Source organism: Streptomyces sp. Je 1-332 (assembly GCF_040730185.1).
Taxonomy (GTDB): domain Bacteria; phylum Actinomycetota; class Actinomycetes; order Streptomycetales; family Streptomycetaceae; genus Streptomyces.
In genome coordinates, this window is the sequence record NZ_CP160402.1 from 1,521,097 (window position 1) to 1,576,130 (window position 55,034).

Genomic DNA, 55,034 nt, shown 5'->3' on the forward strand with positions numbered 1-55,034 from the left:
GGATGGCCACGATCGAGTCGGCGCGGGCACTCGGCCTCGGCGACCAGCTGGGCTCGCTCGAGCCCGGCAAGCGCGCCGACCTGATCGTCCTCGACCTCGACCGGCCCCATCTCACGCCCCGGCACGCCCCCTGGTCGATGCTGGCGTACGCCGCCGCGTCCAGTGACGTACGGGACACGGTGGTCGACGGCCGGGTCCTGATGCGGGACCGTACGCTGGTGACAGTGGACGAGCGGCGTGCGCTGCGCGCCCTGCGGGACGCGGCGGCGCGCGCGGCGACCGGTCCCGCGAGTACGACAGGCACCTCCGAAGTGGCGAGCCCCGCATGACCATCGAGCACGGTACGAGCATCGAGCACGTTATGAGCATCGAACCCACCCGCGGCTTCACCGGCCGCGCCCGCGCCGCCGACCGCGACCCGCGGCTGCCTCCCGGGCAGTACGACGCGGCCGACGGCTGGCCCGTCCTGTCCGCCGAGGTGACGCCCGAGCTCGCGCCCGCGGACTGGACGTTCCGCGTGGACGGCCTCGTCACCACCCCGCACACCTGGACGTGGAACGAGGCGCACGCGCTGCCCGCGTCCGAGTACCGCGGCGACATCCACTGCGTGACCAGCTGGTCCAAGTTCGGGGTGCGCTTCGGCGGGGTGAGCCTGGACGCGTTCCTGGCCGCCGCGGGGCCGCGCCCGGAGGCCACGCACGTCGTCGGCTACTCCCACACCGGGTACACCACGAACCTCCCCCTCTCCGACGTGACGGGCGGGAAGGCGTGGATCGTCTGGGAGTACGGGGACGGCCCGCTGCCTCCCGAGCACGGCGGCCCGGCGCGGCTGATCGTCCCCCACCTGTACTTCTGGAAGAGCGTGAAGTGGGTCGCGGGGCTGCGGCTCCTGGACCACGACGAGCCCGGCTTCTGGGAGCAGAACGGCTACCACCACCGGGGGAATCCCTGGCGTGAGGAGCGGTACGCCGGTGACTGAGTCTGTGACCGAGGCCTTTGTGCCGCCGACGCGGTTCGCCGTGCCGGGGCGGATCGAGGTGAGCGGTCGTGCGGCGGCCGAGTGGCAGCGGGCGACCGTGGTGGACGTCCGGCGCGAGAACGCGGCGGGCACGGTGTCCAGCTTTCGCCTGAGGGTGCCCCACTGGCAGGGGCATCTGCCGGGGCAGCATCTGATGCTGCGGCTGACCGCCGCGGACGGGTACGTGGCCCAGCGCCACTACTCGATCGCCTCCGCGCCGGAGGAAGCCGCCGAGGGCGGTGAGATCGAGCTGACACTGGACCACGTGCCGGGCGGCGAGGTGTCGGGGCATCTGCACACGGTGGCCCGCGTCGGTGACGTGGTGGAGGTGCGGGGGCCGCTTTCCGGTTTCTTCGCCTGGCCCGGCGACCGTCCCGCGCTGCTGCTCGGGGCGGGCTCCGGTGTGGTTCCGCTGATGTCGATGCTGCGGCACTGGCGGTTGGCCGGGCGGCCGGTGCCGTTGCGGCTGCTGGTCTCTGCGCGGACGCGTGAGGATTTGATCTACGCGGATGAGTACGGGGACGAGACCACGGTGGTGTTGACGCGGGTGGAGGGGCGGCTTCGTGCCGAGCACCTGGCGCCGTTCCTCGGCCCCGCTCAGCCCGAGGGGGGCTGGGAGGCCTACATCTGCGGGTCGAACGGGTTCGCCGAGCATGCGTCGCGGCTGCTGGTGGCCGGGGGCCAGCCGGTTGATCGCATCCGGATCGAGCGGTTCGGGTAGGGGCCAGGGCGTTCCCTGCGGGGCTTTCCCCAATCCCGCCCCTTCCCGAAACCATGGGGCTCCGCCCCCTGGACCCCCGACAAGATGTCCTCAAACGCCGGACGGGCTGAGAGTCTCAGCCCGTCCGGCGTTTGAGGACGAACTCGGCGAAGCCGGTGATGACGGCAACCAAGGCCCCCGCCTACGGCGAGACCTCCTCCAGCGTCCGCCCCGCCGTCTCCTCAGCACCGACCGCAGCCACCACACACCCCACCAGCGCCACACCCCCCAGCATCACGAACACCGTCGACACGTTCCCGCCCGCGTAAACGACCCCCACCACGATCGGCCCGAGGATCACCCCGAGCCGGTTCATCGCCCCGCCGACACTGCTGCCGAGCGCCCGCATCCGCGTCGGGAAGAGTTCCGGCGTGTAGAGGTACAGGCAGATGTTGGAGCCGAAGAAGAAGACCGCCGCGAGCGAGGTCCACAGCAGGACCTGCACCGGCGTGTCCGCGCCGGCGGCCGCCAGCGTCGCCAGCATCAGCGCCGCACCCCCGAGACACCCTGCGATGACCTTCCGCCGCCCCAGCCGGTCGACGGTGAGCGCGGCCACGAGGCAGCCGAGCAGACCCGCACAGGAGGTGACCGTCGAGTAGAGGAGCGCGTCGGAGAGGGTCAGGTCGTAGCGGTTCTGGTAGATCGTCGGGAGCCAGGACGTGATGCCGTAGTTGACGAAGTAGCCGGTGAACCAGAGCACGCCGATGATCAGTGTCCGGCGGCGGTAGCGGCCGGTGAAGAGGCCGCGGAGACCGGAGGCCGCCTCGCCGGGGGCCACGACGGGAAGCGCCTCGGGCACGGGCGGCAGGGGTTTCTTCGTGATCCGCTCGACGTCCGCCTCGATGCCGGACATCACCGCGTCCGCCTCGGCCGTCCTGCCGTGATCCGCGAGCCACCGCGGTGACTCGGGCACCTTCCGCTGTACGAGGATGCAGAGCAGGCCGGGCAGCGCGGCGATGGCGTACATCCAGCGCCAGCCGAGGATCGGCACCACCCAGGCCGCGACCAGCGCGCCCACGGTCAGGCCCGCCGGGAACACCAGCTCGTAGAGGAGCACGAAACGGCCGCGTTGGTGGCTGCGGGTGATCTCGGCGATGAAGGTCGCCGCCACCGGCACCTCGCCCCCGATGGCCAGGCCCTGGACGAACCGCAGGGCCATGAAGGCGTCCGGCGAGGTGGACACGGACAGGGCCAGGTTGGCGACGCTGGACAGCGCGATGCACAGCGCGATGACCTTCACCCGGCCGATCCGGTCCGCGAGCCGCCCGGAGAGCAGCGCCCCGATCAGCATGCCGATCGAGCCGACGGTGAGCAGCAGCGTCGCGGCGGAGGTGCTGAGGTCCCATTCGTGGCGCAGGTCGGGCAGGGCGTAGGCGATCAGGAGCTGGTCGAAGGCCTCGAAGAAGGTGACCGCGCCCACGATGAGCCGGACGGTGATGTGCCAACGGCACAGGGGAAGCCGTTCGAAGCGGGCGGCTATGGCGGCCCGGACCGCTCGGTCCGGGGAAGCGTCGATCGTCATGCGGGTACTCCGCTGCTGAGGGGGCGGGGGCGGGGACGAGCGGGGAACGCTACGGACTGCGGAGTCTGGGGAAACCCGAGCCAAGGTGCGAGTAAGCGCAAAGTTTCTAAGCGCTTAAGTTGTACCGTCCGGACACCGGAGCCCGTCAAGAGCCTCCGCAGGGAAATCACCGGAGAACGGTCTTGGGCAGGGTCTTGCGCTCCAGATATTTAAGCCCTTAGATTTCTAGCGCTTACCGAAGAGCATCCGGAACTCGCCCGGCACACCCGGTGGTTACGCCCGGACACAGCACGCAAGGAGGCCCCATGCTTCGCATCCCGGCCGACGAGGCGCTCATCGCGGGCGAGTGGCGACGCGGCGCGGGCACCCCCGCCGACACCGTCGATCCCGCGACGGGCCGCGTACTCGCCACCATCCACGCGGTCTCCCCCGACGAGGTCGCCGAGGCGGCGCGGCGGGCGGCCGAAGCCGCCGCCGACCCGCGCTGGAGCGGCCTCCTGCCCCACCAGCGCGCCCTGTTCCTGCACCGCGTCGCCGAGCTGATCGAGGCGTCCGCGGACGATCTCGCGGCCCTGCAGACCGCCGACACCGGCAAGGCGCTCACCGAGACCCGAGCCCTGGTGGGCAGTGCGGCGGCGACCTTCCGCTACACGGCCGCCGCCCTGGAGACCGCCGAGGAGACGATCACTCCCTCGCGCGGCGACTACGTGACGATGAGCGTGTACGAGCCGATCGGCGTCGTCGGCGCGATCAACCCCTGGAACTCCCCCGTCGCCAGCGATGCCCAGAAACTCGCCCCGGCGCTCGCGGGCGGCAACGCGGTCCTGCTCAAGCCCGCCGAGTGGACCCCGCTCGTCTCACTGGCGCTCGGCCGGCTGATCAGCGGCGCCCTGGAGGAGTTCGGGCTCCCGGCCGGGCTGCTGTCCGTGCTCACCGGCCGCGGCAGTGTCGTCGGGGACGCGATCGTCCGCGATCCGCGCGTCGGCAAGGTCACCTTCACCGGCGGCACGAGCACCGGCCGGACGCTCGCCCACGCCGCGGCCGAGAAGCTGATGCCCCTCTCGCTCGAACTGGGCGGCAAGTCGCCGACGGTCGTCCTCGCCGACGCCGACGTCGAACAGGCGCTGGCCGGCGTGATGTTCGGGATCTTCTCCTCCAGCGGACAGTCCTGCATCGCGGGCTCCCGGCTCTTCGTCGCCCGCGAGCTGTACGAGGAGTTCGTCGACGAACTCGTCGAGCGGGTAAGGAAGTTGCGCGTCGGGCCTGGCACCTCTCCCGACACCCAGGTCGCGCCCCTCGTCCACCACAAGCACCGGGACTCCGTCGCCTCGTACGTCGATCTCGCCCGCGAGGAAGGCGCGCGGGTGCTGTGCGGCGGGAGTGTGCCAGAAGGTGCGGAGTACCGGGACGGGGCGTACTACCTGCCCACCGTCCTCGACGGACTCCCCAACTCCTCGCGCACCTGCCAGGAGGAGATCTTCGGGCCCGTCCTCGTAGCGCTGCCCTTCGACGACGAGGACGACCTCGTGCGGCAGGCCAACTCCAGTGTCTACGGCCTCGCCTGCGGCATCTGGACCCGCGACCAGCGGGCCGCCTGGCGGATCGCGCGCCGCGTGGAGGCCGGCACCGTCTGGATCAACACCTACAAGCAGTTCAGCATCGCCACCCCCTTCGGCGGCATGAAGGAGAGCGGCCTCGGCCGCGAGAAGGGCCGCGACGGCATCCGCGCCTACCAACACCAGAAGTCCCTGTACTGGGGCGTCACCGACGCGCCTCTCCCCTGGGCCAACTGAACCCCGTACCTCTGGACCTCTGGAGCAGGTCATGTCCCGACCCCCAACCCCCAGTCCCCCGATCGCCCGGCTCCGCGCCCTGCGCTCCGTCGAGCTCCGCACCCCCTCCTTCACCGAGGCGGCCGACTTCTACCAGGAGGTCTGGGGCCTGGAGACCGTCGAGTCCGAGCGCGGCACCGCCGCCTGGCTGCGGGGCACCGGCGCCGAGCACCACGCCCTCCAGCTCACCCGCGCCGACCGCATCGGCCTCGGCAGGATCTCCTTCGCCGTGGCCACGCCCGCCGAGGTCGACGAGGCCGCCCGCAGACTCCTCGCGCGCGGCATCACACCGGTCGCGGGGCCCGGGCCCCTCGACCAGGTCGGCGGCGGCTACGGCCTGCGCTTCACCGACCCCGAGCACCGGCTGATCGAGATCAGCGCGGAGGTCCACGCGGTCGCGCCGCGCGGCCGGGACGGCGCCGTGCCGGTCGGGGTCACGCACGCGGTGCTCAACACGGCGGACATCGACGCCTCCGTCGCCTTCTACCGCGACGTCCTCGGCCTGCGTGTCTCCGACTGGTCCGAGCACCAGATGGCCTTCCTGCGCTGCAACGCCGACCACCACTGCATCGCCTTCAACCAGGCCGAGTGGGCCTCGCTCAACCACGTGGCGTACGAGATGAGTTCGGTCGACCACTTCATGCGGGGCCTCGGCCGGCTGCGGCATCACGGGATCGACCCGCAGTGGGGCCCGGGGCGCCACGGGCCCGGCAACAACACCTTCTCCTACTTCACCGACCCCTCCGGGCTCGTCTGCGAGTACACCTCCGAGGTCGCCCAGATCGTCGAGGACGCGTGGATCGCGCGGGTCTGGCGGCGGGTGCCCGAGCTCTCCGACCTGTGGGGAACGGCCGGGCCGCCGTCGAAGGAGATCCGCTGTCACATGGCGGGGTCGCCCGACCCCGGCCCGCTGTCCCGGCCCGAGAATCCGGAGGTTCAGGCATGAGTGCCGTACGCAAGGTCGGCATCGTCGGCTGGGGCGCGATCGGCCGTGTCGTCGGCACCGCACTGGCCGAACAGCGTGTCACCGGAGCCGAGTTGACCTGCCTTGTCGACAACCGCCCGCTCGGCGAGAGCGCACCGGCGCCGCAGGTCTCCTTCGACGAGGCCATGGAGCGCTGCGATCTCATCGTCGAGGCGGCGGGCCAAGGGGTCGTACGGGAATGGGGCGAGCGCGTTCTCACCTCCGGGACCGATCTGCTGATCGCCTCCACCGGCGCGCTCACCGACGAGGAGCTCTCCAAGCGGCTCCTGGCCGCCGGGCCCGGCCGGGTGTACTTCACCGGGGGCGCGGTCGGTGGGCTCGATCTGCTCCAGGCGGTGCGTTCGCTGGGGCCGCTCGACGAGGTGCGGCTCACCACCACGAAGCTGCCGTCCACGCTCGAACAGCCTTGGATGGACGCGGAGTTGCTGTCGCGGATGCGGACGGCGACCGGGCCCGTCGAGGTCATGTCCGGGACGGCGCGCGATGTCCCCGTGAAGTTCCCCAAGTCGACGAACGTCGCGGCATCGGTCGCCATCGCCGTCGGCGACCTGGACGCCGTGCGGGTCCGGGTCGTCGCCGATCCCGGCGCCCACCACACGCGGCATGTCGTCGAGGCGTCCGGCGCGCACGGCTCGTACCGCTTCGAGGTGGCGCATCTGCCGGACCCGGCCAACCCGGCGACCAGCCAGGTCGTGCCGTACGCGGTCCTGCGCAGTCTCGCCGCTCTCGCGGGGCGGACGGGGCAGATCCTGTGACGGCCGCCGTGCATGTCGAGGAGGCGGGCTCCGCTGGGCCACTACTGCTGTGCCTGCACGGCATCGGCTCATCGTCCGCCGCGTTCGCACCGCAGCTCGCCGAGCTGTCCGCGTACGTGCGGGTCGTGGCCTGGGACGCTCCCGGGTACGCCAAGTCGGCTGATCCGGAAGGGCCGTTGGACCTGGACGGCTTCGCGGACGCTGCGGCCTTCCTCATCCGGGAGCGCGGCGCGAGCGCCCACGTCCTCGGCGTCTCGTGGGGCGGGGTGATCGCGCTGCGCCTCGCGGCCCGGCATCCCGAGCTCGTCGACTCGCTGGTCGTCGCGGACTCCAGCGCCGGTTCCGGCACCGATCTCGCGAAGGCCGACGCCATGCGGCAGCGGGCCGCCGAGCTCGCGGAGCTCGGGCCGCGGGCGTTCGCCGAGCGGCGCGGGCCCCGGCTCGTCTCACCGGACGCGCCCCCGCAGCTCGTGCGTCGGGTCGTCGACACGATGGCCGCGTCCGTACGCCTGCCGGGGTACGCGTACGCCGCCGAGTCCATGGCCGACGCCGATCTGCGCCCCGAGATCCCGGGCATCACCGCGCCCGCTCTCGTCCTCTGCGGCGACCAGGACCGGGTCACCGGCGTCGAGGCCTCCCAGGCCATCGCCGGGGCCCTGCACAGAACCGCCTACGTGATCGTCAAGGACGCCGGTCACCTGGCCAACCAGGAGCAGCCCGAGGCCTTCAACGCCTGGGTCCTCTCCCACCTCCGCATCACCGCCCGTATCCCCGAACACCTCTGAGAAGGAGCCCCTCCATGCCTTTGACCACCACCGAGTACGACAACGGCGGCGACCTCGGCACGTACACCGACTCGCTGATCGCCACCAAGGAGTCCCGTGTCGCGGACTTCAGCACGCTGTCCTTCCAGGAGAAGGCGGGCCCGCAGTACCGCCGCGGGCAGATCCGGTACGTCGGCTCCGGCGCGACCGGCAACCACGAGAACGACAGCCGCATCCTGCCCTCCGGTGGCTTCACCTTCTCCAACATGCTGCTGCCGCCCGGCGCCGAGGGCCCCGAGCACACCCACCACGACGTCGAGGAGGCCTTCTTCGTCCTGGAGGGACAGGTCAAGGTGGGCATCCACCGGGGCGCCGACGAGGCCGAGTACCGCACGCTCGGCTACCGCGACATGATCGTCGTCCCGGCGGGCGTGGCACGCTCCCTGAAGAACGAGGGCGACACCGACGCACTCTTCTGCGTCGTCATCGGCACGCAGAAGCCGCAGGTGCCGACGTACCCGGAGCACTCGCCGATGCACGGCGTCACGCGTGACTGACGTCCCTGCCGCTGACGTCCGTACGGTCGTCGTCACCGGCGCGGGTCGTGGCCTCGGTCTCGCCATGGCCCGCCGGGCGGGCGAGGACGGCTTCCGGGTCGTCGTCGCCGAGGTGGACGCGGGGCTCGGCGGCGAGGCTGTCGCCGGGCTGCGCGCTGACGGTTTGGACGCGCATTTCGTGCGGTGCGATGTGGCGGACCCGGAATCAGTGAGCGAACTCGCTGAGGCTGTACGCGACTTGGGGCGGCTGTACGGCCTGGTCAACAACGCCGCTCTCGCCAACGGCGTCGGCGGCAAGGAGTTCCAGGACATCGACGTCGAGGTGTGGGACCGCCTGATGGCGGTCAACGCCCGCAGCCCGTGGCTGGTCGCCAAGGCCCTCCACCCGCTCTTCGGCTCCCCCGGCCGGATCGTGAACATCGCGTCGGACGCGGCCCTGTACGGATCGCCGCGCCTCGCCCACTACATCGCGTCCAAGGGCGCGGTCATCGCGCTGACCCGGGCGATGGCGCGCGAGCTGGGCGACAAGGGGATCACCGTGAACGCGGTGGCGCCAGGACTCACGGAGGTCGAGGCCACCGAGACGGTGCCGGCCGAGCGGCACGCGCTCTACCGGGGCAACCGGGCCATCTCGCGCCCGCAGCAGCCGGACGACCTCGTCGGGCTCGTGTCCTTCCTCCTCTCCGAGGAGTCCCGCTATCTGACCGGACAGGTGGTCGCCGTGAACGGCGGCTTCACCATGAACTGACGTAACGGAGCTTCGAGTTATGGATCTGGGCCTCTCCGACCGGACCGTCCTGGTCACCGGCGGCAGCTCGGGTGTCGGCCTGGCCACGGTCCGCGCCCTGCTCGACGAGGGCGCGCGCGTCGCGACCTGCGGGCGTGACGCCGACCGTCTCGCGAAGGCGGCTGCGGGACTCGGCGGCGGCGACCGCCTCCTGACGGGGGTGTGCGACGTGCGCGACGCGGACGCCGTACGGGAGTTCACCGAGCGCGCGGCCGACACCTTCGGCTCGCTCGACGGGCTCGTCAACAACGCGGGGCAGTCCCGCATGAAGGGCCTCGACGAGTCGACCGCCGAGGACTGGCGCGACGAGCTGGAGCTGAAGTTCGCCGGTGTCCTTCATCCCCTGCACGCGGCGCGCCCGCACCTGGCCGCGTCGGACGCGGCGAGCGTCGTGAACGTCAACGCGGTCCTCGCCAAGCAGCCCGAGCCGCGCCTCATCACCACGAGCGCGGCCCGCGCGGGCATCCTCAACCTCTCCAAGTCCCTCGCCACGGAGCTCGCCCCGGAGGGCATCCGCGTCAACTCCGTCTGCCTCGGCCTGATCGACACCGGCCAGTGGACCCGCCGCCACGCGGCAGCCGATTCGGGTCTGTCGTACGAGGACTGGCAGGCGGAGCTCGCGGCGGACCGCGGGATCGCGCTCGGCCGCCTGGGCCGCGCGGAGGAGGTCGCGTACGCGATCGTCGCGCTGCTCTCGCCCCGCGCCTCGTACACCACCGGCACCAGCATCGACGTCTGCGGCGGCGTAGGCCGCGGCATCCTCTGAGGAGCTCACCCCCATGCCACCCACTCACTACGCCACCGGCGGCGATCTCCTCGTCGCCGTCCTGCGGGAACTCGGCATCGACACGGTCTTCGGGATCGTCAGCGTGCACAACCTGCCGCTGGTCGAGGCGGTGGACCGGGAGCTGCGTTTCGTCCCGGTACGCCACGAGGCGACCGCGGTGAACGCCGCCGACGCCTACGGCCGTGCGCGAGGCTCCCTGGGCTGCGCGCTCACCTCGACGGGCACGGGCGCGGGCAACGCGGCCGGCTCGCTGGTCGAGGCGTTGAGCGCGGGCACGTCCGTCCTGCACGTCACGGGCCAGGTGGAAGCGGAGTTCCTGGGCAGCGGCCGAGGCTTCATCCACGAGACGAAGGACCAGCTGGGGATGCTCAGGGCGGTCTCCAAGTACGCGGAGACGGTGACGTCCACGGACACGGCGGCCCACATCCTGCGCGAGGCGGCACAAGCGGCCCTGGCGGACCCGGGCGGCCCGGCAAGCGTGGAGTGGCCGGTGGACCTGCAGTACGCGGCCCAGAGGGATGCGGGGGCCCGGCCGACCGCGGGGCCGCCCGGCCCGGCGGCCCCGCACCCGGCAGGCGGTCCGCTCCCGCGCCGGGCGACCGGCGCGAGCACGGCCGGCCCGACCGGAGCGAGCACCACCCACCCAACCGGCGGCCTGATCGGCTCGGCGGTCGCCGGGTCCACCGGCGGCCCGGTGCGTGCGACAGGCCTTCTGCCGGGAACGCGCGAAGCCCCGCCTGTGGGGCGCGCGCCGTTCGAGGCCCCGCTCGCCCTTCACCCTCTTCCCGCCGAAGGCGAACTCGTCGCCGCTCAGGCCCTCCTGGCCGGCGCCCAGCGCCCCCTCGTCTGGGCCGGCGGTGGTGCCACCCGCGCCCGCGGAGAGCTGGCCGAGTTGCTGCACGTCACCGGCGCCGGGCTGCTCACGTCCAACTCCGGCCGCGGTGTCGTGCCCGAGGACCACCCGCAGGTCATCGGGAACTTCGCCACCACCCCGGCGGCCCGTGCCCTCCTCGCGGACGCGGATCTGCTGGTGACCGTCGGCACGCACTTCCGGTCCAACGAGACCGCCGACTACGGGCTCGTGCTCCCCGATGCGCACATCCAGATCGACATCGACGCCGCGGCCCTCGGCCGCGTGTATCCGGCGCGGCACGCCCTCCACGGCCACGCGCCCGACGTACTCGCGGCCCTGCTCCCCCACGCGCGCCGGGCCGACGAGAGCTGGAGGCACCGTGTTGCCGCCGTCCGCGAAGACGTCCGCGCCACCCTGCACGACAACATCGGCCCACAGGCCGCGATCTGCGACGCCATCCGTGCCGCGCTGCCCCGCGAGGCCGTCGTGGCCCGTGACGTGACCATCCCGTCCAGCAGCTGGGGCAACCGGCTCCTGGAGATTTACGACCCCCGCGACAACGTCTTCCCGCGCGGCGGCGGCATCGGGCAAGGCCTCGGTATGGGCATCGGCGCGGCCCTCGCACGGCCCGACGCGCCCACCGTCGTCCTCGCCGGCGACGGCGGCCTCGCCGTCCACCTGGGCGAACTGCTCACGCTCGCCCAGGAGCGGCCCCGGCTGACCCTGATCGTCTTCAACGACGGCGGGTACGGCGTGCTCCGCAACATGCAGGACCGCTACAGCGAGCGCCGGTCAGGCGTCGATCTCGCCACCCCCGACTTCGAACTGCTCGCCCGCGCCTGCGGGCTGCCCTACGCCCGGATCGCCGCCGAGGAACACGCGCTCCCGGTGATCAGCCACGCCGTCGCCTCCGAAGGGCCGACCCTCGTCGAGGTCGACCTGGCCCGCCTGGGGCCGATGAAGAACCCGTTCACCCCGCCCGTCAAGATCCCCGGCCAGTGAGGAGGACTTCTCCATGAACGAGAGCGAACTCACGCTCCTTGTGCGCCGCATGACCTGGGAAGCGGACGGAGTCCTCTCCGTCGAGCTCACCCACCCCGACGGCAAGCCGCTGCCCGCCTGGACCCCCGGCGCGCATCTCGACCTGCACGCGGGTGGGCACGTACGCCAGTACAGCCTGTGCGGCGACCCGCGCGACACGACCGCGTACCGTATCGGCGTCCTCAACGAGGCCTCGTCGCGCGGTGGTTCACGGCACGTCCACACCAAGCTGCGGCCGGGCCAGACGGTCAACGCCTCCGAACCGCGCAACCACTTCGCGCTGGAGGACGCGCCCGGCTACCTCTTCATCGCGGGCGGCATCGGCATCACCCCGCTCCTCGCCATGGCCCGAGAGGCGGCGCGGCGCGGGGCCGACTGGCGCATGGTTTACGGCGGACGCAATCGGCGGTCGATGGCGTTCACCGACGAACTCACGTCGCTGGGCGGTGACTTGACCGTCGTACCGCAGGACGAGCACGGGCACATCGACCTCGCGTCGGCGCTCGACGGACTACCCGAAGGCACGCTCGTGTACTGCTGCGGCCCCGAGCCCCTCCTCGCCGCCGTGGAGGCCGTCGCCCCGGCGGACCGCCTGCGCGTGGAGCGGTTCACCGCGCCCGTCGTGGAGCGGACCGGTGACGAGTCCGCGTTCGAGGTCGAGTGCCGCCGCTCCGGCGTGACCCTCTCCGTCGGCGAGGACACCTCGGTGCTACAAGCAGCCGAGGCCGCGGGTCTGAGCGTCAACAGCTCCTGCCAGGAAGGCATCTGCGGCAGCTGCGAGACCCGGGTGCTCGACGGCACGCCCGACCACCGCGACTTCCTGCTCAGCGAGGCCGAGCACGCCGCGAACGCCTCGATGATGATCTGCGTCTCGCGCTGCGCGTCCGGCCGTCTCGTCCTCGACCTGTGATTCCCCGATCCGTGAGCCCCACCGGAGGCAACAGTGACCACCACCTGGCCGTACCTGAACGTCCACCAGTCCCGTACGCACGAGCCGACTCCGTACGAGTACAAGCTCGCCGCCACCCTCGAAGAGGTCTTCACCAAGGAGGGCCATGAACTCTCCGATGTCATTGCCGGGCTGAATGCCCGTCAGGTGCACGCACCCGACGGCGCCCCGTGGACCGAAGAATCCTTCCGTGCCGAGATGAACCGACTGGGAGCGTGACCCCGATGACCACCCTGACTCCCCGCGTCGGCCCCACCGCTTCCGCCGACCACATCTACGCCACCGGCCTGCGCAACCAGTGGCACCCCGTCGTCCCCTCGGATTTCGTGGCCCCCGGCGCCATGCGCAAGGTCACCGCGCTGGGCGAGCAGTGGCTGCTCTTCCGCCGCTCCGACGGCGCCCTGTCGATGCTCGCCGACCGCTGTCCGCACCGCGGGGCGCCCCTCTCGCTTGGCAAACACCTCGGCGACCGGGTGGCCTGCTGGTACCACGGCGTGGAGATCGAGACCGACGGCACGGTCTCCTCCGTACCGGGACTGCCCGGCTGCAACCTGGAGGGCAAGAAGCTCGTCACGTCACTGCCCGTGCGCGAGATCGGCGGCGCGATCCTGGCCTACTTCGGCGACGAGAAACACCCGGAGCCCGCCGAACTGACGCTGCCCGAGCCGCTCACCGACCCCGACGTCGACGCGATCCTCTGCTACGCGGAGTGGAACGGCCCCTGGCGGTTCGCGGTGGAGAACCTCCTCGACCCGATGCACGGCGCGTTCCTGCACCACGAGTCGCACACGATGTACGACGGCGACACCACCGCCAAGTTCCGTATCCGGGAGACGGATCGCGGATACTTCTTCGAGAAGACCGACCAGCGGGGCGTCAACTTCGACTGGGTCGAGCTGTGCCGCACCGGCGTGGACTGGGTGGACCTCACCATCCCGTACCCGCCGTCGGCAGGCCCCGGTGGCCCGTTCGGGATCGTCGGCATGGTCTGCCCGGTCGACGAGAACCGCACCGGTGTCTTCTTCTGGCGCTATCGCCGCGTGCAGGGCTGGCAGCGCGACACCTGGCGCTTCCTCTACAAGACGCTCATCGAGGAGCGCCACTGGCAGGTCCTCGAACAGGACCGGGTGATGCTGGAGGCGATGCCCGCCGACGCCGACCAGCGCGAGAACCTCTACCAGCACGACCTGGGCGTGGTCCGCCTGCGCCGGATGTACCGCGCGGAGGCGGAGGCTCAGGCCGCTGGTTCCTAGCTCCCGAAGGGTTCAGGCCTCCGCTTCGTCAGGTGCGTCGGAGTCGGTGATGGACCGCTCCAACTTCGACATCAGGCGCGCAAGTTGGCGGCATTCGGCCGGGGAGAGACCGCCGAGCATCCGGCGTTCGTTGTCGAGATGCTCGGCGAACACCTCGTCGATCTTGGCCAGGCCCGTATCGGTGAGCCGCGAGTAGACGACGCGGCGGTCCTCGGCGTCGCGCTCGCGCACGATGAGGCCGTCCTTCTCCAGGCGGTCGATGCGCAGTGTCACGCCGGCCGACGAGACGAGACCGGAGTCGGCGAGCTGGCCCGCCGTGAGCCGGTAGGGCGCCCCGGCCCTGCGCAGCGCGGTCAGCACGTCGAACCCGGCGACCGCGAGTCCGTGCCGCTCGATCGCCGCGGTGAGCCTGGTGTTGTAGCGCAGGAAGGTCCGGTGCAGCCGCGCGAGGACCTCCAGGGGCGCGGTGTCGAGATCCGGCCGCTCCCTCGCCCAGTCCTCGATGATCGACGCGACCGCGTCCCGCTGGGGCCCCGCCGACTTCTTCCCGGCCATGTGCCGTAGCCTCCCTCTCGCCGTACCGCAGCCGGTGCCCGGCCGCGGTCAGTACGGAAACCTTAGCCCTGAGAGAAGTACGTGTTCGCGGGACCTCGTGCACGAGGGCACGGGGACACGCCATACTCGTCCGATACATCGGATGTCTTCTGGCTTGCGAGGCGAGGTCCCATGGCTGTCACCGACGAGGCCATCGAAAAGATCAAGGGCATGATCGTCTCCGGCGCGCTGCGCCCCGGCGACCGCTTGCCCAAGGAGAGTGAACTCGCCGCCGACCTGGGCCTTTCACGCAACTCACTGCGCGAGGCGGTGCGCGCCCTCTCGCTGATCCGCATCCTCGACGTACGCCAGGGCGACGGTACGTACGTCACCAGCCTGGACCCGCAGCTCCTGCTCGAAGCACTGAGCTTCGTCGTCGACTTCCACCGCGACGACACGGTCCTTGAGTTCCTCGCGGTGCGCCGCATCCTGGAGCCGGCCGCCACGGCGATGGCGAGCGCACACATCACCGAGGCCGAACTCGACGTGCTGAGCGACCAGTTGGACGCCCTCGGCCCCGCACCCTCGGTGGAGGAGCTGGTCGCCTGCGACCTGGAGTTCCACCGCGGCATCGTGCAGTCGTCCGGCAACTCGGTACTCTGCTCGCTCCTCGACGGCCTCTCGGGACCCACCACCCGGGCCCGCGTCTGGCGCGGCCTCACCCAGGAGGACGCCGTCAGCCGCACCCTGCACGAGCACCGCGCGATCCTGACCGCACTGCGCGACCGCGACGCGGAGGCGGCCAGGTCATGGGCGACGGTGCACATCGCGAGCGTGGAGCAGTGGCTGCGCTCGACGCTGTGAAGCAGGACCGCCGGGGGAGTGCGCGAGCCTCCCGCGGGGCAATGATCCATCCATCGCGGCCCGCGCAAGGGGGCTGCGGAGGGACCCGCCGGACGCCGTAAGGTTGGGGCGTACGTAAAGGACGTCGGAAGGAGGCCTGGGTGATCGAGCTCGAGGGGGTACCCGAGCTGGTCGACCCGGTCATGGTGGCCGCGTTCGAGGGCTGGAACGACGCCGGCGACGCCGCCTCCACCGCGGTCGCGCATCTCGACAAGGAGTGGAAGGGCGAGGTCTTCGCGGCGCTGGACGCCGAGGACTACTACGACTTCCAGGTCAACCGCCCCACGGTCTTCCTGGAGGGCGGTGTCCGCAAGATCACCTGGCCGACGACCAGGCTCTCGGTGGTCCGCGTGGGCGGTGACAAGCCGCGCGACCTCGTGCTGGTGCGCGGGATCGAGCCGTCGATGCGCTGGCGGTCGTTCTGCAACGAGATCCTGGGCTTCGCCCACGAGCTCGGCGTTGAGCTGGTGGTGATCCTGGGCGCGCTGCTCGGTGACACCCCGCACACCCGTCCCGTCCCGGTCAGCGGCGTCACCTCCGACCCGGACCTGGCCCGCACCATGGACCTGGAGGAGACGAAGTACGAAGGCCCGACGGGCATCGTCGGCATCCTTCAGGAGGCCTGCACGCACGCGGGCGTTCCGGCGGTCAGCCTCTGGGCGGCCGTCCCGCACTACGTCTCGCAGCCGCCGAACCCCAAGGCCACGCTGGCCCTCCTGAACCGCCTTGAAGACCTCATCGGCCTGCGCATCCCGCTGGGCGACCTCGCCGAGGACGCCCGTGCCTGGCAGGTGGGTGTGGACCAGCTCGCGGCCGAGGACAGCGAGGTCGCCGAGTACGTCCAGTCGCTCGAAGAGGCGCGCGACACCGCCGAGCTTCCGGAGGCGACCGGCGAGGCGATCGCCCGCGAGTTCGAGCGCTATCTGCGGCGGCGCGACGGCGGCGGTCCGCCGCAGCCCGGCGGCCACGCCACGGAGGGCGGCGAAACGGCCCCCTACCTGCGCGACACCCCCGGCGGCGACCGCACACGGCCCCCGAAGCCGCAGACGCGCCCGGACACGGAACCGGGCGCCGGGACGGGTACGGGAGCCGGGCCGGACGAGGAGAGCGGCGGCGAATCCGGACCCGCTGATTCCTCCGAGGACTGATCCGGGGACCAATCCGAGGGCTCCGGGGACCAATCCGAGGGCTACGGGCACGCGGAGCGGCATGGGGCGGCATCCTTGGGGATGCCGCCCTTCTTGCGTTCGGCTGCCGACGAACCGGCTTACGCGCAGTGGAACTTCGCCGCTGCCCAGTCCCCGTGGTCCCCGCTCTTGGAGCCGTTGGTGTCGGTCACCTTCAGCTCCACGTGGCGGGCCCCGCTCACGTCGACGTCCACCGGCACGGTCGCCGACGCGCCCGTCACCTCGGGCGAGGTCCACAGCACCTTGCCGTCGGCCTCGACCGAGAAGGCCACCTCTCCGTAGCCGTTGATCTCGTCGTCGATGCCCGCGTCGGCGGTGAACTTCGAGCACGTTCCGCCCGTGTAGACCTCGATGGCGGAGTCGGCGTGGGTGCCGATTCCCTTCTCGTACGTCGTGCCCGCGAGGGTCAGCGGGTGGCCGTCATCGGCGCCCGACTCGCCGTTGCTCCGGTCGCGTTCGGCGGGGCCGTAGCCGTTGGCCGACTTGAGCCACACCATGTCGCTCGCCCAGGTGTCGGCCGTCGGCGCCGGGGGCATCACGGCGACCGCGACGCGCTGGACGGCGGTGCGGTCCTGGCCCGCCGCGCGGTGGCGGGCCGTCGCGGTCAGCGGCTGTTCGCCGGGTTCGGCGTCCTCGGGCGGAGTGACGGTGACCTCGACGCGGCGGGTGGTGCCCGCCTCGACACGGCCGGCGTGGGCGGTGCCAGCGGTCCAGCCCTCGGGGACGTCCAGCGTGACATCGACGCCGGTGGCGTCCCGCGTCCCAGCGCTGACGTCGACGGCGACCTTGCCGGCCGTCCCCGCGCCGAGTTCCTGTCCCGCCGGGGCGTTCAGCGTGGCGCTCGCGCCGGGCACGGCGCCCCCGACCGCGCTGGTGTCGTCGAGTTCGATCTCGAACGCCCGGTCCGTGCGGAGCGCCGGCGTCTTCACCTTCACGACACCGCCCCGGTCGTCCCGGTCGTAGAACCAGCCCTGGGACGCCTTCTCGTACGCCGTCTTCGACGCGAACCGCGGCAGCCTGTCGCCGCCCAGCTCCACGCGGCTCGGCGCGTCACCGGTGTGCAGGGTGAACGCGTACGGCCGCCGGGTCTGCTTGCCGCTGAACTCCCCCTTGCTCGCGCCGATCCGCACCCGCACGTCGCCCGCGCCGGAGCGGGGCGCGTCGACGTCGGCACGCTGGGTGGCGTACTTGCCGTCGCGGTGCTGCCGGGTCTCGCCGTCGTCCTCGTACAGCTCGAAGGAGGACCTGCCCTGGGGGTAGATGTCCCAGGCGAGCGGTGAGTCGGCGGTGCGGTCCTTGTAGGACCTGATGCCGCCGGGCCACATCGGCACGGTGGCGCCGGCCTTGACGAAGAGCGGCAGGGTGTCGAGGGGCGCGCTGTAGTCGTCGACGGTGGTCGGCCCCTGGTAGGTGCGGCCGCTCCAGTAGTCGGTCCACGTGCCCTTGGGGAGGTAGATGTCGTCCCGGACAGTCGTGTCCTGGTAGACGGGCGCGACCAGGAAGTCCTCGCCGGCCAGGAACTCGTACTTGGCGGCGTCGGTGGCGGCCTTCGGGTCGTCGGGGTATTCGAGGGCCAGCGGACGCACGGCGCCGACGCCCGTCTGCGTCGCCTCGTGGCCGTACGAGTAGAAGTAGGGCAGCAGCGACTCGTGCAGCTTCAGGTACTTGCGGTTGATGGAGGTGTACGGCTCCCCGTACCGGAAGGGCTGCTTGTCGGTGGCCGCCCAGCCGTCCATCGTCATCGTGACGGGCAGGAACGACTTCCACTGCAGATCGCGTACGTACGTCTTGGCGCTGCCGCCGAAGATGCCGTCCACGTCACCGGTCGTGTAGGCGAGGCCGGACATGGTCGCGCCCGCGTACGTCGGTATCTGCCAGCGGATGTACTCCCAGCTGCCGCTCTGGTCGCCCGACCACTGGACTCCGCAGCGCTGGGCGCCCGACCAGCTCTCGGGGGCCCAGGTGAAACCGCGGGCTTCGCTGTTGTCCTCGATGCCCTTGTAGGCGTCCTTGCAGCCGTCGAGCGCTTTCTTGTAGCCGTCGCCGACCCAGGCGACGTCGAGCTTGGCGACGCGCTGGCCCGCCCTGACCTGTTCGGCGATCTTGTCGAGGCCGTCCTCGGTCCACAGGCCGAGCTGCATGTCGCGGTCCTGGAGGCCCTTGGCGGTCTCGGCGAGGTCCTCGTAGCCGCAGCCGTAGCCGTCGTTGACGAGCATCCAGCCGTTCGGCATGTCGTGCTTGAGATACTCGTCGGCGACCTTCAGGGAGTCCAGGGTGTGCCGCTCGCCCTGGTTGGCGTTGTGGAGGTAGCAGTCGGCGTCACCGATCTCCAACCCGTAGACGGGCGGCAGGAAAGGCTTCCCGGTGAGCTTCGTGTACTGCCCGATGACGTCCTTGGCGGCGTCGCTGCCGCGCCCCGCGAAGTAGTAGGCGTCGAAGCGCTGTTCCTTGGCGGTGGCCGTCACCGGCTCGGCGAAGTCGTAGGTGTTGGGAGCGTAGGTGTTGCGGAAAACGCCGTAGCCCTTGGAAGACAGGTAGAAAGGCACGGAGTTGGGGTGGCCCCCGTCGTCCCAGTTGTAGTCGACGCTCACCTCGACCTTCTTGCCGCGGTGCGAGGTGTTGCCGCGCCCGTTCTGCATGCCGGCGCCGTAGTACTGCTCGTCGGCCCCGCGGGCCAGGCTCTGTGTGGTGGCGTCCTTCGTCCAGCTCAGGCCCTTGGACTCGGCCCAGACCTGGGTGCCGTCGGCGCGGTACAGGGCGAAGCGCAGCGGTGACTTGTAGGCGCGCAGGGTCACTTCGGAGGTGCTGAGTTCGTACCGGTCGCCCTTGTCGGACCACTTGGTGCGGGGCGGTTCGCCCTGCGGCAGGACGATGTCCTTGCCGGTGGGGTCGGTGAAGTCGCCCTCCGGGGCGAGTTCGAGCCGGAAGGTCTCCTTCGACACGAAGCTGACGCGGGCCTCGGCCGTGCCCGCCGTGAGGCGGTAGACGGAGCCGTCGGCGGTGAAGTCCGTGACGTCCCCGACCGTGGTCGCGGGATCGTCGGCGGCCTGCGCGGCGCCGCCACCGGGACCGGCGAACACTGCGAGGAGGCCGAGCAGGGCGGCGGCGACGGCCGCCCGTCTGAAGCGGGTGGGTGATCTCATGGCCGGTGGTCTAGCGCGTCAACGGGTGCCATGGCCATGGACTTTGCTGGGCCGCTCCCTGGATTTCCGGGAGCGGCCCATGCGGTGAAGCAGTGACTACGGCGAGCCGGTGGCTACAGGGCCACGCCCAGCAGTGCGTCCACGGCACGCGATACGACACCGGGGGCGCCCTCGTCCGTGCCTCCCTCGGCGTCCTGGCGGGCGGCCCAGCGGTCCACGGCGGCGAGCGCCGTGGGAGCGTCCAGGTCGTTCGCGAGGGCCTCGCGGATCTCCTCGACCAGCGCGTCGGCGTCAGGTCCGTCGGGCCGCGAGACGGCGGCACGCCACCGGCCGAGGCGCTCCTCGGCCTCGGTCAGGACGGCGTCGGTCCACTCCCAGTCGGCGCGGTAGTGGTGGGCGAGCAGCGCGAGACGGATGGCGGCCGGGTCGGTCCCGTCCCGCCGCAGCTTCGACACGAAGACGAGGTTGCCCTTGGACTTGGACATCTTCGCGCCGTCCAGGGCGACCATGCCGGCGTGCACGTACGCCTTGGCGAAGGGGTGCTCGCCGGTGAGCGCCTGGGCGTGCGAGGCCCCCATCTCGTGGTGCGGGAAGGCGAGGTCGGAGCCGCCGCCCTGCACGTCGAAGCCCATGCCCAGGTGGTCGAGGGCGATGGCCACGCACTCGATGTGCCAGCCGGGGCGGCCACGGCCGAGCGAGGCACCGTCCCAGCTCGGCTCACCCTCGCGGGCGGCCATCCAGAGCATCGGGTCGAGCGGGTCCTTCTTGCCCGGACGGTCCGGGTCACCACCGCGCTCGGCGGAGAGCAGCTTCATCGCGGCGGCGTCGAGACCGGACACCTCACCGAAGTGGGGGTCGGACTCGACCGAGAAGTAGACGTCGCCCTCCAGCTCGTAGGCGGCGCCCATGTCCCGGAGCCGTTCGACGAGCGGCACGATGCCGGGTATCGCCTCGACGGCTCCGATGTAGTGCTGGGGCGGGAGCAGTCGCAGGGCGGTCATGTCCTCGCGGAACAGGGCGGTCTCGCCTTCGGCGAGCTCCACCCAGTCCTTGCCGTCGCGGGTGGCACGTTCAAGGAGCGGGTCGTCCACGTCGGTCACGTTCTGGACGTAATGAACCTGCCGCTTGGTGTCGAGCCACACACGCTGTACGAGGTCGAACGCGTTGTAGGTCGCCGCGTGACCCATGTGGGTGGCGTCATACGGGGTGATGCCGCAGACGTAGATACGGGCGACGGGACCGGGGTCAAGGGTGACGAGGCCACCGGTCGCGGTGTCGTGGATCTGGAGGTCGCGGCCCTTGCCGGGCAGGGCGGGGACCTCAGAAGCGGGCCAGGCATGCATGCCATGAGCCTAACCGGACGGAGCGTCCGCATACGAGTGGGGGATCTGGCGGGGGCGCCTTGTGCGGTGCGATCAAGCCGCCGCTACGCGGCGATCTCTCCCCCACCCACCCACCCGATTACCCAGCGCGTTCCCGTTGTGGGCAGGCGTTCCGCAGGGCGGAACGGGTGGGCACAACGACCGAAGCCTCGGGGTACCGACTAAACCGGCGGCCACGGAATGGCGGGCCAGTCGCCGCCGGGCGCGGGGTGCAGCCCGGACGCCAGCAGGGCGTCCACCCTCGCGCGGAGCGCGTCCACCTCAGGGCCGGTGATCAGCTCGCCCAGCCGCAGGCCAAGCGGCGCCCCCGCGCCGAGCCCGTCCCGCAGGGACCCGAGCACCTCCACCGCCTCGGCGGACAACGGCTCCCCCGCCCACCCCCACAGCAGCGTCCGCAGCTTGTCCTCGGCGTTGAACGTGACCCCGTGGTCGATGCCGTAGAGGCGCTCCCCCGCGGTCAGCAGATGCCCGCCCTTGCGGTCCGCGTTGTTGATCACCGCGTCGAGCACCGCGAGCCGCCGCAGCCGCTCGTCGTCCGCGTGCACGAGAAGCGCCGTGCGCCCCTCCCCCACGTCGGCGAAGCCGATCGCCTTCCAGCCGTCGGACGGCTCGTCGCCCTCGACGAGCGCGAGGAGCTCGGGCCCCTCCTCCTGCGGGCCATCGATCCACAGCTGGCACATGCCCTCGCCGTGCGGCCCGTCCCGCAGGACGGTCGGCGGGACCAGGCCCCACCCGGTCGCCTCGGAGACCTCGTACGCGGCCATCTCCCGCTGCGCGAGCGTCCCGTCGGGGAAATCCCACAGGGGGCGCTCCCCGGCGACGGGCTTGTAGACACAGGCGGCTTCCCGGCCCTCGTACGAGACGGAGCAGTAGAGGACCGCGTTCGACGCCTCACGGATCCGTCCACGGACGGTCAGCTCACCCCGGGCGAGCAGTTCGACGGCGTCGGCGTCGGAGGCCGGACTCACGCGTCCCGCCGGTATCCGTTCTGCCGCGGGCATACGTGTCCTTCCGGGTCGAGCGGGAGGCTGCACAGCGGGCACGGCGGGCGTCCCGCGTTCACGACGTCGAGGGCGCGCTTGGCGAACGCGCGCGCCTGCGCGCCGGTGAGCCGCACGCGCAGCATGGGCGGCCCGTTCTCCTCGTCCTGCAGAAGCCTTTCCTCGGCTTCCGCGAGATCCTCGTCGGACTCGGCGTCCAGCTCGACCAGAGCCTGCGCCTCGACGATCATCCGCTCCTCGTCGCCGTCCCAGGCGAGCGCCATCGTGCCGACGCGGAACTCCTCCTCGACGGGTGAGTCCAGGGGCGCGCTGTCACTGACCTCGCTGGGTGCGACGGCGGGCACCGGGGCGTTGCCGCCGCTGCGCCGCACGACCTCGTCGAGCAGCTCTTCCATGCGTTCGGCGAGCGCGGCCACCTGGGTCTTCTCCAGGGCGACGCTGGTCACCCGGACCCCTGCGGAGGCCTGGAGGAAGAAGGTACGCCGTCCGGGGAGCCCGACCGTTCCGGCCACGAAGCGTTCCGGCGGGTCGTAGAGGAACACCTGACGCGACACGTCCTGTCTCCATTGGGATCGACTGCGGTTGATCATTTGCGCCTGTTCGGCGCGACGACTGCACCCTACTGCGGGTGACGATCACGGTGCTCCCGCATCGCCCCCCACCGCCGCGTCGCCGCCCGACGGCTCCGCGCGAGGCGCGAGCGACCCGAAGTCCCCGGTGTCCCCCAGCCGTACGAGGAAGGGGCGCAGGCGCGTGAAGCGGATGGCGGTGACGGAACAGGGCTCCACGGAGATGCGCTGGAAGAGGTCCAGGTGGAGTCCGATGGCGTCCGCGACAAGGGACTTGATGATGTCGCCGTGCGAGCACATCAGGTACACCGCGTCGGGGCCGTGGTCGCGCTCCACGCGCGCGTTCCACTCGCGTACGGCCTCGGCGGCCCGCGTCTGCATGGCGCGCATGGACTCGCCACCGGGGAAGGCGGCGGCCGACGGATGCTGCTGTACGACCTCCATCAGCGGCTCGTCGGACAGCTCGGCGAGCTTGCGGCCCGACCAGTCGCCGTAGTGACACTCCCCGATGCGGTCGTCGGTGTGCGTCCGCAGGTCCGGCCGGGCGGCGAGCAGCGGTGCGACGGTCTCCTGGCAGCGCTGCAGCGGGCTCGTGACGACTTCGGCGAGCGGCAGGTCCGCGAGGCGTCCGGGGAGCGCGGCGGCCTGTGCGGCGCCGCGCTCGTCCAGGGCCACGCCGGGGGTCCACCCGGCGAGCAGGCCCGCGGTGTTGGCGGTGGATCGTCCGTGCCGGACGAGGATCAGCGTGGGCATGCGGGCCAGCCTAAGCCGACGCGGGGGTGCGCCCCGAGCGCAGGTTCGGAAGAATGCGCTCCGTGATCGTGGACTGCGCGATGTACAGGGACGGGCGCCGCACCGAGTGCGAGGCGGACTTCTCCGATGCCCTCGGCACCGCGCGTGCCGCGGGGGACGCCTTCGTCTGGGTGGGCCTGCACGAACCGACCGAGGCGGAGTTCGACGAGGTCAGCAGGGAGTTCGGGCTGCATCCGCTGGCGGTGGAGGACGCCTTGAAGGCGCACCAGCGGCCCAAGCTCGAGGTGTTCGACGACTCGCTGTTCGTGGTCCTGAAGCCGGTCGTGTACGAGCCGGACAACGACATCGTCTCGTCGGGCGAGGTGATGGTCTTCATCGGCGACGCCTTCGTGGTGACGGTCCGGCACGGCGAGGGCTCGCCTCTCGGTGCCGTACGCCATCGCATGGAGGCGGAGCCCGAGATGCTCAGGCACGGCCCTACGTCCGTCCTGTACGCGGTGGCCGACGCCACGGTCGACCACTACCTGGACGTGGCGGGTGAGCTGCAGACCGACCTGGAGGAGCTGGAGGCGGAGGTCTTCTCGCCCGACAGCGGGGGCAGCCGCAACACGGCGTCGCGGATCTACCGGTTCAAGCGGCAGATCGTCGAGTTCCGCCGGGCGACGGGACCGTTGGCGATGCCCATGATGCGCCTCTCCGGAACGGGTCCTTTCGCGCCTGACGTGCCCTTCGTGAAGGACACGGCCCAGCCGTTCTTCCGGGACGTCAGCGACCATCTGACGCGCGTGAACGACTGGGTGGACAGCCTGGACCGCCTGGTGTCCGACATCCTCTCCGCGCACCTGGCGCAGATGAGCGTGCGGCAGAACGACGACATGCGGAAGATCTCGGCGTGGGCGGCCATGGCCGCGGTGCCGACGATGATCGCCGGGGTCTACGGCATGAACTTCGACCACATGCCCGAGCTGCGCTGGGTGTGGTCCTACCCGGCCGTGATCCTGCTGATGGCCGCGATCGAGTTCTTCCTCTACCGGCTGTTCAAGCGCCGCGGCTGGCTCTGACCGGCGGTCGGGTCCGGCTCAGGCGAACGACGTGGCGGGCCCGCCGAGGGCGTCGCGCCGCTGGGGCATCTTCAGGGAGACCATCCGCCGCCATCCGCCGAGGCGTTCGTACGCGTAGATGGCGTTGACGCCCGAGGCGAGCGCCGCGGCCTTGGGCTTCGGCCAGTTCAGGATGCGTCCCATGTGGCCCATCACGGCGATGCTCACGTCCCGGTACACGCGTGTCTCGGCACGGGCGCACTCGTGCAGGGTGTCCAGGATCGTCCGCCCGTGTCCGGCCGCCGCGAGGCGCAGCAGCTCCTCGTGGCAGTACGCGAGGTGGTTGTCCTCGTCGTGGCAGATCATCCTGATGGCCTTGCCGACCTCGGGGTGGTCGCCGAAGTACGTGACCAGCATGTCCATCTGGTCGGCGGCTCGCTGTTCGGTGACGCGGCTGTGCGAGAGGTAGACCACGACGTCCCGCTCGGTCAGCGGCTCCTCGCGGCGCAGCTTCTCGTGCGTGAGGCCGATGCCCTTCTGCTCCAGGAGCATCGTGTAGTCCGTCTCGGGCGGCACCGGGACGGGTTCGAGGCCGCGCTTCTTCAGCAGGGCGTTGAAGATCCGCCCGTGCTTGTCCTCGTCGGCGCCGTGCCGGGTGACTTTGGCGGTGAGGGCGCGCTGGCCCTCGGGGAGCAGCGCCGCGATGCGCGCGTTCTCCCAGCCGCCCTGCGTCTCCCCGCTGGCGGCGATGGAACAGAAGAGCTGGAACGACTCGTCGTTGTCGAGGATCTCCTCGAAGACACTCCTGGCCGACAGCATCAGTGGCACCTCCATGCCCTCCGCGAGAACCTCCGCGAACAACAAGTCAAGTGCGGTGGCGCGGGTGTGGCAACAGCTGCCGCGGACGGCTCCGCCGAACGAAGGACAGTTGCCCACGGGCGGGGCCGTAACCGAGGGGCGCCGTGACGCGTTGTGTCCCGTGACGGCCGTGGCGGGGAAGACCCCCGAGCCCCCACCACGGCCGCAGAACTTCTCCTCCGGGTTACTCCGGTTACGCCAGGCCGGCGCGCTCCAGGGCCTGGGTCCCCGCGCGCAGGGCCGCGATCCGCTCATCCAGCGTGAAGCCGGCCGGCGCCAGCGTCAGAGTGGTGGCCCCGGCGGCCGCGTAGGCCTGCATCCGGTCGGCGATACGGTCCACGGAGCCGAGCAGCGTGGTCGAGTCGATCAGCTCGCGCGGCACGGCGGCCGCCGCGCCCTCCTTGTCGCCGGACAGGTACTTGTCCTGGATCTCGGCCGCTTCCTTCTCGTAGCCCATGCGCTGGGCGAGCTGGTTGTAGAAGTTCTGCTTCCGGCTGCCCATGCCGCCCACGTAGAGGGCGGTGTACGGGCGGAACATGTCCGCGAGGCCGCTGACGTCGTCGCCCACGGCGAGCGGCACCGTCGGGACGACGTCGAAGCCGTCCATCGTCCTGCCCGCCTTCTCGCGCCCCGCGCGCAGGTGACGGATCGCGGTCTCCTCCAGGTGCTCGGCGGCGGGGAAGATCAGCAGGGCGCCGTCGGCGATCTCGCCGGTCTGCTCCAGGTTCTTGGGGCCGATCGCGGCGATGTAGAGCGGGATGTGCTCGCGCTGCGGGTGGACGGTGAGCTTGATGGGCTTGCCCGGTCCGTCCGGCAGCGGGAGCGTCCAGTGCTCGCCCTCGTAGCTGAGGCGCTCGCGCGTCATCGCCTTGCGGACGATCTCGACGTACTCGCGGGTGCGGGCGAGCGGCTTGTCGAACTTGACGCCGTACCAGCCCTCGGAGACCTGCGGGCCTGAGACGCCGAGGCCGAGGCGGAAGCGGCCGCCGGAGAGCGAGTCGAGCGTGGCGGCCGTCATGGCGGTCATCGCGGGCTGCCGGGCCGGGATCTGGAAGATCGCGGATCCGATGTCGATGCGTTCGGTCTGCGCGGCCACCCAGGACAGCACCGTCGCGGCGTCCGAGCCGTAGGCCTCGGCGGCCCAGCAGACCGCGTAGCCGAGCTTGTCGGCCTCCTTGGCGACGGCGAGGTTGTCCGCGTCCATCCCCGCGCCCCAGTAGCCGAGGTTGATCCCGAGCTGCATGGCCGAATCCCCTTACTGAGCAGTAACGTCCTTGTGCCGGGGACTGTAGCGCGTGGGTGCGGCGTCCGTCAGCGGCGGGCGTGCGGGTGGCCGGGGGTCGTCGAGTTCTCCACAGTCACGGGTTTGTCCACAGCCCCTCACGCCGCTGGAGCACGGCCAGTAATCTCAGCGCCCATGGAGCAGAGGCATCTCGGCCGTACCGGCCTTCGCGTGTCCCGGATCGGACTCGGCACCCTCACCTGGGGGCACACCCAGGAGAGCGACGCCGCCGATCTGTTGAAGGTGTTCTGGGAAGCGGGCGGCAGCCTCATCGACACAGCTGATGTGTACGGCGACGGGGAGGCCGAGTATCTGCTCGGCCGTCTCATAGAACGGCTCGTGCCGCGGCGCGATCTGGTCATCGCGACCAAGGCGGGCAGCGTGCCCGACCCCGACCGGCGCTTCGACGGCTCGCGGGGCCACCTCCTCTCCGCGCTCGACGCCTCCCTGGCCCGCCTGGGCACGGAGTACGTGGACCTGTGGCAGCTGCACGCCTTCGACCCCTGCACGCCCCTGGACGAGACGCTCCAGGCCCTGGACATCGCCGTCAGCAGCGGCCGGGCACGCTACGCGGGCATCTCGAACTTCTCCGGCTGGCAGCTCGCCAAGGCGGCGACGTGGCAGCTCGCCGCCCCGGGGACACGGACCCGCCTGGCCAGTACACAGATGGAGTACTCCCTGCTGCAGCGCGGCGTCGAGCGGGAGTTGCTGCCCGCGGCGATGGACCTCGGCGTGGGGCTGCTGCCCTCGTCGCCGCTCGGCCGCGGCGTGCTCACCGGCAAGTACCGCCACTCCACCCCGGCCGACTCGCGCGGCGGCTCCGAGCACCTCGCGCCGTTCGTCGCGCCCTATCTCGACGAGACCGCGAGCCGCGTCGTCGACGCGGTCGCCACGGCGGCGGACGGCCTCGCGGCCACGCCCCTCCAAGTCGCCCTCGCCTGGGTGCGCGACCGCCCAGGAGTCACCGCGCCGATCGTCGGCGCGCGCAACGCGCAGCAGCTCACGGCCGCGTTGTCAGTGGAGACCCTTAGTCTTCCTGACGAGATCTGCCAGGCGCTCGACGACGTGTCGGCGCCCGTGCACCGCTACCCCGATCAGGACTGGAGCACGCTGTGAGTACGGAGCCGGAAACCGCTGCCGCGGAGGAAGCGGAGGGGGCCGCCGCCGCGGAGGCTGACGGGGCAGGCGCCGCGGAGGCGGCCGGGGCGGGGACGCCGGAGGCCGAGGGCGCGGCAGGCACCGCCGGGTCCGACGGGGCAGCCGAAGCGGGCGGCTCTGCCGGAAGTGACGCGCGCACCGCTGCCGCTGCGGAGGCGGACGGGGCCGGGACGCCGGCCGAGGGCGTGGCAGGCACCGCCGGGTCCGACGGGGCAGCCGAAGCGGGCGGCTCCGACGGGGCAGCCGAAGCGGGCGGGTCCGACGGGGCTGTCGAAGCGGGCGGCTCCGGCGAGGGAGCCTCGGCTGACGGCTCCGGCGGGCCTGAGGGTGCCGGTGGTAGCGATGCCGCCGCCGAGAGCAAGGAGCTCTCCGAGAGCGAGGCGGAGATCGCCGCCCAGCGGGAGCTTCAGGAGCGGATCGCCGAGCGGAAGGCCGCCAAGCAGGGGCCGGTGGACGCCGGGGCCAAGCTCAGCGGCAAGGCCGCCGATCTGCTGGCTGCCGTACGCGCGGTGGAGAGCGGGGAGAAGCCCGTCGCCAGCGCCTTCAGCGAGCCCGGACCCGCGCCCCGCAGGACCGCGCCGGAACCGGTGCGGCGGCCTCAGCCCGCCGTGGCGGCCGCATCGGGCCCCGGCGACGAAGCCGTGGAGGCGGTCCGTGCCGTGCTCGCCGACGGAGGGGCGCCCCCCACCCTCGCCGCACGGACGGCTGCCGTGCTCGGCGAAGGCGCCGACGCCCGACTGCGCGACGATCCCTGGCAGTTGCTGTGGGTCGGCGGAGTGCGCACGGAGCAGGCCGACGGCTTCGCGCGGGCGCTGCTCGGCGCGGAGTGCGGCCCCGACGACGAGCGCAGGGGACGCGCGGTCACCGCCTGGCTCCTGGAGCAGGCGGCCGTCGCGGGGCACACGGCCCTGGACGCGGCGGCGCTCACCGCGGCGCTCGGACAGCGTGCCGTGCCCGATCCGGACGCGGCGGTGCAGAGCGCCATCGCGGAGGGCGACATCCTGGTCTTCCAGGACGCCATCGAGACACCCGGAGCGCCGGCCCCCGTACGGGAAGAGGGCGACGGCGAGGGTGAGGAGACCGAGCAGCCGGTCCGCGTCCTGGTCGGCCTCGAGCAGTACGCCCTCGCGGAGGAGAGCCTCGCCGACGGCCTCGCCCGGGTGATCAATTCCCTGCCGAAGGACGAGGCTTCGGGCCCGCAGGCCGCGGCATGGGAGTCCACGGCGGCCGGTGCGTCCGGTTCCACCGCCGAGCTGATCCGCGCGGTGGCCGGTCACGGCCTGGTCCTGCACACCGGCGGCGAGGCGGCACGCGCCGAGCCCGCCGCGCTGGTAAGGGCCGCCACGGGACTCGGCCTGCGGGCGTGGGCGGCCACGCACAGCTCCGCGGGCCGCCGGCACATCGCCCGGCTCACGGGCTCGGACGAGACGGGCACGGGCGAGACGGGCCCGGACGAGACGGGCCCGGGCGAAGGGCGCCCGGACGAGACGGGCGCCGTGACCGTGGCGGGGCTGCTCTCCGGGGCCGAAGGCCCGGGGCGGGACAGTGACGGAGCACTCGCCCTCGACCTCCTGGTGGTCCTCGACGCACCGCAACTGGACGTGGAGAGCGCCGCGATGCTGGTGGAGTCCCTGCCTGACGGCGCCCGCCTGGTCCTGAGCGGCGATCCGGGAGTGCTGTGGTCGGCGGGGCCCGGCCGGGTCTTCGCGGACCTCCTCGCGGCGCGCTGCTGCCCCCAGGTCGTCTCGCGCGTCCCGGACCCCGGCCCCATCGGAGAGCTCGTCTCCGGCATCGGCATCGGCGAGCTGAACCAGGTGGAGGCGCCGGGCAAGGAAGTCGTGATCGTCCCCGTGCGCGACGCGGGCGAGGCGGTCCACCGCACGGTGCAGCTCGTGGCGGACTCGGTGCCGCGGGCGATCGGGGTGCCCACGGAGGACACCCAGGTGATCACTCCTGGGCACGGCGGCGCGGCGGGCACGCGCGCGTTGAACACCGCGCTCAAGGAGCGGCTGAACCCCGGCCCCGGCCGGTTCGGCGGCTTCGACCCCGGCGACCGCGTCGCCCACGTCCCGGCGCCCGGGCGCACGACGCTGGGCCGCGTCCTGCGGGCCGACGCGCAGGGGCTGCACCTGGAGTGTGACGGCGCCCCCGTGGTCGTACCGAAGGAGCAGGTGGAGCAGACGGTGCGGCACGCCTGGGCGCTCACCGCGCACCAGGCAGTCGGCCTGAGCTGGCCCGCGGCGGTCGTGGTGCTGCCCGGCGACGCTACGGCGGCCTTGAGCAGGCCGTGGGTCTACACCGCGTTCAGCCGCGGCGAGCGGCACCTCTCGGTGGTCCAGGGAGCCGAGCAGGCGCTGCCGCGCGCGGTGGCGGAGATCCCCGCGAAGGCCCGCACGACGCGCCTCCAGACCCTCCTGCGCCCCCAGGTCCCCGCCACGGCCTGAGGTGTGCCGTCCCGCGACTCCGGGTGACCGCCCTGACCGGCGGCACCCGGAAAAGCGCTGCGGGGATCAGCGATCCGCGTCCAGAGGGCTCCGGTCGTCCTCGATGTCGATCACGTCCACCTCGTCCACCTCGTCGGCGTCGTCGGCGTCATGGAGTTCCTCAAGGACCGCCACGGCGTCCCGGTCGACGCGGACGCGGACTCCGGAGTCGATCCCGTCGTCGTCCGGGTCGTCGTCGAAGACCGCGCTGACGTCGAACCGGCACACGACGTGGTACGGGTCCGCGTGGTCGAAGGGGGCGTCCAGCCACTCCCCGGGCTCGGCGGGCTCGTCCGCCGCGGTGACCCAGAGCGTGGAGTCACCCTCCTCCAGACCGAACTCCTTGTGCCGGGAGGCGATTTCGTCCGGTTCGAACTCCCCGAAGAGAACGCCGAGCGCGGTGTGCACGCTGCTGCCGGCCGCCGCTGCCGCGGGGCTCTCGCCCGCCGTGCCCGAGTCGAGGTCCGCGATCCGCTGGGCCTGCGCGCGGAGCCGCTGCGGCTCCGCCACGGCGTAGTCCCTGCGGATCAGCACGCTGAGGGCGTTCGCCTCCTCCGGGCCCTGGTACGGGGGCAGCACACCGCTGTCCGAGGCGGGGATCTCGAAGGGGGTGACCTCGTCGTAGCGGTCGTAGAGGAGCTCGTCGTACTCCTCGGCCGCGGCGGCAAGCTCGTTGAACGCTTCGTAGACGGCCGGGTCGTCCTCGCCCGTCCTGCGTTCGACCGCGGCAAGGTGACGGTCGAGCGCGGTCTTGACCGCCTCGGCGGCGGCGCGTACCTCGGCAGCGGTGGGCTGCGCAGCATCAGACATAGTGCAGACGCTATCCGTACTGGCCCGGTACTTGCACAATAGATGCGATGCCGGAATACGAATTTGTCGACGTGTATGTGCCGCGCGGGGTGACCCGCAAGGAAGCGACGCGCCTGCTGACGGACCACGCGGAGTACGGACACTGGGAGTTGGACCGCCTGAGCCTGCACTCGGACGGCAGCCGCAGAGTGCGGCTGAAGCGGCGGATCATCCGCCAGCTGCGGGCCACCTGGTGAAGTGACCGAACGAGCACGGAGGGTGCCCCGACCAGGCGGGGCACCCTCCGTTCTCCGTACCCGATGAGGTGGCTGCACGCCCCCCGATCAGGCGGCCGACCGCGACCTGCGGTACAGCACCGTGCCCGCGAGCAGCATGCCCGCGCCCACCGGAAGCACGACACCGACCGGCAGCTCGCCGCCCGTCGCCGCGAGCGTCTCCGAGCCCTTGGGCTGCGCGACGGTCTGCGCCTCCGGCTGGTTCGGCATGGCCCGGTCGTCCACCGGCTTCACACCCGGAGTCTCCGGCTGTCCGGGGTTCCCCGGCGTCTCCGGCTTCTCCTCCTGGCCGCCCGGCGGCCGCTCGGGCTTCGTGGGCGGCTTCTCGCTGCCCGGAGGGGTTGCATCGCCCGAGTCGTTGACGCAGTCGTTGCCGCCGGTCGCGTTGCCGAGACCGCCGATGGTGACGCTGTTGCCGCAGACGTTGACCGGCACATCGACCGGCAGCTGTACGTTGTTGCCCGAGCCGACACCGGGCGAGTCACTGGTGTGCCCGTCCGCCGACGAACCGCCGCCCGAGGGCTTGCCGGGGCCGCTCTCGCCGTCGTCGGAGGTGTTGGCGCAGTTGTTGCCCATCGCGGGGTTGAGCACCCCGACGACGTTGACGCTGTTGCCGCAGACGTTCACCGGCACGTCGACCGGGAGCTGGACCGAGTTGCCGGACAGCACGCCCGGAGAATCCGATGCACCCCCGCGGGCGCCCGAGTCGGCTTGCGCGTATCCACCGCTGATGGCGAGCACGCCCGTCGCGGCCGCAACCGTGATCAGGCCTTTACGAGTGACCTGTCGCATAGGTTTTCCCTGCCTTGTGACTTCAGGAATGCGTGCGCGCCTCGGGGCGCGCACACGGAAATGCCCGAAGGCCCCGGAGTGCATGGCGTGCACTCCGGGGCCCAGGACTCAGACCCTCATGGGGTGAGGCACTGCAACGTCACTTGTTGACGCAGGTGTTGCCGAAGGCGGGGTTCAGCAGCCCGATCACGGAGACCGTGTTGCCACAGGCGTTCACCGGCACGTGCACCGGCACCTGGACCACGTTGCCCGAGAGCACACCGGGGGACTTCACGGCGGCACCCTGAGCACCGGCGTCGGCAGCGGCGATGCCCGCACCCGCGAGCACGAGACCACCAGTTGCAGCCGCAGCAGCGACGATCTTCTTGATCATTATTCCTCCTTGTTGGCAATGCGATCCCAGCCGCGGACCGCACCACCTGTAACGAGGAGGAGGTGACGGGGCTACGAGCGTATGGTCCCTTTCACTCTTTTCAGTCAAGTACGCACGCGCTGACGATTATTGGAGTTTCGTTTCAGCACGCATTTCCGTCACGCGGGGGCGCACGGACCGGCGTTCAGGACGCGTCGATGAAACGGTCGAGCACGCGCACACCGAACTTCAGGCCGTCCACCGGCACCCGCTCGTCCACGCCGTGGAACATGCCCGCGAAGTCCAGCTCCGGCGGCAGCTTCAGCGGCGCGAAGCCGAAGCCGCGGATGCCGAGGTCGTCGAAGGACTTGGCGTCGGTGCCCGCGGAGAGCATGTACGGCACGGCGCGGGCGATCGGGTCCTCGGCCCGGAGCGCCGTCTGCATGGCGTCGACGAGCGCGCCGTCGAAGGTGGTCTCCAGGGCCTTGTCCGCGTGCACGTCCGTGCGCTTGACGTGCGGGCCGAGCAGCCGGTCCAGGTCGGCGAGGAACTCCTCCTCGTATCCGGGCAGGAAGCGCCCGTCGACGTGCGCCGTCGCCTGGCCCGGGATGACGTTGACCTTGTAGCCCGCGCCCAGCTGGGTCGGGTTGGCGGTGTTCTGCAGCGATGCGCCGATGAGCTTGGCGATGCCGCCGAGCTTGGCGAGCGTCTCGTCCATGTTCTCGGGGTCGAGTTCGGTGCCGAGCGCGTCGCCGAGCTCGTCCAGGAAGTGCCGCAGCGTCTTCGTCACCCGCACCGGGAACTTGTGCCGCCCCAACCGGCCCACGGCCTCGGACAGTTCGGTGATGGCGTTGTCCTTGTGGATCATCGAACCGTGGCCCGCGGTACCGTCCACGGTCAGCTTCATCCAGTGCATGCCCTTCTGGGCCGTCTCGATGAGGTAGAGCCGCAGGTCCTCGTTGACCTGGAAGGAGAAGCCGCCGACCTCGCTGATGGCCTCCGTGACGCCCTCGAAGAGCTCCGGGTGGTTGTCGACGAGATAGCGCGCGCCGTACGTGCCGCCGGCCTCCTCGTCGGCCATGAAGGACAGCACGATGTCGCGCGGGGGCTTGCGGCCGGTGCGCATGCGCTCGCGCACGACCGCGAGGGTCATCGCGTCCATGTCCTTCATGTCGACGGCGCCACGGCCCCATACGCAGCCGTCCGCGATCTCCCCGGAGAAGGGGTGGTGCGTCCAGTCCTGCGCGTTGGCCGGTACGACGTCGGTGTGGCCGTGGATGAGCAGAGCGGGCCGGGAGCGGTCCTCGCCCTCGATGCGGGCCACCGTGGAGGCGCGGCCGGGGTGCGACTCGAAGATCCGCGGTTCGAGCCCCACCTCGGCGAGCTTCTCCGCGACGTACTCGGCGGCCTTGCGCTCCCCCGGGCCCGAGTGATCGCCGTAGTTGCTCGTGTCGATGCGGATCAGATCGCGGCAGAGATCGACGACCTCGTCCTCACCGGTGACGGCCCGCGACCGGTCCGCGTCGCCCGCCCTGTCGGCCCTGCTCGACTCGCTCACGATGGTTCCTCCCGCTATCGCTGCTGGTGGTCCTCCTCATCCTCCCGCGTCCCCCCTCCGACCCCCAAGGCCGGGCACCCGCCGTCGTGCGACGTTCACGCTCCTGACCTGTGTGATCAGAGGCCCTCGAATGTTTGCTATGGTTTTCCACGTCGCCGCGGGAAACCGCGACAGACCACCGGTCCGGGTGGCGGAATGGCAGACGCGCTAGCTTGAGGTGCTAGTGCCCTTTATCGGGCGTGGGGGTTCAAGTCCCCCCTCGGACACCAACGATGCAGTACAAATGCGCTGGTCGGGAGAGATCCCGGCCGGCGCTTTGCGTTGCCCGGGGGGCGCCCCCGGGCAACGCGGCGGGTCAGGGCTTACGTGCCACGGCCCCGTACATGGCGATGGCACGGTCGTCGATGCCGTCCTGCTCGGGTCCCGGCCGCCACTTGTGGACCTGGGTGACTCCGGGGCCGACCAGGTCCATCCCGTCGAAGAGGGAGGTGGCTGTCGGCAGGTCCCGCAGCGCCATGGGCATGCCCTGCTGGGCGTACTCCTCGGCGACCCGGCCGACCTCCTCGGGTGCGAAGTCGGCGGTGCCGATGGTCATGGCCAGGAAGCTGCCCGACGGCAGCGGTTCGAGCAGCCGCTGAACCAGACGCCGGTCGTCCGGCGGCAGGATGAAGTGGAGGATCCCGATGATCATCAGGCCCACGGGCTCGTTCACGTCGATCAGCGCACGGAATTCGGGACTGCCCAGGATGGCTTCCGGGTCGTGCATGTCGGCGTCGACGTAGGCGGTCGCTCCCTCGGACGAGCCCTGCAGGAGCGCGCGGGCGTGCGCCAGGACGATGGGGTCGTTGTCGACGTAGACGACACGGGACTCGGGCGCCACCTCCTGCACCACCTCGTGCAGGTTGGGGGCCGTGGGCAGGCCGGTACCGATGTCGAGGAACTGGCGTACGCCCTGCTCCTGGGCGAGGTAGCGCCCGGCACGGTGCATGAACCGCCTGTTCTCCAGCATGTGCACGGGCAGCGCGGGCCAGTGCTCACACATGGCGTCGCCTGCCTCCGCGTCGACAAGGTAGTGGTCCTTGCCTCCCAGGATGTAGTCGTACACCCGCGCCGAATGCGCGGTCGAGGTGTCGATCCGATCGCCTGCGCTGTCCATGGGCCCGCTCCGCTCTTCACCGCCGACAAGGTCTTCAGACGCTACATCGGCCCGAACCGCCGATCGAACAGCCCGACACCGTCGGGGGTTTCACCCGGGGCCCTCGGCGAGCCTCGCACGCAGGCGTACGGGACGGGTGGGCTCGGCCCTGTGTCGCGGCCTCGAACAGGCAGGCCGGCAGCGGTATTTGGGCCCGTCGGCGGGCCGCGGTGATGGTGTGATGTGGTGCGGGTGATCGTCCGTGAGTCCCCCTGGGGCCTCCACGGAGGCGGCGAGGCTCGCTAGTCGATGAAGGCCCCGTCGACGTACACCCAGGCCCCGTCGAGCCGCTCGAACCGGCTCCGCTCGTGGAGGGCCTCCTTGCGGCCCCCGTCGGTGTAGCGGGCCCGGAACTCGACGGTCCCGGTGGTGTGGAACGCGGTGCCGTCCGCCGTGTCCAGGATCTCCAGGCCGGTCCAGCGAAGCCCCGGGTCGAACTCCACGCGGGGCGGCCGGGTGCGCGGGTGCCAGGTGCGCAGGAGGTACGCCTCGTCCTTGACGACGAAGGCGCAGTAGCGGGAGCGCATCAGCTCCTCGGGCACGCCGGCCGCGGCCTCACCCCGGTGCAGCCGCCCGCAGCACTTCTCGTACGGCTCGGGGAGGCCGCAGGGGCAGGACTTGGCGGCGGGGGCACGTCGTGACATGCGGACCATTGTCCCCCGGCGGGAGGGGGCGATCAGCTACGGGGCGAGGATGTCCAGCTCGTGCAGCGCACCCACGGCGATCTCCCGTGTCAGCTCCTCCGCCCGCGCCGCGTCGCCCTCGCGCACCGCCTCCGCGAGCCTGACGTGCAGGGTGACGGCCGCCGGGTCCGGGTCCTCGAACATGACCTGGTGGTGGGTGCGGCCCGCGAGGACCTCGGCGACGACGTCACCGAGGCGGGCGAACATCTCGTTGCCGGACGCGTTCAGGACGATGCGGTGGAAGTTGATGTCGTGGAAGAGGTAGCCCTCCAGCTGCTGGCCCCGCGAGGTGGCGACCATGCCGAGGGCGCACTCGGTGAGGGCCGCACACTGCTCGGGGGTGGCGTGCTGGGCGGCGAGCCCGGCGGCCGCCGGTTCGATCGCCGAGCGCAGGACCGTGAGGGAGCGCAGCTGGCGCGGCCGGTCGGCGCCGGCCAGACGCCACCGGATGACCTGGGGGTCGTAGACGTTCCACTCCTCGGTGGGCCGCACGGTCACGCCGACGCGGCGGCGGGACTCGACCAGGTGCATGGACTCCAGGACCCGCACCGCCTCGCGCACGACGGAGCGGGACACCTCGAAGCGCTGGGCCAGCTCGTCCGTGCGCAACACGCTGCCCGGCGGGTACTCGCCGCCGGTGATGGCGGGCCCGAGGCTTTCCAGTACGCGAGCGTGCAGCCCACGGGCCTGATCGGTCATGTCGTCAGGGTATGTGGGGACCCTCGGGAACAAAAAGTCAGACTTTTGTGTCACACCCTCTTGAATTTGTCGGACCTAATGGGTTTCAGTGACGTGAACGAGCCACGGGTCTCCCCCGTCCCGTGGCTCGTTCCGGACCGACGGCTCGTACCGGACCGACGGCTCGTTTCGGACCGATGTCGAAGAAGACAGCGAGGCAGGACAGCGATGAGCACCCCCCACGTCGTCGTGGTCATGGGCGTGGCAGGAACCGGCAAGACAACGATCGGCCCCCTGCTCGCAGCACAGCTCGGCGTCCCCTACGCCGAGGGCGACGACTTCCACCCCCCGGCGAACATCGCCAAGATGTCGGCCGGGACCCCGCTGACCGACGACGACCGCTGGCCGTGGCTCGACGCCATCGGCGCCTGGGCCCACGGCAGGGCCGGGCTCGGCGGTGTGGTCAGCAGCTCGGCGCTCAAGCGCGCCTATCGCGACCGGCTGCGGGCCGCGGCCCCCGGCGTCGTCTTCGTCCACCTCACCGGTGACCGGGCCCTCATCGAGGACCGGATGTCCCACCGGCAGGGCCACTTCATGCCGACGGCCCTGCTCGACTCGCAGTTCGCCACGCTGCAGCCGCTCGGCGCGGACGAGGCGGGCGTCGCGGTCGACGTCACCGGCAGTCCGGAAGAGATCAGCGAGCGGGCCTTCGCGGCGCTCGGCCGGCTCGACCAGTAGTTCCCCTGTCCCCCGCACCCCCCACCCCTGACGTACAAGGAAGCCACCGTGACCAGTCTCAGCGTTGAGATGCTGGCAGCGGACGCCGCCGAGCCGATCACCTCCGCTGGCCATGCCCAGCTGGGTATCGCCGTCCTCGCGGGCATCGCCGTCATCGTCCTGCTCATCACGAAGTTCAAGCTGCACGCGTTCCTGGCCCTGACCATCGGTTCGCTCGCCCTCGGCGCCTTCGCCGGCGCACCGCTCGACAAGGCGATCGTCAGTTTCACCGAGGGTCTCGGTTCGACGGTCGCGGGCGTGGGTGTGCTGATCGCGCTCGGCGCGATCCTCGGCAAGCTGCTGGCCGACTCGGGCGGCGCGGACCAGATCGTCGACACGATCCTCGCCAAGGCGGGCGGGCGCTCGATGCCGTGGGCGATGGTGCTGATCGCCTCGGTGATCGGGCTTCCGCTCTTCTTCGAGGTCGGCATCGTGCTGCTGATCCCGGTCGTCCTGATGGTCGCCAAGCGCGGCAACTACTCGCTGATGCGGATCGGCATCCCGGCCCTGGCCGGTCTCTCCGTGATGCACGGCCTCATCCCGCCGCACCCCGGTCCGCTGGTCGCGATCGACGCGGTGGACGCGAACCTGGGCGTCACCCTCGCCCTCGGCGTGCTCGTCGCCATCCCCACGGTGATCATCGCCGGTCCCGTCTTCTCGAAGTACGCGGCGAAGTGGGTGGACGTCGAGGCTCCCGAGAAGATGATGCCGCAGCGTCCTTCGGAGGACCTGGAGAAGCGTCCCGGGTTCGGCGTGACGGTCGCGACGGTGCTGCTGCCCGTCGTGATGATGCTGGCCAAGGCGCTGGTCGACATCATCGTCGACAACCCCGAGCACACGGTGCAGCGCGTCTTCGACGTCATCGGCTCACCGCTGATCGCGCTGCTCGCCGCGGTCCTCGTGGGCATGTTCACGCTGGGCCGGGCGGCAGGCTTCACGAAGGACCGTCTCTCGACGACGGTCGAGAAGTCGCTCGCGCCGATCGCCGGTGTGCTGATGATCGTGGGCGCGGGCGGCGGCTTCAAGCAGACCCTCATCGCGTCGGGTGTCGGTGAGATGGTCCTCGACATCTCCAAGGACTGGTCGATCCCGGCGCTGCTGCTCGCCTGGCTGATCGCCGTGGTGATACGCCTCGCCACGGGCTCCGCGACGGTGGCCACCATCTCGGCGGCGGGGCTCGTCGCTCCGCTGGCCGCGGACATGTCCACCGCGCACACGGCGCTTCTGGTGCTGGCCATCGGTGCGGGTTCGCTCTTCTTCTCGCACGTGAACGACGCGGGCTTCTGGCTGGTCAAGGAGTACTTCGGGCTTGACGTCGGGCAGACGATCAAGACCTGGTCCGTCATGGAGACGATCATCTCCGTGGTGGCGGGCGGTCTTGTCCTGCTGCTGTCACTCGTGTTGTAGCGCCGTACCCGACACCGAGAACGCCGGGCGGGCTGGATTCTCCAGCCCGCCCGGCGTTCTCGTCATGCGCGCCCTGATGCCTGGCCGGCCGGCTCCTCGGCCGCCTTCTCCAGCTGGAACGCCTCGTTGCCCAGGCCGATCCGCGCGTGCGCGTCCGGCCTGGCCCGGCGCAGGACCGCGCCGTAGATCACGCCGATCACGGCGGCGAGCAGGATGATGCCGGGCAGTACCCAGCTGAGCGCCGAGCCGGGGCCGGCGCCTACCAGGACGTCGAAGTCCTTGACGGTGTAGCCCGCGATGACGAGCAGGCCGGCCGCGGCGAGCGCGGACGCGGTGATGCGCCAGGCCTGGGCGCGCGCGGCGCCGCGTCGTACGAAGAAGACGATGACCGCGACGGACGCGGTGGCCATCAGGAGGATGACGCCGAGAGCGCCGATGTTGCCGCCCCAGGTGAACAGGTGCAGGACCGGCGCGGTCGGGTCGCCGAAGGCGCCGTCATCGGTGACCGCGAAGGCCACCACGATGACGACGGAGATGACCGTCTGGAGCAGGGAGCCGGTGCCGGGCGCGCCGGTGGAGGTGTTGGTCCTGCCGAACGCGGCGGGCAGCAGACCCTCGCGGCCCATGGCGAAGGCGTAGCGCGCGACCACGTTGTGGAAGGAGAGGATCGCCGCGAACATGCCGGTCACGAACAAGACATGGAGTACGTCGGTGAAGGTGCCGCCGAGCCGCGACTCGGTGAGCCCGAAGAGCAGCCCCGCGCTCTGTTCCCGCGCGGCGGGGACGATGCCGGAGGGGCCCGCCGCGACCGTGAGCGCCCAGGAGCTGATCGCGAAGAAGACCGCGACGAAGCCGACGGCGAAGAACATCACGCGGGCGACGACGACCTGGGGACGGCTGGTCTCCTCCGCGTACACGGGGGCCTGCTCGAAGCCGGTGAAGGCGGCGATGCAGAAGCAGAGCGAGGTGGCGACGCCCGCGCCCGTGAGGGTGTCGAAGTGGAACGCCTGCATGGACAGGCCTTCCTTGGCCGGGTCCGCGATGGCCGCGATGTCGAAGATGACGACGAGCGCCACCTCGATGAGCAGCAGCACGCCGAGCACGCGCGCGTTCAGGTCGATCTTCAGCCAGGCGAGCACGCCGACGACGGCGACGGTGACAAGTGCCGGTATCCACCAGGCGACTTCGACGTCGAAGTAGGTGTTCAGGAGCCCGGACACCTCGAAGCCGAGGAGGCCGTAGAGGCCCGCCTGAAGGACGCTGTAGGCGACGAGCGCGACCAGCGACGCACCGGCGCCCGCGGTGCCGCCGAGGCCCCTCGATATGTACGCGTAGAAGGCGCCCGCGTTGTGGACGTGACGGCTCATCTCGGCGTACCCGAAGCTGAACAGGCCGAGGACCACGCCGAGGATGAGGAAGAGCAGCGGCTGCCCGACGACCCCCATCACGCCGTACGTGGTGGGCATGACGCCCGCGACGACCATGAGCGGTCCGGTCGCCGCGAGCACGGAAAGGAGAAGGCCCGCCGTGCCGAGCCGGCCGGAGCGCAGGGCCGTCTCCTGGCCTTTGTACGTGCTGATCCCGCTGCCGTCGGCTGCGCCCTTCGCGCTCGCGGGTCTCGTGTCGCTCGTGCTGCTCGAACTGCCCGTCGCCATGGCGCGGTTGTCCTTTCGAGTGGGCCGGTTGGATGCGGTCTCTCAGGCGGAGCCGAGCGCGGCGTCGCGCGCGGCGGTGAACGCCTTGTACGGGTCCCGGTCGGGGTACGACCAGGGGGCTCGGGTCGCGTGCCGCCCGATGCGGTGGAAGAGGGCGGCGGCCTCGGCCGCCCGGCCCTCGCAGAACTTGGCGTGGGCGAGGAAGTTGAGGTCGACGTGGCCGCGCGGGTGGGTCGCGCTCACCGGCATCTCCCACTCCAGCCACCAGTCGAAGGCGGCCTTCATGACCTGCCGGGCGCGGCGTCCCGTCCAGTGTCCGGACGCCGCCGGGTCGACGGGCTCGCTGCCCGCGGCGGCGAGTACGCGGTAGCGCTCGGCGTGCGCGATGACGGGCAGGACCGCCAACGGCGAGTCGTCCGGCGCCTGTTCGGCCGCCCACGCGGCGAAGTCGTACACCTCGTGCAGCGGGTCCTGGCCCGCGGCGGGGCGCCGCTCGGCGAGCCTGGCCACCATCAGGTGGTGGGCGTGATGGTGCTCAGGATGCCGGTGGCGGACCTCGTCGAAGAGCCGCACCACGTCCTCCTCGCGGCCGAGCGAACGCTCCAGGGTGAGCAGCGCGAGCCACGGCGTGGGGTCGGCGGGCAGCAGCGCCGCCACTTCGCGGCAGGCCTCGCGCGCCTTCTCCGAGCGGCCCTTGCCGCGCAGCGCGAGGTGCACGGACGCATAGGCGAGCAGCACGCGGACATCGGTGCTCTCCGGCTCGGCGAGCCGCCAGTCACGGGCCCAGGCCGTGGTGGTGGGCTCCTGTGCGAGTACGTCGAACCGGTGGCCCCTGCGGTCCCAGTCGTCACCGGTGGCGGCGAGGAGGGCGCGGACCTCGGTCCAGCGGCCCTGGGCCAACGCGGTGCGGGCGTCGGCGAGTTCGGTGTCGTCGAGTGCGGAGTCGAAAACGTAGGCCGCTCGCTTGCGGGAACGGCCCAAGGGGGGTGGGGGTGGTGACACCGCGGGACTTCCTCCCCGGCGCGGCTCGCGTGCGGATGATCACGCACAGCAAAGCGGTAGGCAGCCCTCCAGTCAAGGTCTGCCCACGCCGGGGCCCTTCACCAACTCGTTTCAGAATCCGCAGACTTCATCCCCCACCTGCGGAGTTACCCGCAAGGACACGATTCGGACAAGCGGCGACGATCACCGGGTGGTCCCGGCGAACGCCCCCGCCGACGCACCGACTTGGCGGCTCACCCCACCGCCTTGGCCGCAGCCCGGCCCGCCGTGCGCCCCGAGAAGAGGCAGCCGCCGAGGAAGGTGCCCTCCAGCGAGCGGTAGCCGTGCACTCCCCCGCCGCCGAACCCGGCGGCCTCGCCCGCCGCGTACACGCCGGGGAGCGGTTCGCCGCCCTGGGCCATGACGCGCGAGGAGAGGTCGGTCTCCAGGCCGCCGAGGGTCTTGCGGGTGAGGATGTTGAGCCGCACGGCGACCAGCGGGCCCGCCCCGGGGTCGAGGATGCGGTGCGGGGTGACCGCCCGGATGAGCCGGTCGCCGAGGAACTTGCGGGCGCCGCGGATGGCGGTGACCTGGAGGTCCTTCGTGAAGGGGTTGCGGATCTCCCGGTCGCGCGCGGCGATGGTGCGGTGCAGCGCGGCCTCGTCGATGAGGGGCTCCTTGGTCAGCGCGTTCATGCCGCGCACCAGCGAGGGGAGGTCCTTCTCCACCACGAAGTCGGCGCCGTTGCCCATGAACGCCTTCACCGGGGCGGGCACGTCCGCGCGGGCCCGGTCGATGACGCCGCGCACGGACTTGCCGGTGAGGTCGGGGTTCTGCTCGGAGCCGCTGAGCGTGAACTCCTTGCCGATGATGCGCTGGTTGAGCACGAACCACGTGTACTCGTAACCCGACTTCATGATGTGTTCGAGGGTGCCGAGGGTGTCGAAGCCGGGGAAGAGCGGCACGGGAAGACGGTTGCCGCGCGCGTCGAGCCAGAGCGAGGAGGGGCCCGGCAGGATGCGGATGCCGTGGTTGTCCCAGATGGGGTTCCAGTTCTGGATGCCCTCGGTGTAGTGCCACATGCGGTCGCGGTTGATGAGCCGCGCGCCCGCGTTCTCGGTGATGCCGAGCATGCGTCCGTCGACGTGCGCGGGCACGCCGGAGACCATCCGCTCCGGCGGGGTGCCGAGCCGCTCGGGCCAGTTGGCGCGCACGAGGTCGTGGTTGCCGCCGATGCCGCCGGAGGTGACGATCACCGCCTGTGCCCTGAACTCGAAGGATCCGGTGACCTCGCGGCTGCTGGCCGTGCCGCGCTCGGCGTCGGACGGTTCGAGGATCTCGCCCGAGACGGTGTCCACGCTGCCCGAGCTGCGCGAGAGGCCGGAGACCCGGTGGCGGAACTTCAGCTGGACGAGCCCGCGGGCCACGCCTTCACGGACCCGGCGCTCGAAGGGGGCGACGAGACCGGGACCCGTGCCCCAGGTGATGTGGAAACGCGGTACGGAGTTGCCGTGCCCCTGCGCGTCGTAGCCCCCGCGCTCGGCCCAGCCGACCACGGGGAAGAACCGCACGCCCTGCCCGTGCAGCCAGGACCGCTTCTCCCCCGCGGCGAAGTCGACGTACGCCTCGGCCCACTTGCGGGGCCAGTGGTCCTCGGGGCGGTCGAAGGCGGCCGTCCCCATCCAGTCCTGCATGGCCAGGGAGTGCGAGTCCTTGATGCGGAGCCTGCGCTGCTCCGGGGAGTCGACGAAGAAGAGCCCTCCGAAGGACCAGTGCGCCTGACCGCCGAGCGACTGCTCGGGCTCCTGGTCCACGAGGATGACCCGGCGGCCCGCGTCGACGAGTTCGGCGGTGGCCGCGAGGCCGGCGAGGCCCGCGCCGATCACGATGACGTCTGCGTCGTAGGCCATCCGGGGGTTCCTCCTAAGCAGGGGCTTACTGGTGAGTCAGATCCTCGGCAGCGAAGGGACCCGCGTCAACCATTCGGCCCGGGTGACTCGTGGGGCGGAGCGTCCCGAGGAGGGCTATCGTCGGCCGGGTACCGCCAAACCACCACTTTCCGGTCCGCCTCGAGCCCGTCTCCCGTCCTGAGGTACGACGTGTCGGTCCTGGTCCTCGTCCTCTCCGTGTCGGCCGCCTGCTGCCTGGGCTTCGGCTTCGTGTTCCAGCAGGACGCGGCGCAGCGCGCTCCGCTGAGCGACTTCCTCTCACCGCGGCTGCTGCTCGACCTGGTGCGGGTGCCGGAGTGGCTCGGCGGGATCGGTCTCATGGTGTGCGGCATGGTGCTCGGCGCGCTCGCGCTCGGCAAGGGTGAGATCTCCCTGGTGGAGCCGCTCCTGGCGACGAACCTGATCTTCGCCCTCGCGCTCTCCCGGTACCGGACGAAGCAGTCCCTGGGGCGTCAGGGCTGGGCGGGGCTCGCGCTGCTCGCGGGTGGGGTCACCGCGTTCATCGTGGCCGGTGAACCGCGGGGCGGGGACTCCGAGTCCGATCCGCTGCGGCAGTGGCTGATCATGGGCGTGATGGTGGGCATCGCGATGCTCCTGACAGTGTACGCGAAGGGGTCACGGCACCGGTTCACCGCGGGGCCGGTGCTCCTCAGCGTCGCGGCGGGGCTGCTGTATGGCGTGCAGGACGCGCTGACGCGGGTGAGCGGGGGGCGGTTCTCCGCCGGGGGCTGGTCGGAGCTGCTCACGGGGTGGCAGCCGTACGCGGTGGTGGTGCTGGGGGTGACGGGGCTGCTGCTGGTGCAGAGCGCCTTCGAGACGGCACCACTGCGGATGTCGCTGCCCGCGCTGACCGCGGCGCAGCCCCTGGCCGGGATCGTGTGCGGGGTGGGGTTCATGGGGGACCAGCTGCGGATGGACGCGGTCGCCCTCACCTGGCAGGTGGTGGGCCTCGCGGCCATCGTGGGCGGGATCGTGCTGCTGGGGTTGCATCCGGCCATGCCGCGGGCCGAGGGCCGAGGCGCGATAACGCCGGACGGCTGAATTTCCAGCCCGTCCGGCGTTTGAGGACAAGGCCCCCGCGCCGAGCGGGTTTTCGGGAAGGGGCGGGGTTGGGGATGATCTCGCTTTTAGTAATGGCGAGCATTATTATGACCCCCATGGCCAGGACCTCCGGACCCGAGACCCGGGACAAGCTGATCCGCGCAGGCGAGGAGGTGTTCGCCGCGCAAGGCGTGCACGGCGCGCAGCTCAGGGACATCGTGCGGCTCGCGGGGCAGAGCAACCCCTCCGCCGTGCAGTACCACTTCGGCAGCAGGGCAGGCCTCCTGGACGCCGTCATGGCCGAGCGCCAGTCCCGTACGGAGCAGGTGCTCGCCGCCGAGCTGAAGCAGGCGCCGGACGGGCTCCACGGGCTGCTCGGCGCCCTCGTCGCCGCCGAGGCCACCGAGCTGCGCACCGAGCGGGGCCGCCGCTGCCTGCGCATCTCCACCCAGCTCAGCCACGAGAGCGGCGTCCGTACGCGCACCCCGCACCCGACCCTCGACGGCACCACCTACTGGGATCTGATCAGCCGCGTCGAGGAGTGCCTCGCCACGCTGCTCCCGGAGCCGGTCCGTCTGGAGCGCATCGACCTCGCTCTCACCCTCGTCGGCGCCGCGATGGCCGACCGCGCGGGCCAGTACCTGGCCGGTGCCACCCCCCTGACCGACGAGGGCCTCTTCCTCGCCGACCTCGTAGAGACCACCACGGCCCTGCTGCGGGCCCCCGTCCCACGGAGAGAACCATGAGCCGAGCGCACGACCTCACCGGCAGGACCGTCGTCATCACCGGAGCCGCCCGCGGCCTCGGCGCCGAGGCCGCGCGCCAGGCGGTCGCCGCCGGTGCGAACGTCGTCCTCACCGACGTGCTCGACGCGGAGGGCGAGGCGACCGCCGCCGAGCTCGGCGAGCGCGCCCGCTTCGCGCACCACGACGTGACGTCCGAGGAGGACTGGCAGCGCGTCGTGGACATCGCGCTCACCGAGTTCGGCGGGATCCACGGCCTGGTCAACAACGCCGGTATATCCACGGGCCAGTTCCTGGAGTCGGAGTCGGTCGAGCACTTCCGCAAGGTCCTCGACATCAACCTCACCGGCGTCTTCATCGGCATGAAGAGCGTCATCCCGGCCATGAAGGAGGCCGGCGGCGGCTCCATCGTCAACATCTCCTCCGCGGCCGGGCTCATGGGCCTGGCACTCACCGCCGGTTACGGCGCCTCCAAGTGGGGCGTCCGCGGCCTCACCAAGATCGGCGCCGTGGAGCTCGGCACCGCCCGCATCCGCGTCAACTCCGTCCACCCGGGCATGACGTACACCCCGATGACCGCGCAGGTCGGCATCGAGAAGGGCGAGGGCAAGTACCCCAACACCCCGATGGGCCGGGTCGGTGAGCCGCACGAGATCGCGGGCGCCATGGTCTTCCTGCTCTCGGACGCCGCCTCGTACGTGACCGGCGCCGAGCTCGCCGTGGACGGCGGCTGGACCGCGGGCCCCACCGTGAAGTACGTCATGGGGCAGTGAGGGCGGCCGGCGGGCCGAGCGGCGCGGTGGGGTTGGATGGTCGGCATGACGACGAACAGCGGGACCGTGCCCGATCCCAGCGAAGAGATCCTGTCCATCGTCGACGAGAACGACGAGGTCGTCGGCGAGGCCCCGCGCGGTGAGGTGTACGCGCGCGGCCTGCGCCACCGCTGCGTGTTCATCCAGGCGCGGGACGCCGAGGGCCGTGTGTTCGTGCACCGGCGCACACCGGTCAAGCTGGTCTTCCCCTCGATGTACGACATGTTCGTCGGCGGTGTCGTCGGGGCGGGCGAGTCCTACGACGACGCCGCCCTGCGCGAGGCGGAGGAGGAACTCGGCGTCCACGGACTGCCCCGGCCCACACCCCTGTTCAAGTTCCTGTACGACGACGGCGCGGGCCACACCTGGTGGTCGTACCTCTACGAGGTCCGCTGTGACCTGCCGGTGGACCCGCAGGCCGAGGAGGTCGCCTGGCATGCCTTCGTCACCGAGGAGGAGCTGACGGAGCGGCTCGGCGAGTGGGACTGGGTCCCGGACGGGCTCGCCGCGTACGAGCGGCTGCGGGAGTTCCGTGCGGGTTAGGGCGGGTTAGGGTGCGGCGAGTGAGCAACTTCGTACAGAGCCTGCGCCTGTGGTTCGCGCCCGAGCGGATCCGCGACGAGGGCGACACCCCCGACTACCGCTTCTCGCTCGCCAACGAGCGCACCTTCCTCGCCTGGCTGCGCACCGCGCTCGCCCTCATCGGCGGTGGTTTCGCGGTGGACCAGTTCCTTCCTGACCTGCGCTGGGGGTGGCGTATCGGGCTCGCCCTCGCCCTGCTCGCCGCGGGTGTGCTCAGCTCGCTGCGCGCGGTCAACCACTGGGTGCGCTGCGAGCGGGCGATGCGGCGCGGCGAGGATCTGCCCGTCTCACGCTTCCCGACCGCCCTGAGCCTGGCCGTCGCCGTCGTGGCGCTCGCCATGGTCGTCGTCGTGCTCTTCGGGTGGGAGGGGTGACCGACCGGGGCGAGGTGGCCGTCCCCGAGCGCGATCCGGGGCTGCAGCCGGAGCGCACGCGGCTCGCGTGGCGGCGTACGACCCTGTCCTGCACCGTCGCTGCGGTCCTCGCGGCGCGCGCCGCCCTCCACGAGGGCACCACCGCGGTGGCCGTCGTCGCCTGCGCCTTCTGCCTGCTCCTGTGGCTCGGTTTTCTGGTCGTGGCCCACCGCAGGATGACCGAGCTCGCCGCGAGCAGCAGGCCGGTGCGGCTCCCGGCGCGGGCCGCGGCGACGGCCGCGCTGTGCACGATGGCGCTGGCCGCGTGCGCGACGGCCATGGTGTTCTGAACGCCCACCGGGAACGCCCCTCCGGGAGGCGCCGCCGTCAGTGCCGGGCGGTCCCGTCCTCGGCCGTCCAGTCCACGGTGACCACGATCTTGCCCCGCGTGCCGCCCTCCGCGTTCAGGCGGTAGGCCTCCGCCGCCTTCTCCAGCGGGAACGTCGCGGAGACATGGACCGTGACGACGTCCTGCTCCACGAGCTGCGTCAGGCGCCGGAGATCGTCGGCGTCCGGCCGTACGAAGCAGTAGTGGCCGCCGAGGCCGATGACCGCGCGGTCCGCGATCGACGCCAGACGGCCGCCGGGCGCGAGGACTTCGGCGGACACCTTGAGGGTCTCGCCGCCGACCGTGTCGAACGCGGCGTCCACCCCCTCCGGCGCGAGGGCGCGCACGCGATCGGCCAGACCGTCGCCGTAGGTGACCGGCTCCGCGCCCAGTTCGCGCAGGAAGTCGTGGTGGTGCTCGCTCGCGGTGCCGATGACGCGGGCGCCCGCGTGCCGGGCCAGCTGGACGGCGATCGAGCCGACACCGCCGGCCGCCGCGTGCACGAGGACGACGGCGCCCTCCGTCACCTCCAGGGTCTTGACGATCACCTGATAGGCGGTGAGACCGGCGAGCGGCAGACCGGAGGCCTCCTCGAAGGTGAGGTTCCGCGGCTTGCGCGCCAGGGTGCGCACCGGCGCCGCGACGTATTCGGCGAAGGTGCCGCGCGAGAGGAAGTCCTCGCGTACGTAGCCGATGACCTCGTCCCCCACCACGTACTCCGGAGTGGAGGCGCCCGGCTGCACCACGACACCCGCGACGTCCCAGCCCGGGATCACCGGGAAAACGGGGTCGAGGATGCCGTCGAGGTGCCCGCCCATGCACTTCCAGTCGACGGGGTTCACCGACGCGGCGCGGACTTTCACCAGGACGGAGTCGGGGCCCACCTTGGGGTCGCGCACGTCGCCGTACTCGAGGACTTCGGGGCCGCCGTAGCGGCGGTAGCTGATCGCCTTCATGGGGTCGGCTTCATGGGAGTGCCTTCGTGGGATCGCCCTTGTGGGGCGCTGGTGCGGTGGCGGTCCGGGTGGTCCGGTGGTGGAAACATCAACAAGGCTTCCATATCCCCACCAAAGGGGCATTGAGTACTAGCCTGAGAGGGTCACCCCCTCCCAGCAGAAGGTGCGCACGCCATGACCACGCTCCACCACGAACACCCCGTCCACGAGCACGTCCACGGCCCGGCCTGCGGTCACCCCGAGGTGCCGCACGGCGACCACGTGGACTACGCCCACGACGGCCACATGCACCGCCTGCACTCCGGCCACTGGGACGAGTGCGAGCCCGACGAGCACGCGGTGCACGAGGGGCACGACCACCGGCACGGCGAGGGCTGCGGGCACAGCTCGGTGCTGCACGGCGACCACGTGGACTACGTCCACGACGGCCACCGGCACGCGGCGCACGACGGCCACTGGGACGACCACTGAGGCCACCGGGCCCGCACCGAGAGCCACGGCCTCGGCCGCCTTCCCCCGCACGGGCGCCAACTGGCAGTCTGTGACGGGGGATCGGCTTGTACGGACACCTTCGCGTCGCCGCGATCCTGATCACGTTCCCCCTGCGCTCTGGACTACATACCGACTGGTCGGCATCATGAACGTCAGCGCGACGCCGCGCGTCAGCGGCGCGGCACTCTGACGACGACCGTCCGACCAGGAGCGAAGATGAGCTCAGACCATCCACCAGGCCTCGATCTCGACCAGTTGCGCGGCCATCTGGACCGCGAGCGGCCGGGCCTCGTGGGCGGACCGCTCACCGCCCGGCTGATCGAGGGCGGCCGGTCGAACCTCACGTACGCCGTGACGGACGGCCACGCGCGCTGGGTCGTACGGCGGCCACCGCTCGGCCACGTGCTCGCGACCGCGCACGACATGAAGCGCGAGCACCGCGTGATCAGCGCCCTGCACCGAGGGACCGAGGTTCCGGTGCCGGCGCCGGTGCTGCTCTGCGAGGACGTCGACGTGCTCGGAGCGCCCTTCTACGTCATGGACTTCGTGGACGGCACGCCGTACCGCACCGCCGAGGAGCTCGCGCCGCTGGGCGCCGAGCGCACCCGCGCGGCGGTCAGCGGCCTCGTGGACACCCTCGTCGACCTGCACTCCGTGGACGCCGAAGCGGTCGGCCTCGGGGACTTCGGACGGCCCGAGGGCTTCCTCGACCGGCAGCTGCGCCGCTGGGGCAAGCAGCTCGACGCCTCGCGGGGCCGCGACCTGGCGGGGATCGACGAGCTGCACGCAGCCCTCGGGCGACAGCTGCCCGTCTCCCCCGCGCCGACCGTCGTGCACGGCGACTACCGCCTCGACAACGTCCTGATCGGCGACGACGACCAGATCAAGGCGGTCCTCGACTGGGAGATGTCCACTCTCGGCGATCCGCTCACCGACCTCGGACTGCTCGTCATGTACAGCACCCGGCTCGAACTTCCGGGCTCCCCCATCAGCACCACCGCGGGCGCGGCCGGCCACCCGCGGGCCGCCGAGCTGGTCGAGCGGTACGCCGCGCGCTCGGGGCGCGACGTCTCCGCGGTCGCCTGGTACACGGCGTTCGCGTGGTTCAAGCTCGCCGTGATCCTGGAGGGCATCCACTACCGGTACACGCTCGGCCAGACGGTCGGCGCGGGCTTCGACCGCATCGGGGAGCTGGTCCCCGTCTTCATCGAGCACGGCCTCACCACCCTCCAAGGACGACAGGAAGGCTGAGACAGCCATGGACTTCGCATTCGACGCCCGCACCGAAGAGCTGCGCGACAGGCTCCTCACCTTCATGGACGAGCACGTCTACCCGGCGGAGAAGACCGCCGAGGAGCAGCGCGCCCAGCTCGCGTCGCCCTGGGACACCCCGGCGATCGTCGGCGAGCTGAAGGCCGAGGCCCGCAAGCAAGGGCTGTGGAATCTGTTCCTGCCGGACGCCGAGCACGGCGCCGGGCTCACCAACCTCCAGTACGCGCCGCTCGCCGAGATCACCGGCCGCTCCCCGCACTTGGCGCCCACCGCGCTGAACTGCGCGGCCCCGGACACCGGCAACATGGAGGTCCTCGCCCAGTTCGGCAACGACGAGCAGAAGAAGCAGTGGCTGGAGCCCCTGCTCGCCGGTGAGATCCGCTCCGCGTTCGCGATGACCGAGCCGGAGGTGGCCTCGTCCGACGCCACGAACATCACCACGCTCATCGAGCGGGACGGCGACGACTACGTCATCACCGGGCGCAAGTGGTACATCTCCGGGGCGATGAACCCGGACTGCCGGATCTTCATCCTGATGGGCAAGACGGACCCCGAGAACTCCGACCCGCGCCGCCAGCAGTCCATGGTGCTCGTGCCGCGCGACACCCCGGGTGTCGAGGTACGGCGCGCGATGCAGGTGTACGGCTACGAGGACCACTCCCACGGCGGGCACGCGGAGGTCGTCTTCGACCACGCCCGGGTCCCCGTGAGCAATCTGATCGGCGAGGAGGGCGGCGGCTTCGCCATCGCCCAGGCGCGCCTCGGCCCCGGCCGTATCCACCACTGCATGCGCCTGATCGGCATGGCCGAGCGGGCCATCGAGCTGATGTGTCAGCGCGCGGTGGCGCGTACGGCCTTCGGTAAGCCGCTCGCCCAGCAGGGCGTCGTCCAGGAGTGGATCGCGGACGCCCGGGTCGCGGTGGAGCAGTTGCGGCTGCTCGTCCTGAAGACCGCGTGGCTGATGGACACCGTGGGCAACAAGGGCGCGCACACGGAGATCCAGTCCATCAAGATCGCCACCCCGCGTACGGTCGTCGACATCCTCGACCAGGCCGTCCAGTTGCACGGCGCGGGGGGTGTGAGTCAGGACTTCCCGCTGGCGGAGCTTTGGGCAGCCGCGAGGACTCTGCGTTTGGCCGATGGGCCCGATGAGGTGCACCAGCGGTCGCTGGCGCGCCGGGAGCTGAAGAAGTACCTGTAGGGGGCCCTTCCGGGGGACTGCGCTTCGCTGCGGGTGCGTCGTGGCTGGTCGCGCAGTTCCCCGCGCCCCTGCGGGGCGCTCGTCTTACGGCCGCAGCGCCCTCAGCAGCAGGTCCGCCAAGTGGTCGGCGACCTGCTGCGGGGTGAGCGGGCCGTTCGGGCGGTACCAGGTCGACAGGTGGTGGACCGAGCCGAAGTGGTAGTCCACCACCAGGTCCGCCGGGGTCGCCTTGGAGAAGACGCCGGCCTGCTGGCCCTCCTCGATCAGCGCGCGGAACCGCTCGTGGTAGCGGCGGCGCTCGGAGCGCACCTGCTTGTTCTTCTCCGGGCTCAGGTGGTGCATGGAGCGGAAGAAGATCGAGGCGTCGTCGAGGTTGTCGATCGTCGTGACGACCACGTCGGCCGCCGCGTCCCGCACCCGCTGCTCGACGGGGGCGTCGGCGTCCGCGTAGGCGTCCAGGCGCTCCTGCTGCACGCGCAGGACACGCGCGTACACCTCGTGCAGGAGATCGTCCTTGGAGCCGAAGTAGTGGTAGAGCGCGCCCTTGGTGACGCCTGCCGTCTCCACGATCTCCTGCACCGATGTGCGGTCGTAGCCGCGGTCGGCGAAGAGCCGCGTGGCGGCGGCGAGCAGCCGCTGAGGGACGGGCGTGCCGTCACCGTCCGTCGTCCTGGCCACTGCCGCCACCTGCCTTTCGAGTTGGCTGGCTCTCGACCTGCCGAGAGCCCTAGTCGTTCCGGGAACGCAGTTCCCGCCGGAGGATCTTCCCACTTGTGGTTTTCGGCAGCTCCGGCAGGATCTCGACCGCGCGGGGGTACTTGTACGCCGCGAGCCGCTCCTTGCAGTACGCCGCGAGATCGTCCGGCGTCACGTCGGCCGCCGGGCGCAGACTGACGAAGGCCTTGACCGTCTCGCCGCGGTAGGTGTCCGGGACACCGATCACGGCCGCCTCGCGGACGGCCGCGTGACTGTAGAGGACATCCTCCACTTCGCGCGGCCAGACCTTGAAACCGGACGCGTTGATCATGTCCTTCTTGCGGTCGACCACGTAGAGCCAGCCCTGCGGGTCCATGAAGCCGATGTCGCCGGTGCGCAGCTCACCGTCGGGGAACGCCTCGTCCGTGGCGTCGGGGCGCTTCCAGTAGCCGGGCACGACCTGCGGGCCGCGCACGGTGATCTCGCCCTGCTCCCCGAAGGGGACGTCCGCGCCGTGGTCGTCGACGATCCTGACGACCGTCTCGGGGCCGGGGACGCCGACGGCCAGGGTGCCGGAGACCGGGTCGACCGGGGCCTCCTGGCCCGGCGGGACGGAGGCGCAGGGCGCTGTGCACTCGGTGAGGCCGTAACCGTTGTGGATGTAGGGGCCGAAGCCCGCGCGGAACTTCTCCACCAGGGCGGGCGGCAGCGGTGCGCCGCCCGAGGAGATCATCGCGAAGGAGTCGAAGTGCTCGCGCGTGACGGAGGGGTGGGCGGCGAGCGCCATGAAGGCCGTGGAGGGGCCCACGGTGTACGCGGGGCGGTGCTCGGCGAAGGCGTCCAGGACGACCCCGGCCTCGAAGCGGTAGGCCAGCGCGAGGGTGCCCGCGTTGGTCAGGCAGGCGGCGACCTGCGCGACCATGCCGGTGATGTGGAAGAGCGGCGCCATCGCGAAGTAGCAGGCGCCCTCCGGGATGCCGGAGCCCGTGCGCTGCCGCTCGGCGTTGTAGGTGATGTTTCCGTGGGTGTTCATGGCGCCCTTGGGCTGACCGCTCGTACCCGACGTATAACTGATCAACGCGACGTCTGAGGGGCCGAGTTGACGGTCACCCGGGGCCGGGAGCCCCTGCCGGGCGACCGTCACCAGGTCGTCGGCGTCGGCGGCCTGCGTAAGGCGCTCGAAGTCGAGGACACGGGTGTCGTTACGGGTCTGCAGGTCGAGCTGGCACGCGGTGAGCACGAAGCGGACGGGCGAGGCGGCCGCCGTCTCGCGCAGATACGTCTCCCATGCGCGGTCCGAGCAGATCAGCGCCGTCACGTCGGCGTCCGCGAGGACGTGAGCGACCTCCGCCGACTTGTACATGGGGTTCACCGGCACGACCGTGGCGCCTGCCTTCCACGCGCCGAGCAGCGCGATCACGAAGTGCGGGGTGTTCTGGAGCAGGATCGCGACCCGGTCACCCCGGGCGAGACCGCGCGCGGCCAGATGTCCGGCGACGGAGTCGGTGAGGGCGTCCACCTCGCGGTAGCTCAGGCGCCCGTCGAAGTAGGCGAGGGCCGTGTGATCGGGGGCCCTGAGCACCGAGGCGCGGAAGGCGTGCACGACGGACGCGGCGGGCTCGACCGGGCCGCGCTGCGCCTCGGTGAGGCGGCCGAGCCAGGGCTTCGCGGCATATATGGAGGCGCCGGGGGCCGGCTTGGAGCCGTCGGTCATGAGAGGTTCGCTCACTGCTCCGTCGCCTCCCACTTCTGCTGGATGTGGTTCATGCCGGTGAGCCACTTGTCGGGCTCGGCGGCGCGGATGCGGTAGTACTCGGCGACCTCGGGGTGCGGCAGGATCAGGAAGCGGTTCTCCGCCATGCCCGCGAACAGCGCGTCCGCGACGGCGTCCGGCTCGATCGCGGTGGGCGTGAGCACGAGGTCGCCCGCGGTGCCGGTCGCGGCGAGCATGTCCGTGCGTACGCCCTGGGGGCAGATCGCGTGGACGTCGATGCCGCGGTGGCGGTACGTGAGCGAGAGCCACTCGGCGAAGGCGTAGGCGCCGTGCTTGGTGACGCTGTAGGGCGCGGCGCCGATCATGGTGAGCAGCCCGGCCGCCGAGACGGTGGAGACGAAGCGGCCGCTGCCGCGCTCCAGCCAGTCGGGCAGCAGCGCGTGGGCCGCGCGGACGTGGGCCATGACGTTGACGTCCCAGGCCGTGGCCCAGACCTCCTCGGGCGCGGCCTCCGAGCCGCCGGAGCCGAGGCCCGCGTTGGCGCAGTACACGTCGATGGTGCCGCTCAAGGCCTCTCTCGCCTCCGGCACGATCGCGGACGCGTCGCCGGCCACGGCGACGGCGCCGATCTCGTCGGCCACCGCCCCGGCCTTGGCCGCGTCCAGGTCGTTGACCACGACGCGCGCCCCGGCGGCGGCGAACCGGCGGGCCAGCGCGGCCCCGATCCCGCCTCCGGCGCCGGTGACGACAACTCCCTTGTCCTGCAGGGTCTCCACGATCAGTCTCCTTCGACTGCGGCTCCGCTGTGATCGCAGACTAACCAGTCGGTATGTTCGGACGGAAGAGGGTCGGGCAGCCAGGTTCGTTCCCCGGCCGCGGTCCGCGCGCTAGCGTGCGTGGCCATGACAGCCACCGCGCACACGGAGGTCTCTGCATGAACCTGTCCCGACGCAGCCTGTCCAGACGAGGCCTGCTGGCCGCCACCACCGCCACCGCCCTCACATCGGCGGCCCCGGCGGCCGCGGCCGGAGGCGAGGGCGGATCGGGCGGCGGCCGAAGGCTGCGCACCGGCTTCGAACGCCTGGCCGCCGACGGCTACGCCCTCCTGGACGGTGAGCGCGTCGGAGTCGTCACCAACCCGACCGGAGTCACCCGGGACGTGCGCCACATCGTCGACGTCATGCACGCCGACCAGCGCGTGAACCTGGTCGCGGTCTTCGGCCCCGAGCACGGCTTCCGTGGCACGGCCCAGGCGGGCGGCTCCGAAGGCCGGTACGACGACCCGGCCACCGGGCTGCCCGTCTACGACACGTACCAGAAGAGCGGCAAGGCCCTCGCCGACATCTTCACGGCGTCCGGAGTCGACACGATCGTCTTCGACATCCAGGACGTGGGGGCGCGTTTCTACACGTACATCTGGACGCTCTTCGACTGCATGGAGTCGGCCGAGCTCGCGGGCAAGCGGTTCGTCGTCCTCGACCGGCCCAATCCCGTGACGGGACGCGGCGCGTACGGG

Annotated in this window: 55 protein-coding genes and 1 tRNA gene (2 of these 56 only partly in view); 33 read left to right on the forward strand and 23 right to left on the reverse strand. The window is 71.4% G+C overall.

The features are described 5' to 3' along the window. The 3 genes in view from ABXJ52_RS07120 to ABXJ52_RS07130 are tightly spaced (at most 38 nt apart) and all read left to right on the forward strand, a layout consistent with a single transcriptional unit that may run on beyond the window. Nucleotides 1-329, forward strand: the 3' portion of a protein-coding gene (locus ABXJ52_RS07120; protein WP_367040227.1) for an amidohydrolase. It extends 1,063 nt beyond the left edge of the window; 329 of the gene's 1,392 nt are visible here — the last part of the coding sequence; its start codon lies off the left edge, out of view; the stop codon is at nucleotides 327-329. A 38-nt stretch (nucleotides 330-367) separates the two neighbouring features. Next, the gene (locus tag ABXJ52_RS07125) at nucleotides 368-979 is read left to right on the forward strand and encodes a sulfite oxidase-like oxidoreductase (protein ID WP_367048865.1); all 612 of its coding nucleotides are present in this window, start codon (nucleotides 368-370) and stop codon (nucleotides 977-979) included. A 4-nt stretch (nucleotides 980-983) separates the two neighbouring features. Next, a complete protein-coding gene (locus tag ABXJ52_RS07130) occupies nucleotides 984-1,739 on the forward strand; it encodes an FAD-binding oxidoreductase (protein ID WP_367048867.1) in 756 nt (251 codons plus the stop codon). Between the two features lie 181 nt (nucleotides 1,740-1,920). Here ABXJ52_RS07130 and ABXJ52_RS07135 read toward each other — a convergent pair whose 3' ends face one another. Then, nucleotides 1,921-3,300, reverse strand: a complete 1,380-nt coding sequence (locus ABXJ52_RS07135; RefSeq protein WP_367040228.1) for an MFS transporter — start codon at nucleotides 3,298-3,300, stop codon at nucleotides 1,921-1,923. A 305-nt stretch (nucleotides 3,301-3,605) separates the two neighbouring features. Between ABXJ52_RS07135 and ABXJ52_RS07140 the strand changes: the two genes are divergently transcribed. Genes ABXJ52_RS07140 through ABXJ52_RS07190 form a run of 11 tightly spaced genes read left to right on the forward strand, consistent with a single transcriptional unit; the run spans nucleotide 3,606 to nucleotide 13,863 of the window. Continuing rightward, a complete protein-coding gene (locus ABXJ52_RS07140; protein ID WP_367040230.1) occupies nucleotides 3,606-5,093 on the forward strand; it encodes an aldehyde dehydrogenase in 1,488 nt (495 codons plus the stop codon). 31 nt (nucleotides 5,094-5,124) lie between these two features. After that, on the forward strand, nucleotides 5,125-6,078 hold the full coding sequence (locus ABXJ52_RS07145) for a VOC family protein (RefSeq protein WP_367040232.1): 954 nt from the start codon (nucleotides 5,125-5,127) through the stop codon (nucleotides 6,076-6,078). Beyond that, the gene (locus tag ABXJ52_RS07150; protein WP_367040233.1) at nucleotides 6,075-6,872 is read left to right on the forward strand and encodes an aspartate dehydrogenase domain-containing protein; all 798 of its coding nucleotides are present in this window, start codon (nucleotides 6,075-6,077) and stop codon (nucleotides 6,870-6,872) included. The genes ABXJ52_RS07145 and ABXJ52_RS07150 overlap by 4 nt, the downstream gene beginning before the upstream one ends. Beyond that, nucleotides 6,869-7,657, forward strand: coding sequence for an alpha/beta fold hydrolase (locus tag ABXJ52_RS07155; RefSeq protein ID WP_367040234.1), 789 nt, complete (start codon nucleotides 6,869-6,871; stop codon nucleotides 7,655-7,657). Before ABXJ52_RS07150 ends, ABXJ52_RS07155 begins: the two co-directional genes overlap by 4 nt. A 14-nt stretch (nucleotides 7,658-7,671) precedes the next feature. Further along, the gene (locus ABXJ52_RS07160; RefSeq protein WP_361201304.1) at nucleotides 7,672-8,193 is read left to right on the forward strand and encodes a cupin domain-containing protein; all 522 of its coding nucleotides are present in this window, start codon (nucleotides 7,672-7,674) and stop codon (nucleotides 8,191-8,193) included. Next, entirely contained in the window at nucleotides 8,186-8,941 is a 756-nt protein-coding gene (locus ABXJ52_RS07165; RefSeq protein WP_367040236.1) for an SDR family oxidoreductase, read from the forward strand. Before ABXJ52_RS07160 ends, ABXJ52_RS07165 begins: the two co-directional genes overlap by 8 nt. A 19-nt stretch (nucleotides 8,942-8,960) precedes the next feature. Next, nucleotides 8,961-9,746: an SDR family oxidoreductase gene (locus ABXJ52_RS07170; RefSeq protein ID WP_367040238.1), complete on the forward strand. Its 786-nt coding sequence runs from the start codon at nucleotides 8,961-8,963 to the stop codon at nucleotides 9,744-9,746. A gap of 13 nt (nucleotides 9,747-9,759) precedes the next feature. Further along, nucleotides 9,760-11,622, forward strand: a complete 1,863-nt coding sequence (locus ABXJ52_RS07175) for a thiamine pyrophosphate-binding protein (RefSeq protein ID WP_367040239.1) — start codon at nucleotides 9,760-9,762, stop codon at nucleotides 11,620-11,622. Nucleotides 11,623-11,635: 13 nt separating this feature from the next. Next, nucleotides 11,636-12,571, forward strand: coding sequence for a PDR/VanB family oxidoreductase (locus ABXJ52_RS07180; protein WP_367040241.1), 936 nt, complete (start codon nucleotides 11,636-11,638; stop codon nucleotides 12,569-12,571). 33 nt (nucleotides 12,572-12,604) lie between these two features. Beyond that, the gene (locus ABXJ52_RS07185) at nucleotides 12,605-12,829 is read left to right on the forward strand and encodes a recombinase-like helix-turn-helix domain-containing protein (protein ID WP_367040243.1); all 225 of its coding nucleotides are present in this window, start codon (nucleotides 12,605-12,607) and stop codon (nucleotides 12,827-12,829) included. Between the two features lie 5 nt (nucleotides 12,830-12,834). Continuing rightward, nucleotides 12,835-13,863, forward strand: coding sequence for an aromatic ring-hydroxylating dioxygenase subunit alpha (locus ABXJ52_RS07190; RefSeq protein WP_367040244.1), 1,029 nt, complete (start codon nucleotides 12,835-12,837; stop codon nucleotides 13,861-13,863). A 12-nt stretch (nucleotides 13,864-13,875) separates the two neighbouring features. Here the strand turns inward: ABXJ52_RS07190 and ABXJ52_RS07195 are convergent, their stop codons facing one another. Further along, entirely contained in the window at nucleotides 13,876-14,418 is a 543-nt protein-coding gene (locus tag ABXJ52_RS07195) for a MarR family transcriptional regulator (RefSeq protein ID WP_367040246.1), read from the reverse strand. Between the two features lie 171 nt (nucleotides 14,419-14,589). Here ABXJ52_RS07195 and ABXJ52_RS07200 point away from each other — a divergent pair, with 171 nt between their 5' ends. Continuing rightward, the gene (locus ABXJ52_RS07200) at nucleotides 14,590-15,261 is read left to right on the forward strand and encodes a FadR/GntR family transcriptional regulator (RefSeq protein ID WP_367040248.1); all 672 of its coding nucleotides are present in this window, start codon (nucleotides 14,590-14,592) and stop codon (nucleotides 15,259-15,261) included. Between the two features lie 140 nt (nucleotides 15,262-15,401). Beyond that, a complete protein-coding gene (locus ABXJ52_RS07205; protein WP_367040250.1) occupies nucleotides 15,402-16,448 on the forward strand; it encodes a PAC2 family protein in 1,047 nt (348 codons plus the stop codon). Between the two features lie 119 nt (nucleotides 16,449-16,567). Here ABXJ52_RS07205 and ABXJ52_RS07210 read toward each other — a convergent pair whose 3' ends face one another. The 5 genes from ABXJ52_RS07210 to ABXJ52_RS07230 form a co-directional block, all read right to left on the reverse strand. Beyond that, entirely contained in the window at nucleotides 16,568-19,630 is a 3,063-nt protein-coding gene (locus ABXJ52_RS07210; RefSeq protein ID WP_367040252.1) for an NPCBM/NEW2 domain-containing protein, read from the reverse strand. A 113-nt stretch (nucleotides 19,631-19,743) separates the two neighbouring features. Continuing rightward, the gene (mshC, locus tag ABXJ52_RS07215) at nucleotides 19,744-20,973 is read right to left on the reverse strand and encodes a cysteine--1-D-myo-inosityl 2-amino-2-deoxy-alpha-D-glucopyranoside ligase (protein WP_367040253.1); all 1,230 of its coding nucleotides are present in this window, start codon (nucleotides 20,971-20,973) and stop codon (nucleotides 19,744-19,746) included. A gap of 200 nt (nucleotides 20,974-21,173) precedes the next feature. Further along, complete coding sequence (locus tag ABXJ52_RS07220; RefSeq protein WP_367040254.1) at nucleotides 21,174-22,013, reverse strand: SCO1664 family protein; 840 nt, start codon at nucleotides 22,011-22,013, stop codon at nucleotides 21,174-21,176. Continuing rightward, entirely contained in the window at nucleotides 21,977-22,567 is a 591-nt protein-coding gene (locus ABXJ52_RS07225) for a DUF3090 domain-containing protein (protein ID WP_367040255.1), read from the reverse strand. Before ABXJ52_RS07225 ends, ABXJ52_RS07220 begins: the two co-directional genes overlap by 37 nt. Nucleotides 22,568-22,648: 81 nt before the next feature. Then, entirely contained in the window at nucleotides 22,649-23,335 is a 687-nt protein-coding gene (locus ABXJ52_RS07230; protein WP_367040256.1) for a histidine phosphatase family protein, read from the reverse strand. Nucleotides 23,336-23,397: 62 nt separating this feature from the next. Here ABXJ52_RS07230 and corA point away from each other — a divergent pair, with 62 nt between their 5' ends. Then, nucleotides 23,398-24,396: a magnesium/cobalt transporter CorA gene (gene corA / locus ABXJ52_RS07235; protein WP_367048868.1), complete on the forward strand. Its 999-nt coding sequence runs from the start codon at nucleotides 23,398-23,400 to the stop codon at nucleotides 24,394-24,396. A gap of 18 nt (nucleotides 24,397-24,414) precedes the next feature. On the opposite strand, the gene ABXJ52_RS07240 is transcribed toward corA, so the two are convergent. Both ABXJ52_RS07240 and ABXJ52_RS07245 read right to left on the reverse strand, forming a co-directional pair. Beyond that, nucleotides 24,415-25,194 carry a ferritin-like domain-containing protein gene (locus tag ABXJ52_RS07240; RefSeq protein WP_367048870.1) on the reverse strand — a complete coding sequence of 260 codons (780 nt, stop codon included), beginning with the start codon at nucleotides 25,192-25,194 and terminating at the stop codon, nucleotides 24,415-24,417. 232 nt (nucleotides 25,195-25,426) lie between these two features. Next, on the reverse strand, nucleotides 25,427-26,476 hold the full coding sequence (locus ABXJ52_RS07245) for an LLM class F420-dependent oxidoreductase (RefSeq protein WP_367040258.1): 1,050 nt from the start codon (nucleotides 26,474-26,476) through the stop codon (nucleotides 25,427-25,429). Nucleotides 26,477-26,650: 174 nt separating this feature from the next. Between ABXJ52_RS07245 and ABXJ52_RS07250 the strand changes: the two genes are divergently transcribed. Further along, complete coding sequence (locus tag ABXJ52_RS07250) at nucleotides 26,651-27,631, forward strand: aldo/keto reductase (protein WP_367040260.1); 981 nt, start codon at nucleotides 26,651-26,653, stop codon at nucleotides 27,629-27,631. Further along, complete coding sequence (locus tag ABXJ52_RS07255) at nucleotides 27,628-30,117, forward strand: helix-hairpin-helix domain-containing protein (RefSeq protein WP_367040261.1); 2,490 nt, start codon at nucleotides 27,628-27,630, stop codon at nucleotides 30,115-30,117. Before ABXJ52_RS07250 ends, ABXJ52_RS07255 begins: the two co-directional genes overlap by 4 nt. A 66-nt stretch (nucleotides 30,118-30,183) precedes the next feature. Here the strand turns inward: ABXJ52_RS07255 and ABXJ52_RS07260 are convergent, their stop codons facing one another. Then, nucleotides 30,184-30,966, reverse strand: a complete 783-nt coding sequence (locus ABXJ52_RS07260; RefSeq protein WP_367040262.1) for a hypothetical protein — start codon at nucleotides 30,964-30,966, stop codon at nucleotides 30,184-30,186. Between the two features lie 47 nt (nucleotides 30,967-31,013). Here ABXJ52_RS07260 and ABXJ52_RS07265 point away from each other — a divergent pair, with 47 nt between their 5' ends. Further along, nucleotides 31,014-31,202 (forward strand): DUF5703 family protein, encoded by a 189-nt coding sequence (locus ABXJ52_RS07265; RefSeq protein ID WP_055544534.1) that lies wholly within the window; start codon nucleotides 31,014-31,016, stop codon nucleotides 31,200-31,202. Nucleotides 31,203-31,289: 87 nt separating this feature from the next. Here ABXJ52_RS07265 and ABXJ52_RS07270 read toward each other — a convergent pair whose 3' ends face one another. The 3 genes from ABXJ52_RS07270 to ABXJ52_RS07280 form a co-directional block, all read right to left on the reverse strand. Beyond that, a complete protein-coding gene (locus tag ABXJ52_RS07270; RefSeq protein WP_367040263.1) occupies nucleotides 31,290-32,033 on the reverse strand; it encodes a chaplin family protein in 744 nt (247 codons plus the stop codon). Between the two features lie 139 nt (nucleotides 32,034-32,172). Continuing rightward, entirely contained in the window at nucleotides 32,173-32,406 is a 234-nt protein-coding gene (gene chpH, locus ABXJ52_RS07275; protein ID WP_367040265.1) for a chaplin ChpH, read from the reverse strand. Between the two features lie 184 nt (nucleotides 32,407-32,590). Beyond that, nucleotides 32,591-33,943, reverse strand: coding sequence for a M20/M25/M40 family metallo-hydrolase (locus tag ABXJ52_RS07280; RefSeq protein WP_367040266.1), 1,353 nt, complete (start codon nucleotides 33,941-33,943; stop codon nucleotides 32,591-32,593). 181 nt (nucleotides 33,944-34,124) lie between these two features. Here ABXJ52_RS07280 and ABXJ52_RS07285 point away from each other — a divergent pair. Then, nucleotides 34,125-34,212, forward strand: a tRNA-Leu gene (locus ABXJ52_RS07285). A gap of 86 nt (nucleotides 34,213-34,298) precedes the next feature. On the opposite strand, the gene ABXJ52_RS07290 is transcribed toward ABXJ52_RS07285, so the two are convergent. The 3 genes from ABXJ52_RS07290 to ABXJ52_RS07300 form a co-directional block, all read right to left on the reverse strand. Next, entirely contained in the window at nucleotides 34,299-35,099 is an 801-nt protein-coding gene (locus ABXJ52_RS07290; RefSeq protein ID WP_367040268.1) for an SAM-dependent methyltransferase, read from the reverse strand. 281 nt (nucleotides 35,100-35,380) lie between these two features. Beyond that, nucleotides 35,381-35,782, reverse strand: coding sequence for a YchJ family protein (locus ABXJ52_RS07295; RefSeq protein ID WP_367040270.1), 402 nt, complete (start codon nucleotides 35,780-35,782; stop codon nucleotides 35,381-35,383). Nucleotides 35,783-35,818: 36 nt separating this feature from the next. Continuing rightward, entirely contained in the window at nucleotides 35,819-36,520 is a 702-nt protein-coding gene (locus ABXJ52_RS07300; protein ID WP_367040271.1) for an FCD domain-containing protein, read from the reverse strand. 207 nt (nucleotides 36,521-36,727) lie between these two features. On the opposite strand from ABXJ52_RS07300, the gene ABXJ52_RS07305 reads away from it, so the two are divergent. Further along, nucleotides 36,728-37,237, forward strand: a complete 510-nt coding sequence (locus ABXJ52_RS07305; RefSeq protein ID WP_367040273.1) for a gluconokinase — start codon at nucleotides 36,728-36,730, stop codon at nucleotides 37,235-37,237. Nucleotides 37,238-37,285: 48 nt separating this feature from the next. Further along, on the forward strand, nucleotides 37,286-38,683 hold the full coding sequence (locus tag ABXJ52_RS07310) for a gluconate:H+ symporter (protein ID WP_367040274.1): 1,398 nt from the start codon (nucleotides 37,286-37,288) through the stop codon (nucleotides 38,681-38,683). Between the two features lie 62 nt (nucleotides 38,684-38,745). Here the strand turns inward: ABXJ52_RS07310 and ABXJ52_RS07315 are convergent, their stop codons facing one another. The 3 genes from ABXJ52_RS07315 to ABXJ52_RS07325 form a co-directional block, all read right to left on the reverse strand. Continuing rightward, nucleotides 38,746-40,338 carry an APC family permease gene (locus tag ABXJ52_RS07315; RefSeq protein WP_367040275.1) on the reverse strand — a complete coding sequence of 531 codons (1,593 nt, stop codon included), beginning with the start codon at nucleotides 40,336-40,338 and terminating at the stop codon, nucleotides 38,746-38,748. Nucleotides 40,339-40,380: 42 nt separating this feature from the next. Beyond that, complete coding sequence (locus ABXJ52_RS07320) at nucleotides 40,381-41,340, reverse strand: hypothetical protein (protein ID WP_367040277.1); 960 nt, start codon at nucleotides 41,338-41,340, stop codon at nucleotides 40,381-40,383. Nucleotides 41,341-41,573: 233 nt separating this feature from the next. Beyond that, on the reverse strand, nucleotides 41,574-43,229 hold the full coding sequence (locus ABXJ52_RS07325) for an FAD-binding dehydrogenase (RefSeq protein WP_367040278.1): 1,656 nt from the start codon (nucleotides 43,227-43,229) through the stop codon (nucleotides 41,574-41,576). Between the two features lie 189 nt (nucleotides 43,230-43,418). Between ABXJ52_RS07325 and ABXJ52_RS07330 the strand changes: the two genes are divergently transcribed. The 6 genes from ABXJ52_RS07330 to ABXJ52_RS07355 all read left to right on the forward strand — a co-directional run bounded on the left by ABXJ52_RS07330 (nucleotide 43,419) and on the right by ABXJ52_RS07355 (nucleotide 47,149). Beyond that, nucleotides 43,419-44,309, forward strand: coding sequence for a DMT family transporter (locus tag ABXJ52_RS07330; RefSeq protein WP_367040279.1), 891 nt, complete (start codon nucleotides 43,419-43,421; stop codon nucleotides 44,307-44,309). Nucleotides 44,310-44,425: 116 nt separating this feature from the next. Beyond that, nucleotides 44,426-45,055, forward strand: coding sequence for a helix-turn-helix domain-containing protein (locus ABXJ52_RS07335; RefSeq protein WP_367040281.1), 630 nt, complete (start codon nucleotides 44,426-44,428; stop codon nucleotides 45,053-45,055). Continuing rightward, nucleotides 45,052-45,825: a glucose 1-dehydrogenase gene (locus tag ABXJ52_RS07340; RefSeq protein WP_367040283.1), complete on the forward strand. Its 774-nt coding sequence runs from the start codon at nucleotides 45,052-45,054 to the stop codon at nucleotides 45,823-45,825. Before ABXJ52_RS07335 ends, ABXJ52_RS07340 begins: the two co-directional genes overlap by 4 nt. Nucleotides 45,826-45,870: 45 nt before the next feature. Then, complete coding sequence (locus ABXJ52_RS07345) at nucleotides 45,871-46,407, forward strand: NUDIX domain-containing protein (RefSeq protein ID WP_367040285.1); 537 nt, start codon at nucleotides 45,871-45,873, stop codon at nucleotides 46,405-46,407. Between the two features lie 20 nt (nucleotides 46,408-46,427). Then, complete coding sequence (locus ABXJ52_RS07350; protein WP_367040287.1) at nucleotides 46,428-46,820, forward strand: DUF202 domain-containing protein; 393 nt, start codon at nucleotides 46,428-46,430, stop codon at nucleotides 46,818-46,820. Continuing rightward, nucleotides 46,808-47,149, forward strand: a complete 342-nt coding sequence (locus ABXJ52_RS07355) for a DUF202 domain-containing protein (protein WP_367040288.1) — start codon at nucleotides 46,808-46,810, stop codon at nucleotides 47,147-47,149. Before ABXJ52_RS07350 ends, ABXJ52_RS07355 begins: the two co-directional genes overlap by 13 nt. A 37-nt stretch (nucleotides 47,150-47,186) precedes the next feature. Here the strand turns inward: ABXJ52_RS07355 and ABXJ52_RS07360 are convergent, their stop codons facing one another. Beyond that, nucleotides 47,187-48,143, reverse strand: coding sequence for an NADP-dependent oxidoreductase (locus ABXJ52_RS07360; protein WP_367040290.1), 957 nt, complete (start codon nucleotides 48,141-48,143; stop codon nucleotides 47,187-47,189). 174 nt (nucleotides 48,144-48,317) lie between these two features. Here ABXJ52_RS07360 and ABXJ52_RS07365 point away from each other — a divergent pair, with 174 nt between their 5' ends. From ABXJ52_RS07365 to ABXJ52_RS07375, 3 genes are all read left to right on the forward strand, one after another. Continuing rightward, nucleotides 48,318-48,614, forward strand: coding sequence for a hypothetical protein (locus ABXJ52_RS07365; RefSeq protein ID WP_367040291.1), 297 nt, complete (start codon nucleotides 48,318-48,320; stop codon nucleotides 48,612-48,614). Between the two features lie 237 nt (nucleotides 48,615-48,851). Beyond that, on the forward strand, nucleotides 48,852-49,886 hold the full coding sequence (locus ABXJ52_RS07370; protein ID WP_367040293.1) for a phosphotransferase family protein: 1,035 nt from the start codon (nucleotides 48,852-48,854) through the stop codon (nucleotides 49,884-49,886). A gap of 7 nt (nucleotides 49,887-49,893) precedes the next feature. Further along, nucleotides 49,894-51,108, forward strand: coding sequence for an acyl-CoA dehydrogenase family protein (locus ABXJ52_RS07375; protein ID WP_367040295.1), 1,215 nt, complete (start codon nucleotides 49,894-49,896; stop codon nucleotides 51,106-51,108). 84 nt (nucleotides 51,109-51,192) lie between these two features. Here ABXJ52_RS07375 and ABXJ52_RS07380 read toward each other — a convergent pair whose 3' ends face one another. The 3 genes from ABXJ52_RS07380 to ABXJ52_RS07390 are packed head-to-tail and all read right to left on the reverse strand — an operon-like array spanning nucleotide 51,193 to nucleotide 54,297. Next, complete coding sequence (locus ABXJ52_RS07380; RefSeq protein WP_367040297.1) at nucleotides 51,193-51,786, reverse strand: TetR/AcrR family transcriptional regulator; 594 nt, start codon at nucleotides 51,784-51,786, stop codon at nucleotides 51,193-51,195. Nucleotides 51,787-51,835: 49 nt separating this feature from the next. Then, nucleotides 51,836-53,518, reverse strand: a complete 1,683-nt coding sequence (locus tag ABXJ52_RS07385) for an AMP-binding protein (RefSeq protein ID WP_367048872.1) — start codon at nucleotides 53,516-53,518, stop codon at nucleotides 51,836-51,838. 11 nt (nucleotides 53,519-53,529) lie between these two features. Beyond that, a complete protein-coding gene (locus ABXJ52_RS07390; protein WP_367048874.1) occupies nucleotides 53,530-54,297 on the reverse strand; it encodes an SDR family oxidoreductase in 768 nt (255 codons plus the stop codon). A 155-nt stretch (nucleotides 54,298-54,452) separates the two neighbouring features. Here ABXJ52_RS07390 and ABXJ52_RS07395 point away from each other — a divergent pair, with 155 nt between their 5' ends. Further along, nucleotides 54,453-55,034 carry the beginning of a DUF1343 domain-containing protein gene (locus tag ABXJ52_RS07395; RefSeq protein WP_367040299.1) on the forward strand. It continues 687 nt past the right edge of the window, so the window shows 582 of its 1,269 coding nt (coding positions 1-582); it begins with the start codon at nucleotides 54,453-54,455; its stop codon lies beyond the right edge, outside the window.

What these genes read in the sequence shown, in the direction of transcription:
- ABXJ52_RS07180 (WP_367040241.1), top strand. Translation starts at nt 11,636, where the DNA reads ATGAACGAGAGCGAACTCACGCTCCTTGTGCGCCGCATGACCTGGGAA.
- mshC (WP_367040253.1), bottom strand. Translation starts at nt 20,973, where the DNA reads ATGCATGCCTGGCCCGCTTCTGAGGTCCCCGCCCTGCCCGGCAAGGGC.
- ABXJ52_RS07135 (WP_367040228.1), bottom strand. Translation starts at nt 3,300, where the DNA reads ATGACGATCGACGCTTCCCCGGACCGAGCGGTCCGGGCCGCCATAGCC.
- ABXJ52_RS07145 (WP_367040232.1), top strand. Translation starts at nt 5,125, where the DNA reads ATGTCCCGACCCCCAACCCCCAGTCCCCCGATCGCCCGGCTCCGCGCC.
- ABXJ52_RS07325 (WP_367040278.1), bottom strand. Translation starts at nt 43,229, where the DNA reads ATGGCCTACGACGCAGACGTCATCGTGATCGGCGCGGGCCTCGCCGGC.
- ABXJ52_RS07300 (WP_367040271.1), bottom strand. Translation starts at nt 36,520, where the DNA reads ATGACCGATCAGGCCCGTGGGCTGCACGCTCGCGTACTGGAAAGCCTC.
- ABXJ52_RS07270 (WP_367040263.1), bottom strand. Translation starts at nt 32,033, where the DNA reads ATGCGACAGGTCACTCGTAAAGGCCTGATCACGGTTGCGGCCGCGACG.
- ABXJ52_RS07140 (WP_367040230.1), top strand. Translation starts at nt 3,606, where the DNA reads ATGCTTCGCATCCCGGCCGACGAGGCGCTCATCGCGGGCGAGTGGCGA.
- ABXJ52_RS07240 (WP_367048870.1), bottom strand. Translation starts at nt 25,194, where the DNA reads ATGCTGTCGGCCAGGAGTGTCTTCGAGGAGATCCTCGACAACGACGAG.
- ABXJ52_RS07315 (WP_367040275.1), bottom strand. Translation starts at nt 40,338, where the DNA reads ATGGCGACGGGCAGTTCGAGCAGCACGAGCGACACGAGACCCGCGAGC.
- ABXJ52_RS07160 (WP_361201304.1), top strand. Translation starts at nt 7,672, where the DNA reads ATGCCTTTGACCACCACCGAGTACGACAACGGCGGCGACCTCGGCACG.
- ABXJ52_RS07370 (WP_367040293.1), top strand. Translation starts at nt 48,852, where the DNA reads ATGAGCTCAGACCATCCACCAGGCCTCGATCTCGACCAGTTGCGCGGC.
- ABXJ52_RS07360 (WP_367040290.1), bottom strand. Translation starts at nt 48,143, where the DNA reads ATGAAGGCGATCAGCTACCGCCGCTACGGCGGCCCCGAAGTCCTCGAG.
- ABXJ52_RS07385 (WP_367048872.1), bottom strand. Translation starts at nt 53,518, where the DNA reads ATGACCGACGGCTCCAAGCCGGCCCCCGGCGCCTCCATATATGCCGCG.
- ABXJ52_RS07190 (WP_367040244.1), top strand. Translation starts at nt 12,835, where the DNA reads ATGACCACCCTGACTCCCCGCGTCGGCCCCACCGCTTCCGCCGACCAC.
- chpH (WP_367040265.1), bottom strand. Translation starts at nt 32,406, where the DNA reads ATGATCAAGAAGATCGTCGCTGCTGCGGCTGCAACTGGTGGTCTCGTG.
- ABXJ52_RS07290 (WP_367040268.1), bottom strand. Translation starts at nt 35,099, where the DNA reads ATGGACAGCGCAGGCGATCGGATCGACACCTCGACCGCGCATTCGGCG.
- ABXJ52_RS07245 (WP_367040258.1), bottom strand. Translation starts at nt 26,476, where the DNA reads ATGCAGCTCGGGATCAACCTCGGCTACTGGGGCGCGGGGATGGACGCG.
- ABXJ52_RS07305 (WP_367040273.1), top strand. Translation starts at nt 36,728, where the DNA reads ATGAGCACCCCCCACGTCGTCGTGGTCATGGGCGTGGCAGGAACCGGC.
- ABXJ52_RS07295 (WP_367040270.1), bottom strand. Translation starts at nt 35,782, where the DNA reads ATGTCACGACGTGCCCCCGCCGCCAAGTCCTGCCCCTGCGGCCTCCCC.
- ABXJ52_RS07220 (WP_367040254.1), bottom strand. Translation starts at nt 22,013, where the DNA reads ATGCCCGCGGCAGAACGGATACCGGCGGGACGCGTGAGTCCGGCCTCC.
- ABXJ52_RS07210 (WP_367040252.1), bottom strand. Translation starts at nt 19,630, where the DNA reads ATGAGATCACCCACCCGCTTCAGACGGGCGGCCGTCGCCGCCGCCCTG.
- ABXJ52_RS07200 (WP_367040248.1), top strand. Translation starts at nt 14,590, where the DNA reads ATGGCTGTCACCGACGAGGCCATCGAAAAGATCAAGGGCATGATCGTC.
- ABXJ52_RS07340 (WP_367040283.1), top strand. Translation starts at nt 45,052, where the DNA reads ATGAGCCGAGCGCACGACCTCACCGGCAGGACCGTCGTCATCACCGGA.
- ABXJ52_RS07365 (WP_367040291.1), top strand. Translation starts at nt 48,318, where the DNA reads ATGACCACGCTCCACCACGAACACCCCGTCCACGAGCACGTCCACGGC.
- ABXJ52_RS07195 (WP_367040246.1), bottom strand. Translation starts at nt 14,418, where the DNA reads ATGGCCGGGAAGAAGTCGGCGGGGCCCCAGCGGGACGCGGTCGCGTCG.
- ABXJ52_RS07260 (WP_367040262.1), bottom strand. Translation starts at nt 30,966, where the DNA reads ATGTCTGATGCTGCGCAGCCCACCGCTGCCGAGGTACGCGCCGCCGCC.
- ABXJ52_RS07345 (WP_367040285.1), top strand. Translation starts at nt 45,871, where the DNA reads ATGACGACGAACAGCGGGACCGTGCCCGATCCCAGCGAAGAGATCCTG.
- ABXJ52_RS07150 (WP_367040233.1), top strand. Translation starts at nt 6,075, where the DNA reads ATGAGTGCCGTACGCAAGGTCGGCATCGTCGGCTGGGGCGCGATCGGC.
- ABXJ52_RS07375 (WP_367040295.1), top strand. Translation starts at nt 49,894, where the DNA reads ATGGACTTCGCATTCGACGCCCGCACCGAAGAGCTGCGCGACAGGCTC.
- ABXJ52_RS07175 (WP_367040239.1), top strand. Translation starts at nt 9,760, where the DNA reads ATGCCACCCACTCACTACGCCACCGGCGGCGATCTCCTCGTCGCCGTC.
- ABXJ52_RS07265 (WP_055544534.1), top strand. Translation starts at nt 31,014, where the DNA reads ATGCCGGAATACGAATTTGTCGACGTGTATGTGCCGCGCGGGGTGACC.
- ABXJ52_RS07230 (WP_367040256.1), bottom strand. Translation starts at nt 23,335, where the DNA reads ATGCCCACGCTGATCCTCGTCCGGCACGGACGATCCACCGCCAACACC.
- ABXJ52_RS07335 (WP_367040281.1), top strand. Translation starts at nt 44,426, where the DNA reads ATGGCCAGGACCTCCGGACCCGAGACCCGGGACAAGCTGATCCGCGCA.
- ABXJ52_RS07250 (WP_367040260.1), top strand. Translation starts at nt 26,651, where the DNA reads ATGGAGCAGAGGCATCTCGGCCGTACCGGCCTTCGCGTGTCCCGGATC.
- ABXJ52_RS07170 (WP_367040238.1), top strand. Translation starts at nt 8,961, where the DNA reads ATGGATCTGGGCCTCTCCGACCGGACCGTCCTGGTCACCGGCGGCAGC.